The 51,808-nt window shown below is 30.7% G+C and carries 45 protein-coding genes; 21 read left to right on the top strand and 24 right to left on the bottom strand.

Going from position 1 to position 51,808, the window contains the following annotated elements:
* Window positions 1–97 precede the first annotated feature (97 nt).
* From HX004_RS10725 to ilvA, 6 genes are read left to right on the top strand one after another with little or no spacing between them, the layout of a single operon-like run.
* On the top strand, window positions 98–970 hold the full coding sequence (locus HX004_RS10725; protein WP_286442491.1) for a branched-chain amino acid transaminase: 873 nt from the start codon (window positions 98–100) through the stop codon (window positions 968–970).
* Window positions 971–984: 14 nt separating this feature from the next.
* Window positions 985–2,670 carry a dihydroxy-acid dehydratase gene (gene ilvD / locus HX004_RS10720; protein ID WP_286442490.1) on the top strand — a complete coding sequence of 562 codons (1,686 nt, stop codon included), beginning with the start codon at window positions 985–987 and terminating at the stop codon, window positions 2,668–2,670.
* Window positions 2,667–4,367: a biosynthetic-type acetolactate synthase large subunit gene (gene ilvB, locus HX004_RS10715; RefSeq protein WP_286442489.1), complete on the top strand. Its 1,701-nt coding sequence runs from the start codon at window positions 2,667–2,669 to the stop codon at window positions 4,365–4,367. The genes ilvD and ilvB overlap by 4 nt, the downstream gene beginning before the upstream one ends.
* A gap of 16 nt (window positions 4,368–4,383) precedes the next feature.
* Window positions 4,384–4,935 (top strand): acetolactate synthase small subunit, encoded by a 552-nt coding sequence (gene ilvN / locus HX004_RS10710; protein WP_286442488.1) that lies wholly within the window; start codon window positions 4,384–4,386, stop codon window positions 4,933–4,935.
* 1 nt (window position 4,936) lies between these two features.
* Window positions 4,937–5,974, top strand: a complete 1,038-nt coding sequence (ilvC, locus tag HX004_RS10705) for a ketol-acid reductoisomerase (RefSeq protein ID WP_286442486.1) — start codon at window positions 4,937–4,939, stop codon at window positions 5,972–5,974.
* 5 nt (window positions 5,975–5,979) lie between these two features.
* Complete coding sequence (ilvA, locus tag HX004_RS10700) at window positions 5,980–7,224, top strand: threonine ammonia-lyase IlvA (RefSeq protein WP_286442568.1); 1,245 nt, start codon at window positions 5,980–5,982, stop codon at window positions 7,222–7,224.
* Window positions 7,225–7,421: 197 nt separating this feature from the next.
* On the opposite strand, the gene HX004_RS10695 is transcribed toward ilvA, so the two are convergent.
* Entirely contained in the window at window positions 7,422–7,889 is a 468-nt protein-coding gene (locus HX004_RS10695; protein ID WP_286442485.1) for a YbaK/EbsC family protein, read from the bottom strand.
* Window positions 7,890–8,055: 166 nt separating this feature from the next.
* Here HX004_RS10695 and mobC point away from each other — a divergent pair, with 166 nt between their 5' ends.
* The gene (gene mobC / locus HX004_RS10690) at window positions 8,056–10,062 is read left to right on the top strand and encodes a conjugal transfer protein MobC (RefSeq protein WP_286442484.1); all 2,007 of its coding nucleotides are present in this window, start codon (window positions 8,056–8,058) and stop codon (window positions 10,060–10,062) included.
* Between the two features lie 7 nt (window positions 10,063–10,069).
* On the opposite strand, the gene HX004_RS10685 is transcribed toward mobC, so the two are convergent.
* On the bottom strand, window positions 10,070–10,873 hold the full coding sequence (locus tag HX004_RS10685; RefSeq protein WP_286442483.1) for a hypothetical protein: 804 nt from the start codon (window positions 10,871–10,873) through the stop codon (window positions 10,070–10,072).
* Between the two features lie 197 nt (window positions 10,874–11,070).
* On the opposite strand from HX004_RS10685, the gene HX004_RS10680 reads away from it, so the two are divergent.
* Complete coding sequence (locus tag HX004_RS10680; RefSeq protein ID WP_286442482.1) at window positions 11,071–11,541, top strand: JAB domain-containing protein; 471 nt, start codon at window positions 11,071–11,073, stop codon at window positions 11,539–11,541.
* 44 nt (window positions 11,542–11,585) lie between these two features.
* A complete protein-coding gene (locus tag HX004_RS10675; protein WP_286442481.1) occupies window positions 11,586–12,785 on the top strand; it encodes a HEPN-associated N-terminal domain-containing protein in 1,200 nt (399 codons plus the stop codon).
* 21 nt (window positions 12,786–12,806) lie between these two features.
* Here the strand turns inward: HX004_RS10675 and HX004_RS10670 are convergent, their stop codons facing one another.
* From HX004_RS10670 to HX004_RS10655, 4 genes are all read right to left on the bottom strand, one after another.
* Complete coding sequence (locus tag HX004_RS10670) at window positions 12,807–14,864, bottom strand: type IA DNA topoisomerase (protein ID WP_286442480.1); 2,058 nt, start codon at window positions 14,862–14,864, stop codon at window positions 12,807–12,809.
* 11 nt (window positions 14,865–14,875) lie between these two features.
* Window positions 14,876–16,189 (bottom strand): DUF3945 domain-containing protein, encoded by a 1,314-nt coding sequence (locus tag HX004_RS10665; protein ID WP_286442478.1) that lies wholly within the window; start codon window positions 16,187–16,189, stop codon window positions 14,876–14,878.
* 101 nt (window positions 16,190–16,290) lie between these two features.
* Window positions 16,291–16,587 (bottom strand): helix-turn-helix domain-containing protein, encoded by a 297-nt coding sequence (locus tag HX004_RS10660; protein WP_002992173.1) that lies wholly within the window; start codon window positions 16,585–16,587, stop codon window positions 16,291–16,293.
* 396 nt (window positions 16,588–16,983) lie between these two features.
* On the bottom strand, window positions 16,984–17,208 hold the full coding sequence (locus tag HX004_RS10655; RefSeq protein ID WP_286442477.1) for a helix-turn-helix domain-containing protein: 225 nt from the start codon (window positions 17,206–17,208) through the stop codon (window positions 16,984–16,986).
* A 1,195-nt stretch (window positions 17,209–18,403) separates the two neighbouring features.
* Here HX004_RS10655 and HX004_RS10650 point away from each other — a divergent pair.
* Genes HX004_RS10650 through HX004_RS10640 form a run of 3 tightly spaced genes read left to right on the top strand, consistent with a single transcriptional unit; the run spans window position 18,404 to window position 25,423 of the window.
* Entirely contained in the window at window positions 18,404–21,472 is a 3,069-nt protein-coding gene (locus tag HX004_RS10650) for a SusC/RagA family TonB-linked outer membrane protein (RefSeq protein WP_286442476.1), read from the top strand.
* 11 nt (window positions 21,473–21,483) lie between these two features.
* Window positions 21,484–22,845 (top strand): RagB/SusD family nutrient uptake outer membrane protein, encoded by a 1,362-nt coding sequence (locus HX004_RS10645; RefSeq protein WP_286442475.1) that lies wholly within the window; start codon window positions 21,484–21,486, stop codon window positions 22,843–22,845.
* Window positions 22,835–25,423 carry an alpha/beta hydrolase family protein gene (locus HX004_RS10640; RefSeq protein ID WP_286442474.1) on the top strand — a complete coding sequence of 863 codons (2,589 nt, stop codon included), beginning with the start codon at window positions 22,835–22,837 and terminating at the stop codon, window positions 25,421–25,423. The genes HX004_RS10645 and HX004_RS10640 overlap by 11 nt, the downstream gene beginning before the upstream one ends.
* A 34-nt stretch (window positions 25,424–25,457) precedes the next feature.
* On the opposite strand, the gene HX004_RS10635 is transcribed toward HX004_RS10640, so the two are convergent.
* The 5 genes from HX004_RS10635 to HX004_RS10615 all read right to left on the bottom strand — a co-directional run bounded on the left by HX004_RS10635 (window position 25,458) and on the right by HX004_RS10615 (window position 29,670).
* Window positions 25,458–25,745 (bottom strand): DUF6520 family protein, encoded by a 288-nt coding sequence (locus HX004_RS10635; RefSeq protein WP_286442473.1) that lies wholly within the window; start codon window positions 25,743–25,745, stop codon window positions 25,458–25,460.
* A 51-nt stretch (window positions 25,746–25,796) separates the two neighbouring features.
* Window positions 25,797–27,269, bottom strand: a complete 1,473-nt coding sequence (locus tag HX004_RS10630; RefSeq protein ID WP_286442472.1) for a MauE/DoxX family redox-associated membrane protein — start codon at window positions 27,267–27,269, stop codon at window positions 25,797–25,799.
* A 73-nt stretch (window positions 27,270–27,342) separates the two neighbouring features.
* Entirely contained in the window at window positions 27,343–27,987 is a 645-nt protein-coding gene (locus tag HX004_RS10625) for a response regulator transcription factor (RefSeq protein WP_286442471.1), read from the bottom strand.
* Window positions 27,984–28,730 (bottom strand): sensor histidine kinase, encoded by a 747-nt coding sequence (locus HX004_RS10620; protein WP_286442470.1) that lies wholly within the window; start codon window positions 28,728–28,730, stop codon window positions 27,984–27,986. Before HX004_RS10620 ends, HX004_RS10625 begins: the two co-directional genes overlap by 4 nt.
* A 619-nt stretch (window positions 28,731–29,349) precedes the next feature.
* Window positions 29,350–29,670: a hypothetical protein gene (locus HX004_RS10615; RefSeq protein ID WP_286442469.1), complete on the bottom strand. Its 321-nt coding sequence runs from the start codon at window positions 29,668–29,670 to the stop codon at window positions 29,350–29,352.
* Window positions 29,671–29,853: 183 nt separating this feature from the next.
* Between HX004_RS10615 and HX004_RS10610 the strand changes: the two genes are divergently transcribed.
* The 7 genes from HX004_RS10610 to HX004_RS10580 all read left to right on the top strand — a co-directional run bounded on the left by HX004_RS10610 (window position 29,854) and on the right by HX004_RS10580 (window position 35,750).
* Window positions 29,854–30,699, top strand: a complete 846-nt coding sequence (locus HX004_RS10610) for an RteC domain-containing protein (protein WP_286442467.1) — start codon at window positions 29,854–29,856, stop codon at window positions 30,697–30,699.
* A 552-nt stretch (window positions 30,700–31,251) separates the two neighbouring features.
* A complete protein-coding gene (gene uraH, locus HX004_RS10605; protein WP_286442466.1) occupies window positions 31,252–31,656 on the top strand; it encodes a hydroxyisourate hydrolase in 405 nt (134 codons plus the stop codon).
* Window positions 31,656–33,125, top strand: a complete 1,470-nt coding sequence (gene crtID, locus HX004_RS10600) for a bifunctional phytoene desaturase/3,4-desaturase (protein ID WP_286442465.1) — start codon at window positions 31,656–31,658, stop codon at window positions 33,123–33,125. Before uraH ends, crtID begins: the two co-directional genes overlap by 1 nt.
* Window positions 33,126–33,130: 5 nt before the next feature.
* Window positions 33,131–33,967: a phytoene/squalene synthase family protein gene (locus HX004_RS10595; protein WP_286442464.1), complete on the top strand. Its 837-nt coding sequence runs from the start codon at window positions 33,131–33,133 to the stop codon at window positions 33,965–33,967.
* 169 nt (window positions 33,968–34,136) lie between these two features.
* Window positions 34,137–34,601, top strand: coding sequence for an SRPBCC family protein (locus tag HX004_RS10590; protein ID WP_286442463.1), 465 nt, complete (start codon window positions 34,137–34,139; stop codon window positions 34,599–34,601).
* A 4-nt stretch (window positions 34,602–34,605) separates the two neighbouring features.
* On the top strand, window positions 34,606–35,064 hold the full coding sequence (locus HX004_RS10585) for a sterol desaturase family protein (RefSeq protein WP_286442462.1): 459 nt from the start codon (window positions 34,606–34,608) through the stop codon (window positions 35,062–35,064).
* A complete protein-coding gene (locus HX004_RS10580) occupies window positions 35,061–35,750 on the top strand; it encodes a lycopene cyclase domain-containing protein (RefSeq protein ID WP_286442461.1) in 690 nt (229 codons plus the stop codon). Before HX004_RS10585 ends, HX004_RS10580 begins: the two co-directional genes overlap by 4 nt.
* A 157-nt stretch (window positions 35,751–35,907) precedes the next feature.
* Here the strand turns inward: HX004_RS10580 and HX004_RS10575 are convergent, their stop codons facing one another.
* From HX004_RS10575 to HX004_RS10545, 7 genes are all read right to left on the bottom strand, one after another.
* Complete coding sequence (locus tag HX004_RS10575; protein WP_286442460.1) at window positions 35,908–36,531, bottom strand: MarR family winged helix-turn-helix transcriptional regulator; 624 nt, start codon at window positions 36,529–36,531, stop codon at window positions 35,908–35,910.
* 502 nt (window positions 36,532–37,033) lie between these two features.
* Window positions 37,034–37,339 (bottom strand): hypothetical protein, encoded by a 306-nt coding sequence (locus HX004_RS10570; RefSeq protein WP_286442459.1) that lies wholly within the window; start codon window positions 37,337–37,339, stop codon window positions 37,034–37,036.
* Between the two features lie 149 nt (window positions 37,340–37,488).
* Window positions 37,489–38,742 (bottom strand): phage integrase SAM-like domain-containing protein, encoded by a 1,254-nt coding sequence (locus tag HX004_RS10565; RefSeq protein ID WP_286442458.1) that lies wholly within the window; start codon window positions 38,740–38,742, stop codon window positions 37,489–37,491.
* Window positions 38,743–41,716: 2,974 nt separating this feature from the next.
* The gene (locus tag HX004_RS10560; protein ID WP_286442457.1) at window positions 41,717–42,148 is read right to left on the bottom strand and encodes an HNH endonuclease signature motif containing protein; all 432 of its coding nucleotides are present in this window, start codon (window positions 42,146–42,148) and stop codon (window positions 41,717–41,719) included.
* Between the two features lie 51 nt (window positions 42,149–42,199).
* Complete coding sequence (locus HX004_RS10555) at window positions 42,200–42,406, bottom strand: hypothetical protein (RefSeq protein ID WP_286442456.1); 207 nt, start codon at window positions 42,404–42,406, stop codon at window positions 42,200–42,202.
* A 117-nt stretch (window positions 42,407–42,523) separates the two neighbouring features.
* Complete coding sequence (locus tag HX004_RS10550) at window positions 42,524–43,576, bottom strand: hypothetical protein (protein ID WP_286442455.1); 1,053 nt, start codon at window positions 43,574–43,576, stop codon at window positions 42,524–42,526.
* A 1-nt stretch (window position 43,577) separates the two neighbouring features.
* Window positions 43,578–44,204: a hypothetical protein gene (locus HX004_RS10545; protein ID WP_286442454.1), complete on the bottom strand. Its 627-nt coding sequence runs from the start codon at window positions 44,202–44,204 to the stop codon at window positions 43,578–43,580.
* Window positions 44,205–44,701: 497 nt separating this feature from the next.
* Between HX004_RS10545 and HX004_RS10540 the strand changes: the two genes are divergently transcribed.
* Together HX004_RS10540 and chrA are read left to right on the top strand one after the other, a co-directional pair.
* Window positions 44,702–45,520, top strand: coding sequence for a DUF4238 domain-containing protein (locus tag HX004_RS10540; RefSeq protein WP_286442453.1), 819 nt, complete (start codon window positions 44,702–44,704; stop codon window positions 45,518–45,520).
* 618 nt (window positions 45,521–46,138) lie between these two features.
* The gene (chrA, locus tag HX004_RS10535; RefSeq protein WP_286442452.1) at window positions 46,139–47,263 is read left to right on the top strand and encodes a chromate efflux transporter; all 1,125 of its coding nucleotides are present in this window, start codon (window positions 46,139–46,141) and stop codon (window positions 47,261–47,263) included.
* Between the two features lie 19 nt (window positions 47,264–47,282).
* Here chrA and HX004_RS10530 read toward each other — a convergent pair whose 3' ends face one another.
* The 6 genes from HX004_RS10530 to tatC form a co-directional block, all read right to left on the bottom strand.
* Window positions 47,283–47,849 (bottom strand): lipocalin family protein, encoded by a 567-nt coding sequence (locus tag HX004_RS10530; RefSeq protein ID WP_286442451.1) that lies wholly within the window; start codon window positions 47,847–47,849, stop codon window positions 47,283–47,285.
* A 108-nt stretch (window positions 47,850–47,957) separates the two neighbouring features.
* Complete coding sequence (gene arsB / locus HX004_RS10525) at window positions 47,958–48,992, bottom strand: ACR3 family arsenite efflux transporter (protein WP_286442450.1); 1,035 nt, start codon at window positions 48,990–48,992, stop codon at window positions 47,958–47,960.
* Window positions 48,993–48,995: 3 nt separating this feature from the next.
* Window positions 48,996–49,610: an arsenate-mycothiol transferase ArsC gene (locus HX004_RS10520; RefSeq protein WP_283829056.1), complete on the bottom strand. Its 615-nt coding sequence runs from the start codon at window positions 49,608–49,610 to the stop codon at window positions 48,996–48,998.
* Window positions 49,611–49,628: 18 nt separating this feature from the next.
* On the bottom strand, window positions 49,629–50,081 hold the full coding sequence (locus tag HX004_RS10515; RefSeq protein WP_060873483.1) for a DUF6428 family protein: 453 nt from the start codon (window positions 50,079–50,081) through the stop codon (window positions 49,629–49,631).
* A 61-nt stretch (window positions 50,082–50,142) separates the two neighbouring features.
* Window positions 50,143–50,472, bottom strand: a complete 330-nt coding sequence (locus tag HX004_RS10510; protein WP_002992107.1) for an ArsR/SmtB family transcription factor — start codon at window positions 50,470–50,472, stop codon at window positions 50,143–50,145.
* A 90-nt stretch (window positions 50,473–50,562) separates the two neighbouring features.
* Window positions 50,563–51,369 carry a twin-arginine translocase subunit TatC gene (gene tatC / locus HX004_RS10505; RefSeq protein WP_286442449.1) on the bottom strand — a complete coding sequence of 269 codons (807 nt, stop codon included), beginning with the start codon at window positions 51,367–51,369 and terminating at the stop codon, window positions 50,563–50,565.
* Window positions 51,370–51,808 lie beyond the last annotated feature (439 nt).

Below are 51,808 nucleotides of genomic sequence, written 5' to 3'. Positions count from 1 at the left end.
GAGAGATGCTGCTATATGCCAAATTGTAAGCCTTTCTCATTCTGGGAAAGGCTTTTTTTATTCATAAAATAAACGATCAACTCTAAAAAAAATAAACATGTATTTAAACAACGAAACTATCTTTTTTCTAAACGGAGAATTTGTAAAAGCTAAGGAATCTACCATTGATTTGTATAGTCAAACACTTCACTATGGTTATGGTGCATTTGAAGGTATCCGTTCTTATGAAACCAAAACAGGAACTAAAATTTTTAAGGCTAAAGAACATTATGAGCGCTTGAAAAAATCTTGCGAATTGGTAAAAATACCTTTCGATTATAACATACAAGAGCTTGTGGAAGCCACCTATGTATTACTAGAAAAAAACAATCTAAAAAATGCTTACATCCGACCCTTAGTATACTGCGGACCAAACATGAGCTTGTCAAAGCCTACCAGTGTTTCAGTAATGATTGCGGCTTGGGACTGGGGAGCATATTTGGGTGATAAATTATTGAGATTAACTATATCCTCCTATTGCCGTCCCCACCCAAGATCTATCCATATCGAAGCAAAAGTCTGTGGACATTATGTCAATTCTATCCTAGCAACTAATCAAGCAAAAGATGATGGATTTGACGAAGCCTTACTTTTGGATAGTGATGGTTTTTTAGCCGAAGGACCAGGAGCAAACTTGTTCTTTGAAAAAAATGGAAAATTATTCACCCCTCAATTAGGAAACATTCTTCCAGGTATCACTAGAACTACTGTTTTAGAGATAGCTAAAAAATTGGGTATGGAAGTACACCAGGGAAAATTTACTAAAGAAGATCTTTTTCAAGCAGATAGTGCCTTTTATTGCGGAACAGCTGCCGAAATAGTAGGTATATTCTCGGTGGACAATTATCAGTTTCCAAAAAACTGGACTAACTCCTTAGGCAAAAAAATCCAAGATACTTATTCACTTTTAGTACGAGAACCTTTAAAATAATTCAATTTAAACGAATGAAAACATTAAACAAATACAGCAAGACCATCACACAAGATGCAACGCAACCCGCAGCACAAGCTATGCTTTATGGAATAGGTTTAACCGAAGAAGATTTACAAAAGGCACAAGTAGGAATTGTGAGTATGGGGTACGAAGGAAATCCTTGTAACATGCACCTCAATGACTTAGCTAAAGAAGTAAAAATTGGTGTACAACAAGAAGACTTAGTAGGATTAATATTTAATACTATTGGTGTGAGTGACGGTATATCAAATGGGACTGATGGTATGCGTTTTTCTCTAATTTCTAGAGATGTAATTGCCGATTCCATAGAAACAGTGGTAAGTGCTCAATGGTACGATGCAGTATTAGCTGTAGTAGGTTGCGATAAAAACATGCCAGGTTCTATCATTGCTATGGGAAGATTAAATCGCCCAGCAATCATGGTTTATGGTGGAACGATTCATGCTGGAGAGTGGAAAGGAGAATCACTTAATATAGTTTCTGCTTTTGAAGCTTTGGGTAAAAAATTCAATAATAGTATTTCCGTTGAAAATTACAAAGGTATTATCAAAAATGCTTGTCCAGGCGCAGGAGCTTGTGGTGGAATGTACACGGCAAATACAATGGCTTCAGCTATTGAAGCATTGGGAATGAGCCTGCCTTACAGTTCGTCCAATCCTGCACTGAGTAACCAAAAAAAGAGAGAGTGTTCTGATACAGGAAAAGCCATTAAAGAGTTGTTGAAGAAAAATATTAAACCAAAAGACATCATGACTCGAAAAGCTTTTGAAAATGCTATGACCATGGTAACGGTTTTGGGAGGTTCTACCAATGCGGTAATGCATCTGATAGCAATGGCACACTCAGTGGATTTGGAGTTGACTTTAGATGATTTTCAAAAGATAAGTGATCGTGTTCCTGTACTAGCTAATTTAAAACCAAGTGGAAAATACCTCATGGAAGATTTACATCATGTAGGTGGTGTTCCTGCAGTGATGAAATACTTATTAAAACACAATTTATTACATGGTGATTGTCTAACTGTTACAGGAAAAACAATTACTGAAAACTTGGAAACTGTGGAAGATCTAACAAAAGGTCAGAGAGTATTACTCCCTATCGAGAATCCAGTGAAAGCAAAAGGACATTTACAGATACTCTATGGAAATTTAGCTACCAAAGGAAGTGTAGCTAAAATAAGTGGCAAGGAGGGTGATTATTTCGAAGGAACGGCTAAAGTGTTTGATGATGAATATGCTGTAATTGAAGGAGTGCGTACAGGAGAGGTAAAACCGGGTCATGTAGTAGTCATCCGCTACTGTGGACCAAAAGGTGGACCAGGAATGCCCGAAATGCTCAAACCAACTTCAGCGATAATGGGCGCAGGATTGGGGAACTCAGTGGCTTTGATTACCGATGGCAGATTTTCGGGTGGAACACATGGCTTTGTAGTAGGACATATTACCCCCGAAGCTTTTGTAGGTGGAACAATTGCCTTGGTAAATGATGGAGATGTGATTGTAATTGACACGAAAAATAATACAATCAATTTAAAAGTATCTGAACAGGAATTAGAAAAGCGAAAATCAGCATGGAAACAACCTGCATTGAAAGTAAAAAAAGGAATCTTATACAAATATGCACAATGCGTTTCAAATGCTTCGTTGGGCTGTATAACCGATAAATATCCAAAATGAAAACAACACAATTAAAGACAACAGGTGCAGAAGCAGTAATACAAAGTTTAACAGCTGAAGGAGTAAAAACGATATTTGGTTATCCTGGTGGTGCTATTATGCCAATTTATGATGCCTTATTTCATCATCTAGATAAAGTAAATCATATCTTGACAAGACACGAACAAGGTGCTATACATGCAGCTCAAGGCTATGCGAGATCTTCTGGAAAAACAGGGGTTGTATTTGCTACTTCGGGTCCAGGAGCCACCAATCTTATTACAGGGTTAGCTGATGCCCTAATTGATTCTACACCTTTGGTTTGCGTCACTGGACAAGTCGCATCTCATCTCTTGGGAACTGACGCTTTTCAAGAAACTGATGTCATGGGAATTTCTATGCCTGTAACCAAATGGAATTGTCAAATAACCAAAGCAACAGATATAGCACCGACTTTAGCTAAAGCATTTTACATTGCCTCATCTGGTCGTCCAGGACCAGTTTTAGTAGATATTACTAAAGATGCTCAATTTGAAAAACTGGATTTCAATCACGAGAAGTGTACATCAGTAAGAAGCTATCAACCTAAGCCGAAATTAAATATAGATCAAGTGCAAACAGCAATCAAGTTTTTGAATCAAGCAAAAAAACCGTTAATGATTGTTGGACAAGGAATTATGCTTTCCAATGCAGAAGAAGAATTACTAGCGTTTGCCGAAAAAATGGGTATTCCCGTTGCTTCAACACTTTTGGGATTAGGAGCTTTTCCCAGTCATCACCCTTTATATGTTGGAATGGTAGGTATGCATGGCAATTATGCTCCCAATGTAAAAACTAACGAGTGTGATGTACTACTTGCTATAGGAATGCGTTTTGACGACCGTGTTACAGGGGATGTTTCCAGATATGCGACACAAGCAAAAGTGATTCATATCGATATTGACATTGCCGAAATCAATAAAATCATAAAAGCTGATGCTCCTATTGTTGCTGATGCCAAAGATGCATTAATAATTTTAGCTGATTTAGTCGAAAAACAAAATTATCAAAATTGGTTGGATGAATTTCATCAAGCTAAGTACAATGAATTACGAATACTTTCCGAAAATAGAGAAAAGATATTTTTAGATGAACTAAGAATGGATTTAGTGATTGATTTACTTTCTCAAAAAACCAAGGGAAATGCAATTATTGTAACTGATGTGGGTCAGCACCAAATGATGGTGGCGCAATTCTATCAATATAATCAAACCAGGAGTAATGTTACATCTGGTGGATTAGGAACAATGGGGTATGCACTTCCAGCTGCTATTGGAGCAAAAGTAGCAAATCCAGAAAAGCAAGTCGTAGCTATCATTGGAGATGGAGGGTTTCAAATGACCTTACAAGAATTAGGGACCATGATGCAAAACAATATTAACGTAAAAATAATCATCTTAAACAATGGTTATTTAGGCATGGTACGCCAATGGCAACAAATGTTCTTCGAAAATAGATATTCGTTTACTGATATTCAAAGTCCTGATTTTGTGGCTTTGGCATCTTCCTACAACATCAATGGTGAAAAAGTAGAAACACAGGAGGAATTGAACAAAGCACTAGATAACCTTTTAAGTTCCGATAATGCATATCTACTTGAAGTAATAGTCGCTAGAGAAGATAATGTTTTTCCAATGATCCCAACAGGTGCTTCAGTTAGTGACATACGGTTACATTGATTATAAAACAAATAAAATGGAAACAAAGAACAAAACATTTACCGTATCCATATTTACGGAAAACACAATAGGAATGCTCAACCGCATCACTATAATTTTTACAAGACGCCACCTGAATATTGACAGTATCACAGCTTCTGAAACAGAGGTTAAGAATGTTCATCGTTACACTATCGTTTTGAAAACAAGCGAATCGAAAATAGATAAAGTCATTGGGCAAATCGACAAATTAATTGATGTACTAAAAGTCTTTGTGCATGAAGATAATGAAGTTATACATCAGGAAATGGCGTTATACAAAGTCAAAACAACAGAACTTAAATCGAACAATATAGAGCAAGTAGTGAGAGAAAATAATGCAAAAGTTCTCACTGTAGACTCCGATTATATAGTCATTGAAAAAACGGGACACAAGATAGAAACTCAAATTTTATTTGAAAAACTAAAACCTTTTGGAGTTTTAGAGTTTGCCTGCTCAGGACGAGTAGCTGTTACTAAACCGATGAAAGAACTAAGCACTTATTTAAAAGAATTAGAATGTAATTTAAAAATAAATAATACAATATAAAATGGCACAATTAAATTTTGGCGGCGTAATGGAAAATGTCGTAACACGAGAAGAGTTTTCTTTGGAAAAGGCAAGAGAAGTATTAAAGAATGAAACTGTTGCGGTCATTGGATATGGCGTCCAAGGCCCAGGACAAGCATTAAATTTAAAAGACAATGGTGTAAAAGTAATTGTAGGACAACGCAAAGGAACTAAAAGTTGGGCAAAAGCACTTGCTGATGGTTGGGTAGAAAACGAAACTCTTTTTGATCTAGAAACTGCTTGTGTTAAAGGTACTCTACTTATGAATTTATTATCTGATGCAGGACAAATACAGGCGTGGGAAATGATGAAGAAACATTTAACGAAAGGCAAATCTCTATACTTTTCACATGGTTTTGGTGTTACTTTTTATGATAAAACGGGTATCATACCGCCCAAAGATGTAGATGTATTTTTGGTAGCTCCTAAAGGTTCTGGGACTTCTTTAAGAACATTATTTTTAAAAGGACAAGGATTGAACTCTAGTTATGCAGTTTTTCAAAATGCAACTGGAAGAGCTGAAGAAAAAGCATTAGCATTGGGGATTGCTATTGGCTCTGGTTACCTTTTTGAAACCACTTTTCAAAAAGAAGTATATAGCGATTTAACAGGTGAACGAGGTGTTCTGATGGGGGCTATTGCTGGAATTTTTGAAGCCCAATATCATGTTCTCCGCCAACGGGGACATTCACCTAGTGAAGCCTTCAATGAAACTGTAGAAGAACTCACCCAAAGTTTAATGCCTTTGGTAGCCAAAAACGGAATGGATTGGATGTTCGCCAATTGTAGTACCACTGCACAACGTGGAGCATTGGATTGGAAAGGTAAATTTAGAGATGCTACTACACCTATTTTTAATGAACTATATGATGACGTACTTTCAGGAAAAGAAGCAGCCGTCGTTATCGAAGCCAACAGCAAACTAGATTATAGAGAAAAACTCAATGCAGAACTAAAAGAAATACAACTTAGTGAATTATGGCAAACTGGAATGCAAGTTCGAAAGTTAAGACCTTAGACCAAATGATACATTTAACAAATATAAAAAAGGCAGCCAAAAGCCTGAAAGGTGTGGCGGTGCATACTCCCCTTATAAAAAACGAAAACCTGAGCGAGCGATTTGCTGCTCAGGTTTATTTAAAACGGGAAGATTTGCAACCTGTACGATCCTATAAATTACGTGGTGCATATCATAAAATTAGTTCACTTTCTAAGAATGAAATAAAACTAGGTGTTGTATGTGCAAGTGCAGGTAATCACGCTCAAGGAGTAGCTTTTGCGTGTAAGAAACTAAACATAAAAGCTGTGGTTTATATGCCTATTACTACACCCGCACAAAAAATAAAGCAGGTAAAACTCTTTGGAAAAGAAAACGTAGAAGTAGTTTTGAAAGGTGATACTTTTGACGATGCCTATAACGAAGCTCTTTATTTCAGTCAGAAAAATAAGGCCGTTTTTGTTCATCCGTTTGATGATGAATTAGTTATTTCCGGACAAGGAACTGTGGGATTGGAAATTGTGGAAGATACCAAATCTAAGATTGATTTTTTATTCTTTCCAATTGGAGGTGGTGGTTTAGCAGCAGGGGTCGTCTCGGTTTTTAAACAATTAAGTCCCGAAACTAAACTTATTGGTGTAGAACCACAAGGAGCCGCCTCTATGAAAACATCGCTGGAAATCGGTAAAAATACTGCATTAATGAACATTAATAAATTTGTAGATGGAGCTGCCGTTAAGCGAGTGGGCGACAAAACATTTGAGATCTGCCAACATACATTAGACAACATCGTTTTAGTGCCTGAGGGAAAGGTTTGTACAACAATTTTACAATTATACAACGAAGAGGCCATTGTTGTAGAACCAGCTGGTGCATTAAGTATTGCAGCTTTAGATTCCTATAAAGATCAAATCAAAGGTAAAAATGTGGTGTGCATTGTTAGTGGAAGCAATAATGATATTACAAGAATGGAAGAAATTAAAGAGCGATCCTTGATGTTTGAAGGATTGAAGCATTATTTTATCATTAACTTTCCACAAAGACCAGGAGCATTAAAAGAATTTGTAAATGATGTCTTAGGAGAAAATGATGACATTACTTATTTCCAATTTACTAAAAAGAACAACCGTGAAGAAGGTCCAGCTGTTGTTGGCTTAGAATTAAGATACAGTTCTGATTTAGATAATGTAGAACAAAAAATGAAAACTAAAAAAATAAGCTATCAACATTTAAACAAACAAAAAGAATTGTTTACACATTTGATCTTCTAGTGTTAAAATAGGAGTGGATAAAACTTCCACTCCTTTAACTCTCTTTACTTTATTATTCACTTTAAGCAAAAACGACAATTTCTTTTATATTTTCTATGCTTTTCCTTTTTTAGTTAAAAAACAGTAATAATATATCCAAATGAAGAAACATTAAAAAAATTGCTAACCATCTATGAAAAGCAAACAATCGTATTAATCTACTTTGTAACAGATACCCAATCAACAAAATCACATAAGCCAAGTAGTTCTTCTTGTTTTAATTGGACTACAGTATTAGCGCTCCCTCCTGCTGGATAGAGTACTTGATGTTTTTTTAAAGATTCATCAAAATAAACTTTGGTTGATTCTTTTACCTTAAAAGGACAGACTCCTCCTACTTGATGCCCCACTAGTTCTTCTACATCTTCATATTTAAGCATCTTAGCTTTAATACCAAAAGTATCTTTAAAAGCTTTATTATCTACTTTACTATTTCCTGAAGCTACGACAAGAATAGCAGTTCCCTCTTCTGGGGCATAAAGTGTTATACTCTTTGCTATTTGGTCGCTATCACAACCAATCGCAATTGCAGCTTCTCCTACAGTAGCTGTACTCTCCTTAAATTCAATAAAACGATCTTCAAAGCCCTTGCTTTTCAGATAGTCTTTCACTTTTAAATGGTTCATAATAATTAATATTGGTTTTTAAAAATAGGAATTATAATACAATTGACAAGTTTTAATAATGCTGTCTTGCTATTTATTAAAGCCAAATAATACCTTATAATTCCAATGTCAAGCTTTTAGATTGATACACTAATACTTTAAATCATTAATCTTAATTACATTTATTATGCAATCAGAAGACGATTTAAAAGCTCTTGCTAAAATCTTGGCGTTTATGCGAGCAGTAAGTATTATAATAATACTTATTCACTTATACTGGTACTGTTATTCTTTCTTTTTAAACATAGGAATAACGCACAATGTTGTAGATCGAATACTAGTTAACTTCAATCAAACAGCGGGACTATTTTCTCATTTACTCTATACTAAACTCTTTTGTTTGGTTTTACTCTCTTTAAGCCTGTGGGGAGGCAAAGGTGTAAAACATGAAAAGATAACAGTCTCTAAAATCATAGGTGTTTTTACAGTTGGTTTTTGTCTGTTTTTTTTCAATTTCTTTTTACTTGATTTTGGATATGTTTGGAGTGCTATACTGTATATAGCAAGTACTTTCTTAGGCTATATCTTACTTTTGGTTTCAGGAGCTTGGATTAGTAGGCTCTTAAACGACAACCTTATGCAAGACGTATTTAATTTCGAGAACGAAAGTTTTATGCAAGAGACTCGTCTTATTGAAAATGAATACTCTGTTAACCTTCCTTCAAGGTTTTATTACAAAGGAAGATGGAACAATGGGTGGATCAATATTGTAAATCCTTTTAGAGCTACTATTGTATTGGGTACTCCTGGTTCCGGTAAATCCTATGCTGTGATAAATAGCTTTATCAAGCAACAAATTGAAAAGGGATTCTCCATGTATATCTACGATTTTAAGTTTGATGATTTATCAACTATCGCTTATAATCATTTACTGTTACACAAAGATAAATACGCTATTACTCCCAAGTTCTACGTTATAAACTTTGATGATCCAAGTCGCAGTCATCGTTGTAATCCTATTAACCCATCCTTTATGACAGATATATCTGATGCTTATGAATCAGCTTATACCATTATGCTTAATCTTAACCGCTCGTGGATACAAAAACAAGGTGACTTTTTTGTAGAATCTCCAATCATACTATTAGCAGCTATTATATGGTTTTTAAAGATCTATCAAAATGGAAAGTATTGTACGTTTCCTCACGCTATTGAGCTTTTAAATAAAAAATATGTTGATGTATTTACCATCCTTACCTCCTACTCTGATTTAGAGAATTACCTTTCTCCTTTTATGGACGCTTGGGAAGGCGGAGCGCAAGACCAATTACAAGGGCAAATAGCTTCTGCTAAAATTCCCCTTTCTCGTATGATTTCTCCATCGCTATACTGGGTTATGACAGGAGATGATTTTACTTTGGATATTAATAATCCGGCTGCGCCTAAAATACTCTGTGTGGGAAACAATCCTGATCGTCAAAACATTTACTCTGCTGCTCTTGGGCTTTATAACTCCCGTATTGTAAAACTAATCAATAAAAAAGGCCAACTTAAAAGTTCTGTTATCATAGATGAGTTACCTACTATCTATTTTAGAGGTCTCGATAACCTTATTGCTACTGCTCGTAGTAATAAAGTAGCTGTGTGCTTAGGATTTCAAGATTTCTCACAGCTTAACAGAGATTACGGAGATAAAGAAAGTAAGGTAATTCAAAACACAGTTGGTAATATCTTCTCAGGTCAAGTAGTGGGAGATACAGCTAAAGCACTATCAGAACGCTTTGGCAAAATACTTCAAAAGCGACAAAGTATTTCCATTAATAGAAATGACCGCTCAACCTCCTTCTCTACTCAGCTTGATACGCTTATTCCGGCATCTAAGATATCTACCCTTACCCAAGGAATGTTTGTAGGTGCTGTTTCTGATAATTTTGAACAGCGTATAGAGCAAAAGATATTTCACTCAGAGATAGTGGTTGATAATGAAAAGGTTTCTCAAGAAATGAAATCCTTTCAAAAGATACCTCAGATAACTTCTTTTTTAGATGCTAAGGGTAATAATACATTAGATCAGACGATTCAAGCGAATTACAGGCAAGTTAAACTTGATGTTGAGGCAATTATTGATTTGGAGCTAAAACGCATTGAAAACGATCCTGAATTGGCTCATTTGATTAATAAGAAGATATCATAAAGCTATATTAATGAACATGTCCAATACCATAACAAGCAAAACATATTCCATTTTCAATATGATTATATTCTAAAATAAAACCCTTTCCATGACATCGGTCACAATCAAAGGAATAATCTAGAAGTAATCCTTTTTGGTCCTCAAAACTTTTATTAGGATTAGGATGTTCCCTAAATATAAGGACTGAAGGATTGTTTAACTGATGAACTTCTCTATGACAATTTGAACATAAAGTTATCAATGCAGATAAGTCATAATCCCAAGCATATGCTTCATTTACATAATATCTATGGTGAATTTCAAGAGAATGCCATACGTAACTACCAGGTAAAGTCTTAACTTTTCTTTGTGACTCAAACCAACTAGTATGTTGTTTTACTAATGAATTAAACTTCTTTTCATCATATCCTTTCTTTGCTATACGTCCCATAGGTCCGTTTTTCCAATTTTCAATCTGATCATTAACTTTTATTTGAAATTCTTCATCTGAGATTGGCATACATTTAAAGTAATTAATCTCAATGATATTTTCTAACTTCAATAAAAAATATTCATTTTTCACCCCACATCTTTGACAAGTACAGTTATCTCTCTCTAAGATTTTAATTTTTATATCTAGCCACTCTTTACACAATAATTGATAATGGTAGGGCAACCTATCTTTTAATCTTCCCTTATCATTTGTAAAATCTTGATTAGAAAAAGATGAAAAATTTTGTTTTCTCACAAAATAATATTCAATACGTTTTCTTAAATCTTCATATGTAGGAGGATTATACTTTAAACTACTTTCTTCTCTAATATCTAGCATCTTATATCTAAATTTATTTAGGTAAATGTATTTATTTTTTATCAATTCTCTCACTAAGCAAGGTATTACTCTGCGGTTCGCTTTCAAAAAATTCCCCCATAAATGCTTGACCTTGTCTTCGCTTTATTGCGTTGCTTTTTGCGCTTGCTTAAGCATTACCTATAGCTGCTCCATAATTAATTTAAAAATATAATATTATGGAAAATTCAGTTTTAAACAACAATTGGTTAGTGGCATCAGAGATAGAACTAATCTACAAATCTAAAGTTAAAGCATCTGAAAGACCAAGAATTGAATCTTCTTACTCCGCTTTTGAAGTAGCTTTAAAAGCTTGGGATGAGAATAAAATTGAATTATTAGAACAGTTTAAAGTACTAATGCTTTCAAACAATAATAGAGTACTTGGTGTACTTGAAATTTCATCAGGTGGCATTACTGGAACAGTCGTTGATCTTAGATTGATATTTGCAGCTTTACTAAAGTCTAAAAGCACAGCTTTTATCTTAGTACATAATCACCCATCAGGAAAATTACAACCAAGTGATGCGGATAAACAAATCACTCAAAAGATTAAACAAGCGAGTCAAATACTTGATATTGCTCTTTTAGACCATTTAATAATAACTTCTGAGAGTTATTACTCTTTTGCAGATGAAAGCGTCTTATGATACTTTTATTCTCTACATTTACTAAATCAATAACTATATGTATTATGAGTATCGTAATGGAAGAGGCTCTTCGCTTAGAAGAATTAGGATTAAATAATATCCCTGAAAAATACCTTTGTAATCAACATCTTAATGATAAAGGTATAAAGAAATATATAAATCTAAATGCAAATTTAGGATATTGTGATTATTGTAATAGAAACAAAAAAGTCATATCATTAGAAGAATTAATGGAGTTTTTTATTACTGTAATTAACTCTCACTCATACACTGATCCTGCTAATTTCATGACCTATAATTCTCGAGAAGGAGGTTATATCGGCGAAATATATACCACTAATGAAATTTTAGAGGATCATTTGGGATTAAATATTGATGATTATGATTTATCATCTGATATTAGTAGCTCTATTGATTATTCTAAATGTTGGGCAGAATATAATTTATATCATGAAACCCCACATGAAACAATGTTATATAGTTGGCAATATTTCAAAGAAGTTGTTAATAATAGGTCACGTTATTTCTTTGGTCAAATTAATGATTTGAATTCAGATGATTATTTAATGAATTCAAATCAAATATTTAAAGAAATTAGCAGAGCTGTTAAAAGTTTCAAGCTTATAAAACGACTACCTATTAAAACTACATTTTATAGATGTAGACAGCATATGAAAGAAGATAAAACTGTCTTAACCTCTGAAGGAATGACCTCTCCTCCTGATGAATATGCTATTTATGCTAATAGGATGAGTCCTGCTGGTATATCAATGTTCTATGGGGCATTTGAAGAAGAAACAACATTGTTAGAAGTAATAGATATTAATGACAAAAAAAATTCTTTTTATACTACAGTAGAATTTATTTCAAAAAAAGAATTAAATGTAATTGACTTTACAGCATTACCTAAACCTACTAGTCCTTTTGATTTAAAAAGTTTAAATAATCGTTTCCTAATACAATTTATTAGAGATTTTATCGAAGACTTTTCCGCCCCTATTGAAAAAGATAATAGAACACACATTAACTATGTACCTACGCAAATTGTAACAGAATATTTCAGATTCCCTTTTTCAAATAGATTAAAAGAAGAAAATAAAATTGATGGTATTATTTATCACTCCTCTAAAAACAAAAAAAAAGCATGTGTTCTATTTTTAAATAACAAAGAAAGTCTCAAAGTGTTACACATGAAAAGCGATACGCTAAAAACACAAAAAATAACTAAAAAAAGGAAGCCATAATATAGCTTCCTTTTTTCAATCTTACTTAAATTCAAACCCTGTGGTACAATCTTCTTTCAAAACAAGATAAGCATCAAACTTCTTCCCTACTTTACTTGTCAATCCTTTTAAGAGTTTGGTTTTGCCTTGTTGTACTAGGTCAGTGATATCATCAAGGAATAGTTTAATTCCACAGACCTCTATAAACAATATCCAGTTGCAATCAGGTTCTAAACATTTCACTACTTTTTCTCTTAATTGAAGTGTATGCTGTTTACACTTGGGACAAGATAGATGATCTGTTTCAGTGACTGGTTTAATAGCTAAAAGCTCTGCTGTTATCTCCGAAGTGTAATCTTCAATCTGCCTATGAAAATCTTCCATATCGATTTTATTCTCTTCAATATCTTTAAAAGCAGATTCCCATTTAGCTGTTAGAAGTACATCGGAGATAAGTTTATCCTTAACTATTTCATATACTTTGAGTCCTTTCTCTGTTGGAACAAGCGACTTGGCTTTTCTTGTGATATAACCCCTTTTTAAAAGCGTTTCAATAATAGAAGCTCTTGTAGCTGCAGTTCCAATTCCCATGTCTTTAATAACGTTTTGAAGTGACTTATCCTCTACTTCTTTAGAAGCGTTTTCCATAGCAGAAAGCAGTGTGCTTTCTGTATATAAAGCTTTAGGTCTTGTTGATTTTTCAAGAGCAATTGATTCTTTAATTTTTAGATTCTCGCCTTGTTTTAACTCTGGTAAATCAATTATTATCTCATCAGTAGAAGATAACTCCTTTCTTACCTCTCTCCACCCAAGCTCTATTATTGAAGAAGACTTAAAACTAAACTCATAATCCAAAACATTTAAGGTTACCTCTGTTTGCTTTTTTACACAAGATTCAAATACACTTTCCCATACTCTTTGAGCAATCAAATGATAAATACTCTCTTCTTTAGCGTTAATAGCTGAAGGAAGTCTGTCTGTGGTTAATAGTCCATGATGATCTGTAACCTTTACATCATTTACTATCTTCTTATTAAGCCTTGTCATCTTTACTTTTAAAAGAAAATTACTATACCTGTTATCATCTGAAAGTACCTTCAATAAGTTAGGCACCTCTGCCCATAAATCCTCTGGAATGTACTTACTTGAAGTTCTTGGATAGGTGATAAACTTCTTTTCATACAAGCTTTGAGTAATACTAAGTGTCTCTTCTGCTGAGAACCCAAACAGCTCATTGGCTCTTTTTTGAAGTGAGGTTAAATCAAAAAGAAGTGGGGACTCTTCTCTTATTGTTTTGGTTTCTACTTTTTGTATTTTAACCTCACTTTGTTTGTCAATGAGTTTTAAAGCTTGTTCTGCTTTTTGTTTATCTTCCCATTTATCAGTTGAGAGCGATTTAAATAATATACCTTCTTTTTGATGGACAAGCTCAATTTGATAATAGAGTTTCTTTTTAAAAGACGTGTTCTCTAAATACCGTTTACAAATAAGACTCAGCGTTGGAGTTTGTACTCTACCTAGTGAATACACCGAATCATTCATTGATACAGTTAACGCCTGTGAAGCGTTTACACCAACAAGCCAATCCGCTCTACTTCTACTGTGACCTGCTCTAAAAAGTCCATCAAAAGCGCTTCCATCTTTAAGGTTTTGAAGTCCATCTTTAATTGCTTTTTCAGTAAGTGAACTTATCCACAACCTTTTAAATGGTTTATCACAGTTTAAATACTGGTAGATATATCGAAAGATAAGCTCTCCTTCCCTACCTGCATCAGTGGCTACAATTATCTCAGCACATGTTTTAAAGAGTTTATCAATGACCTTAAGTTGTTTTAAAGCTCCTGGATCAGAAGTGTATTTGTTTTCTTTTTTGACCTTTCTTGGTACTAACAAATAAGACCTTGGTAATATTGGTAAAGCTTCTCTTTTAAAACCTTGAAATCCATAATCCTCTGGCATAGCCAATGATACTAAGTGACCAATTGCCCAAGTAATACAGTAGCCATTTCCTTCAATAAAGCCATCCTTTTTTGTTTTGGCTCCAACAAGTAGAGCTATCTCCCTAGCTACACTTGGTTTTTCTGCAAGAATTACAATCATAGTCTATAGCTTTACATTTTACGTCCTTTTGTTTTTTTAGGCTCGTCCGTTTGTTTTTCTGATTGTGATTGCGCCTTTGACTGCTGTTCTTTGTTCGGGTTTTGGAAAGAGAAATCAGCTAGCTTGGTTTCTTTGTTATACGTCACATAGCCTTGATACGTATTCCCTCTTTTATCTAAAAGATCTTTGACATAAACAGCCTTGCCTTCCAATAAATCACCTTGCTGTTTTTCAGTAAGTTCTTTTCCTCTAAAACTTTTTAAATCATCTGATAGTTGGGATTGGTTTTGCGAGTTATTCTTACTCTGCTTATTGGTATTGTCAAACAAAAACTCAATATGACCTTTAGCTGCGTTAAACTGAATCTCGGCATTAAATAAATTTCCTTTAGCTGAAGTCATTCCCTCTACAAGTAGTGGTTTACCCTCTTTTAAAGTTTGTAGCTGCTGTTCACTAAGTACAATTCCTTTTACTTCGTGTGGCAGTTGCATCTTCTCAACTCTTGTCACTACAAGGTTATTGGTAAGTCTATCTACGCTCACAACCGATGGAATCTTCTCCTTAGTTGTTGGATGGACAAGATCCACTACCCTACCCATATTACCCGTTTTTAAAAGGTTGTGTTTATCCTGCTTTGAAAACTCATGCCCATAGAGCGGTACATTTAAATTGGGATATTTCTTTACTCCTTCCAGTGCCATTACAACCTTACCCTCTTCGTTTTTTTGTAGTGATAATCTTGCATCTAAAGAAAACACAGCTGAGCCCAAATCTAAATTTACAGCTACTAAATCCTTGGTTTTATAACCTTGCAAGAGTGGTTCTAACAAATCCATTTCTTGAAGCTTTTCTTTTGATAGTCCAAGTCTTGAAAGTGAATCCCAATCAATGTCTTTAATATCAAACTTGTTAGAACTATACTGCTCCTGCTCCTTTGTAGGTTCAGCTACTTTGTTCTCTTTCTTTAGCTCATTACCTACTTCAGTTATTTGATGTTTTAAAAACAGTTCATGAGTTGGTCCTGATTGATTCAGTTCTTTTTGCATTTGATTAGCCATCTTAATGGTCAAAAGCTCCGGAACTCTAAAGAAAGTAAACTGTGTTGGATTTTCAAGCTGGCTGAAAAAATTAGAAAAGAAGTTGGAAAAGAAATCTCCGTTACGATCAACTTTTAAAAATTGATTTTGATTCTTTTTAGTTGGTGGTACTGTTTCAAGTTTTCCATCTTTATCTAATCCCTTTACTACTTGAATCTTATTCTGTGTTTTATCATTGACAAGAAGCACGTCGTGCTCTACTTGTCTTTGTGTGGTTTCTGTACTCATAATACCTAGTTTTAAATGATTAAAAACTTAAAACTAAAGCCAAGAGAGCCTGCTCAGTAAATAGTATGCTTTAAAGGTCACTCTTGGCTTTTAGCTGCTATTTACTTCTTGCGTACAGGATGTTTAAAACATTCTCTGATAAACTGATTGACATCTGAGCGTTTGTAGTAGAGTTTACCACTAATTGTATAGTATGGGAGTTTACCGTCTGAGCGGTAACGTTGTAAGGAACGTGGACTTATTTTAAAAAGTGCCATTACATCTTGACTATCTAAAAGCTCTTCTCCATCTATGGTTTGAGTTTTTATAGGGAGATCTTTTATATGTTCTGACAAATGATCGAAGCGTGTCATAATACGCTCCATCCATAAAAGGAATTCTGTGCGATCTATATTCATAATGTTAGAATTTAATAGTTTAATTAAATTTGTTAGCTAACATTACAAAAGAACAAAGCTTGGCAGAATAAATCTGCCAAGCTTTGCCAATGGGTTAATAATAAAAATTAAAAAAAGAAGATTTCTTTTTTAACTTACTTAAGAGTATTATGCAAACACTTAAATTGTCTAAATTCCACACCTGTCGCAGCAACAGATGTTCCAATAGCCCAAAATGTATTAACTAAATTATTAATCATATTTAAACTAAATTGTTTCATGTTTTGTCCCATAAGCATAATTTTTTTATTTAAGAGGTTAGAAAATATTTTCATTACTACTAGAATTAAAATAGCTATTGGAACAATGTTGCTGCTTTCTATCAGATATGGCACTTGTGATGCATCTTATATATTTTTAAAATTTAATATCTAATAATTCTTTTGGGGACATATTTAAACCTTTTGCTAAATCTAGCAAAGTTGTTAAAGAACAATTTCTTTTACCATTTTCTATATCACTAACCGTTCCTTTAGTAATCTTATAGCCGTTAAGAACAACATCATCTTGACTTAGACCTGCACTTTCTCTTAGTTCCTTTATATGCTCACCAAATTTTTTTAAAATTAGTTCTTTTTCCATATTAATTACTGCTTTTTCTACAAATTGCGTAATTAATTACTTCACAAATGTTACAAGTTCTTGTAACAAAACTATTTTTTTGTATATTTGTTTTTATATAAACCTTTTTATTTGGTTTAAGTCTTAATGACACATTTTTATTATATAAGCTAAAGCTTATTTATTTCTCTTATCGAAAACTGGCACTTTTCAATTTAGCAACGAGAAAATAAGTAACTTAGCCCATGACCTAGGCATGGGCTCACTTATTCGTTGCACGGTATGCCAGTACCTCGATTTGGATAATGTGAGTACCCATGCCAACTTATTTTATATAGGCTTGTCATTTACTTCTCACTTTATTGAAATTCTTAAGTTTCGCTTTATATTAAACATACTACAGACTTCTAAACTATACCGTCTCCCAATTTGGTATATAGAGGTATTAAAACAAAGGTAGATTTGTTTAGTGTTCGTTATTTTATGAATGCTTGCAATACCTTATCTATCCTTAATGGACTTATCGAATGTTCTATTCGAGAATTTATCAATTATTACATTTTATTAAAACAACAAATTAGTAACTAAACTCACATTTAGCCTATGATTAATTTTTAGTTTAACTAAATCACATTGTTGTAGTTGTATCTAGCATGACTTGTCAATGTTGGATGGCTACCCTATTATCTATTTAGTTAGCATAATACACTTTTTACGCTAGGTCCAAAAACAGTTTTTGGATGCGTACAGGATATCTATTGCCTTTTAATTCACATCTATATAATTCGTTCATCCATTCGGTTATAAGGCAATATTAATTAGTTAGTAAGGGAAAAATGCTATGAAATAAGACTTTCCTACTGTTCTATTATTAATTATTAATCACACTTAAAACTATTTTATTATGGAAAAAACCGCTTACTATCTTGGTGTATCTAGGTTGGTTATAATGTAGACGTCCACCTGTAGTAAGCACAAAAACTCACAAACATTGTGTGGCTTAAAGGGAGTTTTGAGCCATGCTAAAAGTCCATGGCTATCTCCTTGCTCTTTTGCATTTTGGGAGACGTGCTTAGAGTGAAGGAGATAGTTTTTTATTATCTATTACAAATTACCCATTAACTAACCTTTTGGTGCAACTGGCCGATCAAAGTACTACGGCAATATGAATCTTGATGATTTAAAGGCTTGTTGTATCAAAATCAATTATAAAATTATGAAAACTCAAATTTTGACCACTTGTGGTTATAGGATAGCTATGCTTGTTAGCCTTTTAATTATCTATCCAACTTATGCCGTATCAAATGATAATCATTTGTTTTTTAATGCTTCTTACCTATTGCAAGATAAGCAGCAAAAAGGAATTATAAAACTCTCAGGAACCGTAAAAGACGCTCAAGGTGTTCTTGGTGGAGTGATTGTATCGGTTGGTAACAAAACTGTAGCCACTGATCTTGATGGAAAATATTCAATCGATATAGCTGTTGGAGATCGGATTACCTTTTCAATACTCGGTTATAAAGAGCGATCCATGGTGTACTCAAGTAGTATGGGAGCCGTTTTAAATATTGAGCTACTTGAGGATACTACAACACTTGACGAAATTGTAGTTAACGCTGGTTACTACACAGTAAAAGACCGAGAACGAACTGGAAGTATTGCAAGAGTGACTGCAAAGGATATCGAGTTTCAGCCAGTTTTGAATCCACTTCAAGCAATTCAAGGTAGAATGGCCGGTGTTAGTATTACTCAAAACACTGGGGTTGCTGGCGGAGGATTTGATATACAGATTCGTGGTCGAAATAGTCTGCGCCGATATCAAAATAACACGATCAATGGTAATGCACCTCTTTATGTTATAGATGGGGTTGTTATTCCTAATTCAAACTTAGTTAATTCCTCTTTATCAGTTTCTATACTTCCCATGAGTGATACTAATATCTTAAATGCTATAAATCCATCTGATATTGAAAGTATAGAGATCCTCAAAGATGCAGATGCTACAGCTATCTATGGTTCTCGTGGAGCAAATGGAGTAGTTCTTATAACAACAAAGAAAAACAAATCAGATCAACTTTCTTTTACCCTCTCCTCTTCTACGTCGTTTAGCAAAGTTGCAAATAAGATGAAACTTTTAAATACCGAGCAGTTTAACAAAATGAGAGATGAGGCGTTTAAAAATGATGGACTTACCTCTTATCCAGCTGATGCTCTAGATATGAATGGTACGTGGGATAGAAATCGTTATACTGATTGGCAAAAAGAACTTATTGGAAAAACTGCTCTTAGTCAAAATATACAATTAGGAATAAGCGGAGGAAGCAAAACAACTTACTTTTCTAGTTCTGTAAGCCAAGCAACCCAAACAACTGTATTTCCTACAGATAAAGGATTTAAAAGAAATACTTTTCTATTTAATGTAAATCATAGTAGTAAAGATAGACGGTTTAGTCTTAATAGCTCCACTAATTATTCTTTACAAAGCAATAATCTTATAGCAACTGACCTAACTACAAATGCTCTAGCCTTATCCCCTAACGCACCTAGTTTGTATAATCCTGATGGAAGCCTAAATTGGGGGTTTGATGGAGAAACAAATCCAATATCTTCAATGCAGGAGACCTATAAAAATGATAATAGTAATCTTGTTCTAAATATTGATTTAAATTATGAACTATTTAAAAACACATTTTTAAAATTAAATGCCGGTTATAATAGATCTAATATAGAAGAGAAAAAACTTACGCCTCACACAATCCACAATCCTATTAGAAACTATACATCAGAACAATCTAAATCTGAAAATACTTTAAGAGATAATAAATCTTATATACTAGAACCCCAGATTAATTACCTATTCAACAAGGATAAATTGGCTATAAATACACTTGTTGGGATGACATATCAAGAAAATAGCACTAACGCTTTACACTTAACAGGATATGGTTTTCAAACCAATGATTTTATATCAAATATAGCCGCTGCTAAAACAAAAGGAGTAGCTCAATCGGCCCAACTTCAATATAAATATGTTGCTGTTTTTGGAAGGATTAATTTCAACTATGATAGTAAATATTTATTGAATATTACAGCACGACGTGATGGTTCTTCTCGTTTTGGAGATAACAATAAATTCGGGAATTTTGGAGCCATTGGTGCTGCATGGATATTTTCGAAAGAAAATTTACTCATTGATTCCTCATGGCTAAGTTTTGGTAAACTACGAGCAAGTTATGGAACTTCTGGTAATGATAATATAGGAGATTATCAATATTTAGATACTTATACTCTAGAGCCTAACAAATATGATGACCTTACAGGGCTTAAACCTTCAAGGTTATATAACCCTGATTTTAGTTGGGAAAAAACTAAAAAACTAGAAACGGCTCTTGAGATTGTTTTGTTTAATGATAGATTACAATTTGAGCTTGCCTGGTATAGAAATACATCATCCAATCAACTTGTTGGAATTCCATTACCTGGTACTACAGGGTTCTCTTCAATTCAAGACAATCTTCCTGCAAAGGTTGAAAATAAAGGCTGGGAGTTTAGTTTAAACGTTGAAAATATTAAAACAAAAGATTTTACCTGGATAACTAGTTTTAATATTTCTTTTCCTAAAAACACTTTGCTTTCTTTTCCCCATCTAGAAAGCTCGACTTATGCAAATCAGTTTATTGTAGGCAAAAGTACTAGCGTTCTTAGATTATACAATTTTGAAGGAATAGATCCTTTAACTGGACACTATACATTTACGGATTACAATAAAGATGGAAAAATCACAGCAATTGATGATAGACAAAATGTAAAGGAAATTAAAGTAGATTATCACGGTGGTTTACAAAATACACTAAACTATAAAAACTTTAGTCTTGACTTCTTATTTCAGTTTGTAAAGCAGACAAATTATAATCATAATTTTAATCTAAGCACTCCAGGAACTCTTGCTAATCAACCTATTGAAGTACTCAATAGTTGGTCACCTGTTAATACAAATAGTAGCTATGGATACTTTACAACAGGAATGGATCAAGCAATAATAAATCAAATTACAACTTATACTAGTAGCAATATGATTATTGGCGATGCTTCTTATATAAGACTCAAAAATCTCTCATTATCTTATCAATTAAAGTTACCCAAAATTGAATCTTTACGACTTTATTTTCAAGGTCAAAATCTTTGGACAATCACAAATTACTACGGTTTAGATCCAGAATTTACAGCTTTTGGCTACCTACCGCCTTTAAAAACATATGCCTTTGGTATACAATTAACCCTTTAAATAAAATAGTTATGAAAAATTGGATATATACAAGCTTATTTCTAATAAGCATACTAACACTTCAATCTTGTGAGAAAATGATTGACATAGATCTACCTACAGATCAAATAAATACAGAAGGTGTATTTAAAGATAGACGTAGTGCTACTTCAGCCTTAACTAATCTTTATATAAATCTTCGAGAATCCTCTACTTACAGTGGAAATAGTCAAGGAATTGGTACTCAATTGGGCTTGTATGCAGACGAGTTAGAACCTATTTCAATAGCTCCAACCGAAGATAGTGCATTACTTTTCAATAATATGATTGATCCTACTCGAGGTATAATTGAAAAATTCTGGAATACTTCTTATTCACATATTTATACAATCAACTCCTTTATTAACGGAGTAACAAAGTCTACAGGAATTACTGATAAAGATAAAGCATCGTTTATAGCAGAGTCTTATGTTTTAAGAGCCATGTATTATCAAACACTAACACAACTCTTTGGAGATATTCCCTATACTATCTCTACAGATTATAAAGTAAATACCACTATTAAAAAAACATCGCATTTAGAGATTTTAGCCAAGATAGAACACGACCTACTAATTGCTTTAGAATCTCTTTCATATAATGATAGATCTTCTAATAAGTACTATGTCAATAAAGCTGTGGCTGAACTCATTTTAGCTAAAAACTATTTACTTCAAAAAAACTATGATAAAACAGAGATGTATATAAAACTTGTAATAGATAATCCCTTATATAGCCTGGAAACTGATTTATCACAAGTATTTAAAAATACAGCGAAAAGCACCTTATGGCAGTTAAGTAATAATAATCCTACAGCAGCTACTTATGAAGCGAGTAATTATACAATGCTTGTTAGTGATTGGCCCTATAGACTGAATCCTGTCTTACTAAACTCTTTCCAAGATAATGATCTCAGAAAAACAAATTGGACTAATGAATTTTCTTCCACAAATTCTAGCTACAATTATAAATATAAAAACGCTTTAGATAATACAGATGAATGTTCAATTCTATTTAGAATAGAGGAAGCTTACTTTATATTATCAGAGGCCCTTATTTATCAGAATAAAGAAAAAGAAGCTATTTACTATATCAACAAAATTAGACTTAGATCTGGTTTAGATCCCCTACCAGATACATTAAGCAGAGAAGAAACTCTATTGGCATTGTTGGAAGAGAGTAGAAAAGAGTTTTTTCTAGAACATGCGAGACGTTTTTTTGATCTAAAAAGAAATGACAAACTCTCTTTTTTAAAAGAATCAAAACCCAACTGGCAAGACAAACACGCTCTACTTCCCTACCCTGAGAAAGAACTACTTATTAATCCTAACCTAAACCCTCAAAATGAATATTAAGATAAAAGCTCTCTTGTATACGATACTTTACTTTTTTTTTGGTGTCTTACAAGTTTCTGCACAGACTATTAATAATAGTCAAGAATATAATGAACTTAGTAATAGTGTGATCTCTAAAAATGGTAAAATATCTGTTGTATATAAATACTATAAATTTGAAGCTAAAAGAGATAGTGTTTTTATATTTAATAATGGAAAACTAGTACTTAGCAAACAAACAAATCTTCTCTATGAACAGTTTAAAGACAATTCGTTCTCTAGCTATAATATAGAAAAAGAAGAACTTGAAATATTAGATGGGACAACCTTTAAAACACATATTATCTCTAATGTAGCTAATCCAATATTAATGCCAGATTTGGGACTTGTTTTCTACTTAGAAACTAACACTAATACTTATAAATTAATTAAAGTGCTACCTAATAAGATTCAAGAAATATGGAGTAGTCCCAATTCATTAATTAACTTTACGAATATCAGTGATGACAAACAGAAACTCTTAATTCAATACAAAGATCTTGAAAAAGGAGTTGAAATTATTGATTTAATTAATTTTAAAAAAACACTAAACAAAGATATCACTCATCCGATTAAACAAGCCAAATGGAGTAAAAAACATACTATTGTATTTTTATTACCAATTTCAATTAGCGATGATAAATACCCTTATCTCACTTTCTATAACTACAAGACTAATAGTAGTGAAAAATGTACTTTAAATGACCAAGTTCATTATAACGATTTAGAATCTATAAGTAATAACAGTTTTAAAATAACACAATTTTATTCGTTAGGACGTAAGCCTTATAATACAAAAGCAATGGAAATTTGGAGCACAAAAGATCGTTTCTTAAGAAATATATTAGCTAACTCAACTAGTGAAACAAACAAGACCGATGGCCATATTATTTTTGATTATGCTCAACAGAAAGTTTATCAACCTGAAGCTCTAGATAATCACGAGTCGGTTCCAATAAACGACAACACACTACTTGTCTATGATTCCAATCAATACTACAATTATTCTTATCAATGGTCTTCAAGACCTAGAGACATCAATCTTTACGATATTAAACATAATAAATTAACGAATATTGTTAAGCAACAAGAATCTCCCTTTAATACAACAAGCTTGTCACCTAGAGGAAACTATTTTATATACATAAAAGATGATACTGTGTATTTTTATAACATATTAAATCGAATAGTTGAAAGCACATTTAAAACTAAACACAATTACAATGGCTTAAAAGTATCAAGGCTCAGAGCTTGGTCTGACAATGAAAGATTCTTTTATTTTGTTTCTGATTTTAACTTAATGCAATATGATACAAAAAATAAAGAATTCAAGATGATTATCAAGAGTAACAATCTTGATTCGCGCTATGAAATTCTTAACACTTCTCTTGATAAAAGCTTATTTAATACAAAAACAGAATTACATTTTCAGTCTGTTCTAAATAACAACAATACCTTACTAATTAAAATATCAAACATAAAAAACAATACTCAGTCACTTATATTAATTGAGAATGGCCAGGAAAAAACCATCGTTAAAAACACCAAAGACTATATCTCGGACATTAAATACAGTGAAAATTTTAAAACAATTACCTATTCTTTAGAGAACTTTAATAAGCCTAAAACGGTTTATGTTTATCAAAATAATAGAACTAACCTTCTGTTAGAGAATACTATGTCCAAATCACTTTATGCTTGGAAAAAACAAAAAATAGTTTTTTACAAAGACCAATATGGCAATAATTTAAAAGGTGTATTGTTTTATCCAAAAGATTTCGATCCTTATAAAAAGTATCCAATGATAACTCATATCTATGAAATACAAAACTATTTAGCTAACAGGTTCTCTTATCCTAGCTATTTCAATGAAGATGGTTTCAATTTAACCCTTTTGCAAAATAAGAACTATTTTATCTTTTATCCAGATATATTAGACACACATCAAGGCACTGGGTTATCGGCACTTCATTGTGTAGAAGAAAGTTTAAGATCAGTTTTAAAAGAAGAAACAGCAATTGATGAAGAGAATCTAGGATTATTCGGATTCTCCCATGGAGGATACCAAACGAACTTTATTATGACTCAAACAAATCTATTTAAAGCTGCTGTAAGTGGTGCAGGAAATTCCGATATTATACGATCTTATTTTTCTTATAATGAAAATTTCACATCTCCATTTTTCTTTCAATTTGAAAATGGTCAATACAAAATGCCTAAAACATTTAGTGAAGATAAAGAACAGTATCTTTTAAATTCTCCTATTCTATTTGCTGATCAAATTAAAGCTCCAATACTAACTTTTACAGGTAAAAAAGATGAAAATATTCATTGGGAACAACAAAGAGAATTTTTTATTGCGATGTTACGCTATAATATTCCGCATGTAGCCTTATTCTATAAAGAAGAAGGACATGGCCTCTCAAAACAGGAAAATCAAATCGATATAACCAAGAGACTATTCAACTGGTTTGATTATTTCCTAAAGGGCGAGAATACACCAGACACATACTGGGTAAAATATAATACTACCTTTGAAGAGAACAGAATGATTAACTAAATAGAAGACGCCCCATGATAAGGGCGTCTTTTTTTTATGGTTTAATATAAAGAGGTTTTGTACATGCTGTTCTACCTAATTTAGAATCAAACTGCATTCCATATAAATTATGAGTTACAGATCCTACTTTCCATGTACATGTTACTGTTCCATCAGTATCACAACTCGCCCTTTGTATGCATTCAATACCTACATTATCTAGTTGTTGATATCCCTGTTCTGCTGCAAATGTGCTTTTCATTGCATTTGTTGCAAATGCTGCTCCAATAGCCATTACAAATACTGCAATTGGCATTGCTGCTGTTTTAAAAAACTTTTTCATCTTGATAAAATTTATTGGTTGATAGCTTATTTTTTAAAGTGAAGCCAAACTTTACTCAAACTTATCTGTTAGTGATTTGGCCATTCGATAACGGACAAGCTTTTGATCAAATAAACCATAGAGATAATGGTCTGTGACAATTAAATCAGTAAGCTTGCTATCCCCTAGGTGATAGATATAAAAGCTAGCTACATAATTGTCTTTTTTAAAGTCGTAGATATCAACAATACTAGCTTGTTTCCAGATAGCTTTGGACTCGTTTTGTCCGAGAGAATTTGATACAATAAACAAGAGATTGTTTTTAACCACTACTTTTTTGTTTATAGCGCTTATAGGTGTTGTCATTTTGTTTTCTCCTGTACTTAGTTTAGAAGAAGTTATAGTTACAGCTTTAGTTGTATCTATAGTGTGCCGTTGACTAATTAAATCCAAAGTTTCACTAATCAAAATGTATTTATTCTTGTAGAAATATGTATAGAGCAACGTTTTGTGTTCTTTACTAAAGCTGAAAATACCGTCACTATCAAATACTCCATCAGAATCACTCTCTAGCAGAGTTGAATTTAAAGAGACTCTTGGAGTAGTCTTCGTATTAATTAGTCCTAAAATATTATTGTAGTCTTCACTACTTTGACTTTTAATGGCAATAGAAGTTGAATCTAAAGGGATATAATCGGTAAAATAGGCTTCTCCAAAACTGAATATTTCTGTAGTCTTGGTCTTTTCATTGGAATTAAGCATCCCTTTATAGACAATTGGAATTGAACCATCTGCTAAATAGAAATTGGGATAATCAGTCTTTAATCGTAAATATCGATATCCAAATTGTGTAGAGTCAATTTGAATGGTGAAATCTTCTCTATTTAGAAGTGAATCAACACTTATAAAAATAAGGGGAGATACACTATTACCTAAATAAACTTTGTTTTTATTATAGCCTGAGAAATAAAAAGTATTTACGCTTAAATCTAGGGTATCATCTTCTACCACGCCATGCGGCAAATACCTTCTAATAAAAGGATTCTCTTTTTTTATAATATGTTCAGAAGATAAAAAAAGCAGGATAACAACTAAACTACTTATAATTGTTGTGAGGATTGATACAAGATAAAATCGTTTTCTTTTCTGATCATGAAAAAATAAAGCAACTAAAGCCAGTAGACTTACAATGATATTAAACCACAAATGCTCAGTCCATCCCATTTTTTCAAGTATTCCCCCACAAGAACAAGGGATGAAATCGCTGTAGTTTAATATCAAATAAATATAGAGAGTAAATGCAACCATAAGCCCATAACTAAGATAAAGCCCTAGGAGTCTTGTTGTTTTAGTACAAAGCAGTAAAGCAAATAATAGTTCGGCTCCTAGCACTAAATAAGCAATGATATTTGCGTAAGCGCTAAGCAGTGGGGACTGTGTTAGTTGAACCTGGAAGGCTTCAAAGGTAATGAGCTTACTTATGGCTGCATATACAAAAAGTAAAATATAGAAGTAGGATATTATAAGGACGTATTTGGCTTTCATGGTGATTGAATTTTGGGATAATCAAAACTACAATTCACTATAATTCAAATCAATACGTATTTTTACTATAAAATTATTCAATTTCTTCTAGTAGAAGATATCCATTAGATAAGGCATACATAAGAACACCTATAAAGCTAAAACTTTTCGTTTTTTCAAGTAATGCTTCTTTGTGTTTCTCTACTGTTCTTGTACTACAACACAAAGTATCTGCAATTTGTTTTGCGCTATATTGTAAGGCAAAAAGCTTTATAATACTCAGCTCTCTTTCAGTAAAATATGTAATACCTTGACTGATGTTACTTAAGTTTTCTTGGATCTTATGATATATTTCTTTATCGTAATAATAGCCTTTTTTGCACACCACTTTTATTGCTTTTTTTATAGTGGATGTATTGGCTACCTTAGAAACGTATCCCGATACATTACGAGCAATCATACGCTTGATATGCCCAATATTAGTGTAACTACTTAAAATGATAATCTTTATGTGTGGGTATTGTAAATTAAGTTCTTTTGCCGTTGTAAACCCATCCATTACAGGCATACTGATATCCAAAAAAACAACATCCACTTCTTGTGTTTTTAAATGCTCTAAAAGCTCCTGCCCGTTAGATACGCTCACAACCAGTTCTACATTTTTTATAGCATCCAGTGATAAGGCAAAACCTCCCCTATACATTACATGATCATCAGCTATGGCTATGCGAATACTCATAATCTGTCTATTTTAATACTTATATCATTATTCCCTTGTTTACTCTTGTGAGTAAACATTGCCTTTATGTGTTTTGTTCGAGTTAAAATATTTACAAGTCCTATCCCCTTTTTCTCCTTACTCAAAGCCATAAAGTCATAGGCAATCCCATCGTCTTTTATCTTTAAAAACAAGTGATTCATATTCCAATACGCACCGATTGTTACCTTAGTAGCATTGCTGTGTTTTAAGATGTTCTGGACAATTTCCTGCAGACTTCGATAGAGTTCAATCTTTTGGGTATTGGATAAAACAAACGTCTGTCTATTGGTGGTGAAATCAATTTGAATCAAACCAACTTTCTGAATTCTGCTAACATATTGTTTTATTATATCAACAATTCGATACTCTTCTATATCGGAAGGATATAGATTATAACATAGATTAAGGGCATTTTGATAGCTACTTTGAACTGCTTCTTTTAAAGAAGTGATTAAATACTCCTCTTTATTTTTGTCCTTTTTATTGTCTAGGTGTTCCATGTATTTTAATACAGCTGCTAGATCACTACAGATTCCATCGTGTATCTCTTGAGACAAAGCTCGCATCTGATGATGCTCAATCTGAATTCTTACGTTTTGCTGCTGTTCTAATTGACGTATCATTCCTTTTTGATAAATATAGATCAAAACTAGTACTAAACTAAAAAGGCAAAGTGTCATAGCAGTACCAAGCCAAAACATCAAGGTTAAATCATTTTCCATACTCCTAGAATTATCATTATTCGAAAAAACAAAGTAGCGATCACATTTACAATCCAATAGTCATATAAATACAGATTCAAACTATAAACGTGTGGCACTAAAACAAAAAAGAAAATTGTATTGAGGTAATACATAAATAGCCCAACAATAAAATAAAATGCAGGGGTATTATAGAGCCTTACAACACTACGCCGGCTAAACAATTGGCCTAGCCAATAAAAAGTTCCAGCAAAGACCAACACACTTACCCCTACCTTTCCAATTGCTTTACTTTTTAATACATCAAAAGGAAATACAAACCAAAAAGTATATAAATACACCAATAAAAAAAGACTTAGATAGACAACTAAATACCTACTAAGTCTTTGATTAAATATGAATTTAAAAAAGTAAAAGATCACTAAAAACTCAAACAGTGTATAGATTTGAAACCAATAATCGCTATTAATCTTTAGAAAATAACTACAAATAAGTTCATAGCCACTTGCCAAAGCCATAAGTCCAATTAATGGGATATACCCCCAATATTGTTTTGTAAAAACTCTGTCTTTACAGAGTGACGCTAGGATTAAAGGTATAAATCCAAGGATAAGGGCGATATAAACTAGAACTTGATAAATCACTTTGTTTTTATTAATTCACTTCTTTTAGGACAGATTCTAGGACATGGAACAAGTTCCTCTAAAAGAGTTCCCCTAGTTAAGTCTTCTTGATTACTATCCACTCCCACTAAAACCATATTGGCTTGTGAGTTATCTGGATCCTCGCCTAAATAAATTCGAAGACCAATACAATCATTTTGTGATAATATCAGATTTAATTTATCTAGTCCCACAAAAAAGGATTTAGTCTTTTCTGGGTGCTCACTTTGATAGGTATGCGTATACTCTATTGCTTGTTCTAAGGTAATTACCTTTCCACTTTGACTGCTGATACTCATAATACTACATGTTAAAATTATGAAATAAATCTCTGAATTAATAATAAAATTCGCAATACGTAATTTCCGCAGTATTAAAACGTAATAATACGTATTGACTAATACGTACTTTCCCCTATACCTTGTTTCACTTCCATTTCTGAAAATCGTGCAAAATAATAACCAAACCAAAATACAAGTGTTATGAAGCACCAAACTTACTTTAATAGCCTACTTACAAGCATTCAAAATCAGGAAGAATCTTTAAATCTTCTTTTACACTCGCAGGGCATCATACAAATTATAAATAACCTTCAGCTTATTTTATATCAGTTAAGCGCATATCTGCTTAATTCAACCTTAACCCTTGAAGAAGAAATCTATTTTTTTAAAGTGTTGAAACCCACTATTCTTGGTAAACTGATCTATTACAATAAAATCTACCGTTTAGAGTCAAGTCTTAACAGACAAATGCACCTGGAGAAAAAGTTCTTTTCTAAAAAACTTACTCAGCTTAAAAATCAAAGCAAAAAGTACATTAGAAAATCCAGTTTTTATAAATACTACATAAACAATCGCACAGACAAAGATCATCTTTATTTTAGTAGAGGAAACATTGATCTAAAAGAAGGTTTAAGCAGTGTGGCTTTTAAAATCGATATGGAATTCTCTACCTATTATGATATCAAGGTAGCTAAAATAATAGCTGATAATATGTTCTACAGTTATCTAAAAGATCAATTATATTTACTAGAACAACAAGAGGTGTATTCTAGCAAATCAAATAAAGTAAAGTCCCAAACTCTACATTGGTCTGAATCTCAAAATGCGCTTATTGAGCTGATTTATGCGCTTTATGTAACTGGTTCCATCGGGCATAGAAGAATAGAAATCAGGAAAATAGCTATTGTTTTTCAAGAACTGTTTCAGATCCCTTTAGGAGATATTCATCATGCTTTTCATCGGATGAAAACAAGGGCTAAATCAAGGACTTGTTATTTGGATAAATTAAAACAGGGGTTAGAAGAGTATATGGATAAGGATATTTAAAAGATATCCCTCTATAATTTAAAGTAAACAATCTTCTGTAAAAAGTTTTTATATGATGTAAAATAATCGAATTTCACTACTAAATCCTATAATATATGTATGTTTATTTCCCCAAACTATATAAATATATATAAGCAAAATAATAATATATGTTCTAAACTAAATAGCATAAAATACATGTAAAAACAAGTAAAGTTTTAAACAATATAAAATCATAAAGTCAGAGAACTATATTACCATTTTGTACGTTTATTTTCAATTAAATAAATCGTTTTTTTTATCTAATCATTGTATTGTTAATCATTTTAAATAGCTACTATACCACTCTGTTATTAAGAATTAATATCCTGTCTGATATTTTTAATATTTTTTTTAAACATATGTAAACTTCTTTAATAGAAAAATTAGAGTCTATTATAAATCAAGTATTTTTTTTCTAAAAAATATATACTATTACACTTATTATTATATATTTGTATACTTTTATACCATTAGTAAATGAAGATAAATCACTTTTTTAAACATTACTATTTATATCAAACTTTATATATTATGAACAAAATTCTATTACTAGTATTGGTAATTTTTGGGCAATTTTGCTTTGCTCAAAATAAGTCTTTTCAATTATCAACCCATATTTTAAATATTTCTTTGGGACAACCTGCCCCTGATGTTGAAGTCGTTTTACAAAAGATGGAAAATGAAGCAAACTGGAAAACCATAAACAAAACTAAAACAGATAGTAATGGCAGGGTTACTAATTTCTTGCCTTTAAGTGATCAAAATAATTATGGAATTTATAAATTAATTTTTAAAACTTCTCCTTATTTCGAAACGTTAAACTTAGAAAGCTTTTATCCTTTTATTGAAGTAGTTTTTCAAATTAGTGATAATAAACACTACCATGTACCCATTACTTTAAGTCCATATGGATATTCAACTTATCGAGGTAACTAATGAAAAAAATAGCTATAATTGGTTCGGGATTTTCTGGACTATCCGCTGCTGCTTACGCTGCTAAAGCTGGTAATGATGTTTCGGTTTTTGAAAAACACACTGTAGCGGGAGGACGTGCTCGACAGTTTACAACTCCAGAAGGTTTTGTTTTTGATATGGGCCCGAGTTGGTATTGGATGCCTGATATTATTGAAGGATTCTTTTGTGATTTTGGTTTTAAAACCTCTGACTTTTTTAAACTAGTATCACTTAATCCTCAGTTCGAAATAATCTTTTCTAATGATTGCCTTCAAGTTCCTGAAAGTTTTGAACAACTTAAAATCATCTTTAATAAGATAGAACCAGGAGCTGCTAAAAACTTAGAAAAATTTATGCGTGTGGCACAATCCAAATACGAAATAGCGATGAAAGACTTTGTTACAAAGCCATGTCATAACTGGCTTGAATTTACTTCTTTACAAATTGGCATACAGGCTTTTAAGTTAGATATGCTGACTAATTTTAGGACCTATGTTCACAAATACTTTCAAAATGAAAAATTAAGAGCGTTAATGGAATTTCCTGTTATATTTTTAGGTGCCTCACCAAAAAATATACCTGCTTTATATAGTTTGATGAACTATGGTGGATATAAATTAGGTACTTATTATCCTATTGGTGGTTTTTATCAATTAGTTTTGGCGATGCAATCAATTGCTGAAAAACAAGGAACAAAATTCTACTTTAATCAAACAGTAGAAAAAATCAATGTTATTAATAATAAAGTAACTTCTTTACTTATCAATGGTAAATTACATGAATTTGATGTTGTTATTGCTTCTTGCGACTACCATCATACAGAAAGTCTTTTAGACAAAGATTTTAGAAATTACACGGAAAATTATTGGAGTAAGAAAACTTTTGCTCCATCATGTTTAATATTTTATCTAGGCATTGATCAAAAATTACCAATTTTACAACATCATACACTGTTTTTTGAAAATGATTTTGACACACATATTGAATGTATTTACACAGATAAAAAATGGCCTGAAGATCCACTTTTTTATTGTTGCTGTCCTTCTAAGACAGATGACTCAGTAGCCCCCAAAGGCAAAGAAAATATTTTTTTATTAATGCCCCTAGCTATTGGTCTTGAAGATAATGAAGAGGTTAGAAATAATTATTTGTCCAAAATGTTAGCTAGAATAGAGCAACACACAGGTATACAAAATTTATCATCAAAAATTGTCTATAAAAGAAGTTATTGCGTTAGTGATTTTATTGCTGACTACAATGCGTATGGAGGAAATGCGTATGGTTTGGCCAATACCTTGAGGCAAACAGCAATATTAAAGCCAAAGTTAAAGAATCAAAAGTTGAAGAATTTATTTTATACGGGCCAGTTAACTGTTCCTGGTCCAGGAGTCCCCCCATGTATCATATCAGGAAAAATAGTAGCTAATCAAATTAATAATTTTAATAAATGATTTGTATGAAACACTTGTTTGATGAACTTTCTTGCTCGATTAGTAAAATCACAACTAAGAAGTATAGTACTAGTTTTTCATTGGGAATTTTAGCCCTAAAACCTTCTATTCGTCCGGCGATATATGCAATTTACGCATATGTAAGACTAGCAGATGAAATCGTTGATAGTTTTCACAATTATGATAAAGCTATGTTACTTTCAAGATTAAAAGATGAAACTAAAATAGCCTTAAATGAACACATTTCATTAAATCCTATTTTACAATCTTTTCAACAAACTGTACATCAATATAATATTGATTATAATTTGATTGAACAATTTTTACATAGCATGGAGATGGATTTACAAAAAGTTGACTACAATTCAGATTTATATAATCAATACATATATGGTTCAGCCGAGGTTGTTGGTTTAATGTGTTTACAGATTTTTACAGAAGGAAATAAAACTAAATATGAAGAGCTTAAACCTTTTGCTATGAAATTGGGTTCGGCATTTCAAAAAGTAAACTTCTTACGTGATTTAAAAAACGATTATCAATTACTTGGTAGAACTTACTTTCCAAATATGAATATGGGTGTATTTGATAATGAAGTTAAAAGTCAAATTGAAGATGAAATTGAAATTGAATTTAAACAAGCACTTATTGGTATACAAAAACTTCCAAATTCATCTAAATTCGGTGTTTATTTAGCTTACAAGTATTACTTGTCCCTATTTTATAAAATTAAAAACAAATCATCATCAGAAATTTTGAATTCTAGAATACGCATATCAAATTCACATAAAGCATTAGTCGCTTTTAAAAGTTATTTAAGATATAAAATAGCTCTCTTATGATTAAAATTATAAAATTTAGTTGTATTCCTTTAATTAGTACTTGAGTTTTAAAATGCTCTCAAACTTCTAGATTATGATGCATTATACCCTAAAAATAAAGAATTTATCAAAATAAATAAAGAAAAACAATCTACTCTATTTTAAGAGATAATATTGAAATAATTTTAAAATGAAATACATTCTATATAGAGAACAGCAATTAAAATGTGATATAGATACGGCTTGGAGATTTTTCTGCTCTCCATTGAATTTATCGAAAATAACACCTAAGAATATGAAATTTCATGTCTTAACTGAATTTGGTGATAAAAAGATATATCCGGGAATGATTATCGATTATATAGTAACTCCCATTCTTGGAATACCGTTGAGGTGGACCACTCGTATTACACAAGTAGATGATGAGAATAGTTTTACAGATTTTCAACAAAATGGGCCTTATAAATTGTGGATTCATCATCATGAATTTATTCCTAACAAAGAAGGTGTTCTTATGAAGGATACTGTGGAGTATGAACTGCCTTTGGGTTTTATTGGATACTTTGCGCACAAATTATTTGTAAAGAAAAAACTTACAGAAATTTTTGATTATAGATACAAAGTTCTAGAAAACATATTCAATTCTAATAAATAAGTCTATGAATATTTTACTTATATTTCTAGTTTTTATATTAATGGAAATAGCTACTTGGCTCATACACAAATACTTAATGCATGGATTTTTATGGATACTACACAAAGATCATCATAATCATTCCAATAAGGGTATTTTTGAAAAAAATGACTATTTTTTTATTATTTTTTCTCTTCCATCAATAGCATTAATGTATTATGGAGCCTTGAATAATTATAATTATTTGTTTTATATAGGATTAGGGATTATGCTTTATGGAATGACTTATTTTTTTGTTCATGATATCTTTATTCATCAAAGAATAAAAGTATTAAAAAATACTAGTAACCCCTATTTATTAGCATTAAGACGTGCACATAAACAACACCATAAACATACCGAGAAGCACAACGGTGAATGTTTTGGATTCTTATATGTACCATTAAAATATTATAAAATGTTTTTAAATAATTCAAAAAAATGATTTCTTTAACTTATTCCACTATATTATTTTTAACTGTAATAATTTGTTTTGTAGCTTCTTTTGATAGCAGAATTCAATTTAATAAGCAATTCCTCCATTTTTTTAAAGCATCAGCTTTAGTATCTGTTCCTTTTATTCTTTGGGATATATGGTTTACTCATTTAGGAGTATGGTGGTTTAATACAAATTATACCATAGGGGTCTCTATAGCTGGTTTACCTTTAGAAGAAATGCTCTTTTTTATCTTTATTCCTTTCTCTTGCATTTTCACATATTTTGTAATTGACAAATATTATCAATTAGATTTATTAAAATCATTTAATAATTTATTAGTTTTTACTAGCATAATTATTCTAATAGTAGTAGGTTTATTAAACATTAATAAAATTTACACCATTACCACCTGCTTAGTTACTGTAGCTACTTTATTTTATCTTCATTTTATTGTGAAGTCACAATGGATAAGTAAGGCTTCTTTTGTTTATACACTACTAATGCTAGGTTTTTTTCCAGTAAATGGTGTCTTGACAGGAACAGGATTGGATAACCCAATTGTAAACTACAATCCAAAAGATTTTTTAGGTATTAGAATGTTTACTATACCTGTAGAAGATATGGTTTATGGATATACTCAATTCCTTTTAATTATTTACTTTTTTAAGTATTTTCAAAATAAATCATTTTAATCTCATTTAAAATTTAATTATTTTTTCACCCAAACATAAATTCTAAATTACTATGAGTTATTATTAGTCCTGATGTTTTACAAAAAAATCCTTTATCAATATTATACAAATAGAGTTATTTAATGTAAATCAAATTAATTCTATAATTGATCAAAGACTATAATTCAATATTCATGTAGATTGGGTTGTGAAATTTATCTAATTTTTGAAGTAAATAGACTAATTGATGCTTTTCTTCTGAAGTTAAATCGCCTGTAATTAAATTAGTTATCTTTTTAATTACGGGCTGTTTTTTCTTTAATTCTTCTAAACCTAAATCTGTTATAGAAACAATTTTATTTCTTTTATCCAAAGAAGAGTCATGCTGATTAATAAATCCTTTTTTTATTAATCTATTGATAATTTTTATTCCAGCAGGTTTTTCTTGAATATTTTTTCTAATAAGATCGATTTTATTCATTTCACCGAAAGATTTTAATGTGATTAAATAAATAAAATCTTCTTGTGAGGTAAAACCAGAATTTACAAGTATTTCTTTAGAATGAATTTTTGCATATTTAGACAAGTGAACAATCAAAGTATTGATTTCACTTTCAATACTACGACCTTTATTTTTGTTTATCCAATCTTGATACTTAATTAGATTTGCAGAATCACTTTTCATACATTTTTTATCATATGCCCAATTCAAAAAGACATCAAGTGATTTTTCTTCTTTAATGCCATAATTATTAAATTCTTCTAATAATTTTATAACATCCTGTAATAGTTTATAATCCATAAACGAACGAGTCAGCTTAATTATTTATTGTCTAAAATATACTTTACTATCTCCTAGAAGTGAGGTGTCTAATTAAGTATTTTTTAGAATTAAAAACACCTCAAAGAGACAATATTAATTTTTCTAAGTTAGAAGATCTCGATTATTGTAAATCAAAAAGTTAAACTTCATATACATTTGTATACAATAGAACAAAAATAAGTGTAAAAATACACAAAAAAATAGAATAAAAAATATTCTATTTGAATAGAAATATATGAACTATTTTAGACTTCCTCATTTTAGGATACCTCTAAATTCGATAAATAATTCTTCATCAAATCTGGGCTTATATTCTTTAGGGAATTTATTTCCTAATGCTTTATGAGGATTGTAGGCTTCCTGTTTTGGTTTAAAGCATTAAATAAAAAAAAATCCGCTCGATTTTAATCAAAGCAGAATTTCATACTTACACATTTTTTTCAATACAGTATCATTTTCTATTCATTTTGAAATTTAATATTTAGTAACAGTCATATTTGTAACTCCCCCTCCCCCCTCTTCCTGTCGTTCCTTGCTGAATACCTTCAAGAGTAAATTTATTATCCTCAAATATTATAGTATAAATAATAGGATACATTTTATCACCTCTTTTTAATTCTAATAATATAGAATATGATGTAAATTCACGTATATCAGGAGCCCCAGATTTAGTCATTCTATACACTCCACGTCCTACCCATAAATCATTTAAATTTTCACTGTTCAAAGGATCCCTTTTTATAAAACCTAAATAATATCTTCCTATAAATAGGATTAATGGTTCCAAGTAAAAACGATCTAGGAATACTAATAACTATTTGCATCGAAGATAGATATTTACCATCTTCCTATATAATAATACAATTATCAGTATTATCCCAATCAAGACTTGCAGAAATATTTGATTCCCTCTTAAAAATGGTCATCTTGTTATATTTACTTAATTAAGATTAAATCACTAAAATTTTTGTTATTAAAGTTATCCTCAAAATAATTACTCAATAGCTTTACTCGTTCAGTATCAAAATTAGAAATATAACGGTTAAACATTTGTTCTGTACCATGCCCTGTTGCATCCATCAACAATGCAGTTGGTATTTTACCATAAAAATTAGAAGCAAAACTTCTCCTGCCAATATGGCTAGTAATTGCATTACATTTATCAATTGTGACTAACTTAGATCTAAATCCAAAACGTTTTCTTATATATACTTGAGTTTTGATACCTGCTAATCGTACTATTTCCTTAATTTGTTTATTATAGGTATCGAGTGATAGTTTTAGAGGAAATCCTTTATTTTTAGAAATTAAACTCCTTACAATTGGATGAAGAGGTAATATTACATTTTTACCCGTTTTCTGTTGCATAAAAGAGATACATTGTCTATTGTGAATAACTTCCAACATGCTGATATTAAAACTCATAAAATCAGAAAATCGTTGTCCTAAATAACAACTTATTACAAGCCAATCCTTAGCAGAGTTTAGTTCTTTAGGAACCTCCAAATCTCTTATTTTTGATAACTCTATCTCTGATAAAATGACAAAATTCTTTTTCTGTTTTTTTTCCTTTGGCAATTCTAACTCATATACAAAAGTTCGTATACCGCGTCTTTCTAAAAAATTAAGTATAGTCCTAATAAAATAAATAGTACGATGTAATGTGCTTCTACTATAAAACTCTTTTTCTCCAAACTTTAGAAATTGTTTTACAAAATCAGCATTAACTTCTTCTATCATATAATTTCTCATCTCATGCCCCTCAAAGCGCTCTATTAAACGAAAAAAAACTTTATATCTTCTATAGGTAATTTGTGATATGATATGTTGTCGAGAATTAATATAATTATTAATATGATTTAAAAGACTCCCCTGCTTATATTTCTGATTTTTACAAGTAACAACTTTTTTAATCCTTCTTGACAAAGAAGATAATGATAAAGCTTTACCACGCACCTTAACTTCTTTAAAATAACTCGCCACAGTAATCCTAATTCGATCTAAAAAAACATTTAATTTCTTGAATTTTTTTAAATAAATATTTTTAGGACGCTCCTTTAAATCATCCCACATGTGCCCCTTAATAACTAAATTAGTATCTAAATGAGTTATTCTTTTCTGATTATCAATAAGTTCAAGAATGATTTTAGCATAAGTTGGTTTATGCTTAAGTATAAATCTAAAGGTCATAATCTAAAATATCTATTGTTTCTATAATTGAGCAAATAAAAACAATAATAGTCTATTTTAGACTACATTAGTCTTTTACAAATATAATATTATTTTGAATTCAAACAAATTATTCATGTGAATTTGAATATTTTATAATAAAAAACAAACAACTTCCTACAGACTTAATAATTAATCATTCAATAAACAATAATTAAGAAAACCTTTGAGCTTGAATAATAAAAATGTTAAATGTAGTCTAAAATAGACTACAAAGATTTTGAACTATCACTCAACTTAATATATCAATCAAGTTTTGAGTCGATAAAACATAATAATTAAAACGAATTATAAAAATTGTAAGAACAAAAAAATGGATATTAATAACAGAAACTTAATTGTATATATATGAAGCTATTCTATACTCATAATTATTTTTATAATAAAAAATTAATGTAACTTTATGCTACTTAATATTGTTTTTTTTATATAAAAAGTAAAGCCACCAAGACAAGAATAACTTGTGGGGACAAGTGTTTATTATCTGATAAATTCAGTTGATTTAATTACTATGTATTCTATTGTCTTATATATGCTAATAGCTGGTGGTTTTACTATTTTAAATAAGTTGAAAAATATAAGACTATCTTATTCAAAATAAATAACAATAATTTTTTCGATCAATCTTGCTGGTAGATTTCAAACAACAGCATCTAGCCCAAAAGGAACTGTACTTTACTACAGTTCCTTTCTTTAAAACTGAAAAAATCATATTAATCAGATATAAAGAAAATCTAAAAATAAATTATTCTCAAATATATTAAGAAAAAAACAAAGGAATTTGATATATTAATATTTATTACAAATTCATTTGAACATTGCATTCCCTCCTAGAAAAATAAATAAATTAGCAATTAATTCACCTATAGAGATAAAATAGAAATAAAGTAATAACACAAATATTTTATAATTTATCAATAAAAGTTTGTTGAATAATTTAAATAATCATTGTGTGTTAAATAACTAATCGATAAAAATATCTATATATCCAAAACCTTAAAATTTTATTAATTACATACTTTAATCTATTAGAATTATTTTATATTTTTACCTCATCTTACTAAATCAAAATAAAAATGTTAGAATCAGCTTTTAATCATTTGAAATTATCAGAAAATGTCGATGATTTTAATAAATTTCTTATTCTCCTCGAAAAAGAAAAGAAACTAGGCAAGAATTATGTTGTCATGAAAAGTATACCAAAAAGATTACACTATCGTTTAATAAAAGAAAATTTTGTTATTAAAAGAGAGGAGTTTAAGATAAAGAAATTCTTCTTCTTAAAAAAAAGTGTTTTTTACTATGTTATAAGACCTACGATATAAGATATAGTTATTAGTAAAACAGAAAAAAATTATAATTAGAAATTGTCGAATATTTTCAATAACTCACTTTTTAAACTAGCTCAAGTTGTTATAAAAAATAAAGCCACTATTAACCAGAATAATATGTGGGGACATATAATAGAATACTTATAAAAATATTCTAAAAAATAAATCATTCAATGGTTTAGCATTAAACTGCATGTGGCTTTATTTGTTAATAAAAGTAATATTTTTTTTGATAATGAAACAAATAAAAAAATGACTATATCGATTAATTTAACCAATATATTATAAACAATACTTTCATATCATCAAAAATAGATATTTAACTTACTTCTTTTCTATTAAATAGAAAAGTGTGATTACATCAAGCCCCCATCAAAACCTTATTTATATAAAATATATTTAACACAAAAAATGGTTTATTGTTTTTTTTATTATAAAAATAATAAATATATTTATCAAATAATTTTGCTAAATTAGCAATTGGGAAATAGTGCTAAAGAAAAAAAGAAAACTACTAGAATTAAGAGCTATCTAATTGATAGCTTTTAATTTTAAAACATAAATGAAGTATTTAAAAAATAATAGTTATATAAAAGTAAACAACAATCTAATTAACTCTAAACAATTCCTATATTAAAAAAGGAGCCTATTAAAAAAAGGAGACCATTAATGTCTCCTTTTTTGTTTAAAATTTAGCACAAGATATAATGAACAAATCAAGAACCACATGTTAATTGTTTTCTTTGTGAAAAATTAATCAGCTTAGAACAAGTACTTATTGAAGTAAATAACAAAAGTTGATATCCATCACAATTCGCTTTATGTCTTAAAGAAAACAGAATACTAATTGAAAATCTCTTTGCCATCCAAGAAAAAGATACTTATTATATTAAGTGAAATTTCAATAGCAAACTTGAAACAAAAGACTATGCCAAGCAAGCAGCAACGGGATTGATTATTTGTTTAAGAAATAAAATAGACGCGTTTATTGTTATATTGAGAAAGATAATCCTAGTTCTCAAAATATTTGTATACAACTGGTTATCTAATAAGAAGGATTATTTATTGGATACATATCTTTTATAAAAAAGGATATTGGATTACTAAAATTTGAAAATACGATTCAATTTGCTATTCTAGAAACAGAATGGAGATAAAACAAATTGCAATCTAATTTTGAAAATAATCTTTTTAATCTTATAACCATATTAACCAACGGACAAACTACTAAACAGGACATAAAAGGAAAGCAAAGACAAAGTTATATTTATTGTGGTCTTGAATTTCTATACAACAAATTTAATGTTACAAAAGAACAATCATACTATTCGGATCCAATCTGGATTCAATTCTTTATTTTCGTTAGAAACTCAATTGTTCACAATGATTCAAAGATTAACAAGGCAATTATAAATCATAAAAATTTTAACATTTATAAAGATTTATTTATCATCAAAGGTGATGCTTTTCGCTTTAATGACATTATAATTATACATCATTTACTAAAAACGTCAAGAACTTATTTTAATTCTTTTGCTCATTTTATTAAATAAACTGAATAGACAAATAGTAAAAATCATCTATCTTTCCAGTTAATATAAACATCAACCTTTTAGCTTTAATTTTATACTTAGAACTTCATCGTGTTTGATATCATTTTTCGTGATTTTTGAATGACAATTTGGGCACAACATCAATAAGTTTTCAAGTTCGTTATTCATCGGGTTTTCATCGATATGATGAACTTGAAAATGTTCAACATCTTCATTTGAACAAATGGGGCAAATTGATTTTATTTCCTTCTGTAATATTGAACGAATTTTAACAGAGATACTTTTTCTTGGTTTAGATCTAGAAACACTTTTACTTCCCTTTTCAAATACATAAAAATTAAATTCTGAACACTCTGAATAATGTTGAGTCTTTAAAATTCTATGTCTAGGTTTATTATAATATTTATCATATTCAGCTGAAAAACAAGCCTTTTCCTTAATAAGAGAATTCATCCAATCAAATAGGTTTACTTCTGGACACATACCTTCAAAATAGTAATGTGAATTGCCCTTGATCCAACTTGGTAGCTCTCCTTATATATCTATCCTTTTTGATACAAAGTCTTTTGGTAGTGTTCCATCTTTGAGTAACGCCTCTTCTATACTTAAACCATAATCATATTTTTCATAATCAGAATTAAAATAAATGGTTATTGCTCTCCTACTACAATAATTTAAAATTGGGCATCTTAATGGCAATTTCTTGCTTTCTCCAACTTGATAATATTCTTTCTCGTTCATATCATTGGTTCTCTTAATACTTAAACTAAAAACTCTGTATGCCCTATAAATAGAAACTGACAAGTAAAAATCTCAACTAATACATACAGACTTAATATGTTAAATATACTTTATTATCTATTTCAATTCACTCAAAATCAGTTGATTTTTTTTAATCAATTCTCTCATGTTTTGTAAGTGAACAGCTAAGATACCATCTGAATAATCTCCCACTCTTCCTTCTAGCTTATTTTCAATAACTTTAAAATACTCTTTTGATCTATTAATCTTTGAGGGACTGACATTGGCTAACTCATTTGCTCTCCTAATTGCTAGTGCAGTTCCAAGTCTTTTTGCATTAATTAATTGTCTTTCAGCTAAAACTTGACGTTTAACTTCATTACTCAGTATCTTAACAACTTTGTTTCTAGTACTAGCGCCTAATTTAGTATTTCCAGCAAAAGACATTATTTTATAGGTTTCTTTAGTTATAGCACTTGCATTAACAGATAGATTTTTACCTTGTTTCGCTAATTTAGCACCTTGAGACAATCCTCGTAAAGCTCCTTTTGTAATTAGACTTCCACCGGGGATTAAACCTGCAGCTAAAACAATTCCATCAGTACCTAAAGCTTGCAAATCATCTTTTTCTTGAATTTTAATTCTTTGCTTTTCATCCTGAGAAAACTCTTTAATTTTTAATAATACCTCTTCACTTAAAATGATGTTGTCAAGATCATAAAATGAGTTTAGTTTCTCCAAACTAATGTTGAATTTTTTACTATAAGCAATATTTAGATCTTCTATTTCACTTACTAATTCAGTATAAGCCAAATTAACTTCAATATCTTTCATTAATAAACTAACTAAAGCTAGATTATCTATTTCTTCTTTATAATTTAAAAATTCAATATCTGATTTAGCGTAAATCTGTTTTTTTTCGTACTCAACTAATAAATTATCATATATCTTTACTTGATCATAAATAATATTAGGTAATACTACCTGAAGATTACCTTCTTTATGTCTAGATAAAATTTCAAGTGCATTTTGACTGTATAATTCTATATCAATACTCTTTTCTTTAGATTGCGTATAATCCTCCGTTTTAACCTGGTCTTTTTTTTCTGAACATGAGTAAAGAAAAAGTATATTTGTAAAGAATGCTACTGCTAAAATTTTTTTATACATATTAAAACTCTTTTATTGCCCCCAGATTTAAAGTATTAACAACCTTATCTCCATTTATTTTATTTGAATAGCGAAAATATTGTTGTTTACCTTCTTTATAAAATTTAGTTGAAAACTCTCCTTTAAAATCTTCTCTAACAATTTTATTATCCTCAAAAACAATATCGTGCATATCTGTTTTAAATATCCCATCACCTATACGTCTAACACTAGTACAATTTAATTTCTTAGCATTGTCAATGGAAAAACTATAGATATAAAAGTTTTCTTTGGCTTTATAAAAATACATAAGGACATCTTCATACTTATAAATTTTTGATCCAGCGTCATCTATTTGAGAATCAATAATTTTATATAAATCTCCATTAGATTCTAAAATATAAGGATTGTTATCTGAGCCAAAAAATTCAAGAACTAACTTATAATCTGGATACTTTGTATTCATATCTGTTATATAGGCTAAGCGTCTATCGTTTTTAACTTCATCAGAATCTATAAATATCTCTTTAGTTTTTATCAAAAACCCTTTCTCTTCTACCTGGTTATCGACAACTTGTTCAGAATCCTCTTTTTTACTTGAACACGATAAGAATACCAAAGCCAAAAACATACCCAATACATTTTTCATATAACCCATAAATTCTTTTAGGAGTTTACTCCTATTATCAAAAAAATATTTAAAATCTTCCTAAGATAATACTCACCTACTAATACAATATTAATCTTTGGGTAAACTATAGTTATTACTTAGTAAAGAAGTCCTATTATAAACTTAGAGACAACCTAATGTTATTTAAATTATTAACTAAATTAAATCTGATTGAACCATTTTTCATCAATGTTTCTTCTGCAGTTACATAAATTACTTCTTGAGGAAATCAACAGCTTTTAAAACCTATTTTATGTATTATTCATTGTAATAGCCTTTAGATTAAGCATGATTATCTTATTTTTCACAGAGGTTTTATTTAAAATACAAAAGTCAACTATATTATTTTTTTGATTAGATTAGCAAATAGTCTTCACTTCGTAACGTTAAAATCGAAAAAAATCGTCTTCGATTCATCCTCACTATTACAAAGTGTCGAAACATTATATAAACATTTTTTCACCCCTATTAATAAAATGGCACATCCAAAGAATCAACATTATGTTCCAAAACTTCTACTGAAAAACTTTTCAAGCAAAGACTCATTTATTTGGACTTACGATAAACTAGCTAAAACCAATAATTGGAACTTTATTAAAGAGAGACCTATCAATAGAGTCGCAAGTGAAAACTACTTTTATGATCAAATCCAAAAAGACGAAAATTTTAGTTTTGAATATGAGCTTGGAAAAATAGAAAGAGAAATCTCTCCCTTGATTGAGAAACTTGTTTTAAATCAAAAAATAAATTCAATAACTGAATTAGAAAAAGAGAAAATCTCATACTTTATAGCTATACAACTAATAAGAACCAAATGGCAATTAAATAGAGTTAAAGATCATGTAACAGAATTTGAAGAAATTATAAACCAATTTACTGGCATGCAACAAGAATCTATCGATCATAAAACTTTATGGTTTTCCCTATTTGAAGCTGCTACAAAATTTTCAACTACAATTCAAAACAAAGTTTGGCTTCTTGGGAAAAGTGACAGACTATTCTTTATTTCAGACAATCCAGTTGTTCTACAAAATACTATAAACCAAAGCACAGTCCGTAGTACCATTGGTTTTGATTCTTATGGAATTGAAATTTATATGCCACTATCAGATTCCTTAATACTTTGTATGTTTTGCGAAAAATTACTTCAAAACAAGCATGAAATTCCAAACCTTTTAAATTTTGATTATGAAAATGTTTTAAATATAAATGCTCTACAATTCTATCAATCAGAGAGATTTTTGTTTTCATCGTCAAATAATTTTGAAATGATAAAGGAGTCAATAGATATTTAAAAACATGACATCAATTAAATGATGAACATTATTCTTTTTTAGATTTCTAATCATATTCCTTGTTTTTGGTCAAAATATCTCAAATCCCAATTACCAATTCCTCACCAAACTCCCCTATTCCCTCCGATAAATCTGTTAAATTTTTTCAGTTGATTTTCGTTTGAATTATTTTGAAAAAAAGTGTTGTACAAAAACATTCAAAATCTGCGTGAACCCCTATGAATGCTAGGATGTGATTTATTGTATCGCGAGGTATAACATTTTACTTCGGTGAAACGATTAAAAAAAACAGATGAATACGCGCCTATTCTATGATAACGAGTTCCTCCTTTTGCTTGTGTATAGCTTATTATCATTCAAAAATACCAAGGAATAGTAAGGGATTATTAAAAGAGTAGTAAGAGGTTGTATAAGGCGCCCAAATCAGTCAATTTGTTTATAGGGATTACCATCCAATAGATAAAGGATAGTGAAAAGGAAGTAATTTTTGGTTGAGCCATTTTTGTTTACATTTCGGTAACCTTTGAGTATTGAATTATCTTTAGCTTCGCGCCTGTTCCTATCACACAATAACGTTGAATAGATCGATTGCAATAAAAACTAAAAATAGGAAGCAATATGTCAGAAAAAGTAAGTCTCAAAGAAATAGTCAAGGTCTTTACAAAATTAGGGATTATTGGTTTTGGAGGCCCTGCAGCTCATATTGCGATGATGAGAGAAGAAGTAGTTGTAAAAAGAAAATGGATGGATGAACAACACTTTTTAGATCTGCTCGGTGCTACTAATTTAATTCCTGGTCCTAACAGTACAGAAATGGCCATTCACATTGGTTATGATAAAGCGGGTTGGAAAGGTCTTATAATTGCAGGGCTATGTTTTATTCTTCCCGCTGTTTTTCTAACGGGTGTATTGGCTTATTTTTATAAAAATTATGGAGAATTACCACAAGTTCAACCATTTATCTATGGAATTAAACCTGCCATTATTGCTATTATCCTTGGAGCTGTATTTCCACTAGCCAAAAAATCCATTAAATCCTTATTCTTAGCCTTTATAGGACTTATTGTCTTAGTAGCTTCTTTATTTGGGACTAATGAGATCATTTTAATGTTTGGAGCTGGATTTTTAGCTTATGTAGTTTTTTATATTAATACTACAAAGCGAAGTACCTTACAAAGTTTTCTTCCATTACCCTTCTTACTTAGTATACAAAATACTCTTTTCACCAATACCAATATGCAGCTATTTTGGATTTTTCTTAAAATAGGGGCTATACTGTACGGTAGTGGCTATGTATTATTTGCTTTTTTAGATACAGAACTCGTGCAAACAGGTTTACTCACCAAAGAACAACTTATAGATTCTATTGCTGTAGGACAATTCACACCAGGACCTGTTTTCTCTTCCGTTACTTTTATTGGTTTTCAAATTAATGGTTTATCTGGAGCAATTCTTTCAACTGTTGCAATTTTTTTACCATCCTTTATTCTAGTAGCCTTACTAAACCCATTGATGAAAAAACTTCGCAACTCAAAAGGATTATCTGTCTTTTTAGATGCGGTGAATGTTGCCTCTGTCGCCTTGATTGTCGCTGTTTGTATAACGATGACACGAGATGTGTTGCTGAACTGGCAAACCCTTGTTATTACCCTACTTAGTGGCATACTCGTTTTTAAATTTAAAAAAGTAAATAGTGCTCTTATTGTTTTAGCAGGAGCTTTGTTGGGTTATATCCTCTTTTAATTGTTCGCTTTTCTTGTATTTATTTAGCCTTTATTACCGATGTATCTTCCTTGTCATGTTCAACCCAAATCAAACGAGATACATCATAACCAATTTCATTAGCTAGTGTCAAGTATTGTTGTTTAATAGCTTCGGGGATACCTTTTTCTCTAGATAAAATCCATAAATAATCAAGATCCTTTCCTGCTATTAGAGCATATTTATAATCTGAATCTAATGCAATGATATTATAACCCGAATAAAAAGGACCGAAAAAGCTAACTTTAAGTGCACCTACATTTTTCTCTGCTCTGAACTTAGCTATTCCTTCTGCTTGTTTCCATTCTTTGGTTTTAACATTAAAACCTCGATTTAAAACCTTGAGATTTCCTTTCTTGTCCAAACTATAGTAAGCTGTGGTATTATTTAAATCTCTTTCAAAATAAAAATCAAACCGAGCAATTTCATACCATGTTCCCAAATAACGATTTACATCAAAATTTTCAACGGGTTTAGCTTTTTCTGGTATTGTACTTGCATTACATGACATAAACAAAAAAGATAGAATAGCAAAAAAACTTATTCTATAAAACACTTGTAAATTCATAAAAAATTAGTTTATCTCAAAAATAAAAAAATAAATGATGAATTGATTTATTCTAGTGATTAATTTAATAGAAACGATTTGAAACGATTTAAAAATAACAATATTTTATCACTTTGCATAATATTTCTTTTTCATCCACAAACTCACTCGTACCAGTAGAATCAACACAGGAACTTCAACTAAAGGTCCGATAACCCCCACAAAAGCTTGGGGCGAATGAATTCCAAATACGGCAATAGCAACAGCAATAGCTAGTTCAAAATTATTACCTGCTGCAGTAAAAGAAATAGCCGCATTTTTATCATAATCCACATGCATTGATTTATTTACGAAGAAGCTGACAAAGAACATCAAGACAAAATAAATAATTAGTGGGATAGCAACTTTGATAACCTGCATTGGTAATTGAACAATCTGCTCTCCTTTTAAGCTAAACATAAGCACAATGGTAAAGAGTAAAGCATATAAAGTAAAGGGGGAAATAAAAGGGATAAATTTGCGCGTAAACCAAGCTTCTCCTTTTATTCTAATGAGATACTTATGACTTAAAAAACCTGCTAAAAATGGAATTCCTAAATAAATAAGCACACTTTGTACAACATCACTCATCTTAATTGAAATAGCATAATCAGCAAATCCAAAATAAGAAGGTAATACGTTGATAAAAAGCCAAACAAAAAAGCTATAAAACAGCACTTGGAACACACTATTTAATGCAATTAGTAAGGCAGCATACTCTCTATTGCCCTTCGCTAAATCATTCCATACAATCACCATTGCAATACATCTGGCTAAACCAATAAGGATCAACCCTACCATATAATCAGGTTCATCACGCATGAAGATAATAGCCAGAACAAACATTAAAATAGGTCCTACAATCCAGTTTAAGAAAAGAGATAAGCTTAAGACTTTTTTATCCCGAAAAGCCAGTGGTAATAGATTATAATCAACCTTAGCCAGTGGAGGATACATCATGATAATTAATCCTATAGCCAGCGGAATATTGGTAGCTCCTATAGAGAGTTTATCCATCACATTAGAAACACTTGGAAATACATTTCCTAAGAGAACACCAATCCCCATCGCCAAGAAAATCCAAAGGGTTAAGTATCGATCTAAAAATTTCATTCTAACTTGCATAACTTACTTTTTAATTTGTGATAAGATGTAAAACATTTCACTTGCAATTTCAAGGCTTCGATTAAAATATCCTGCTTGCTGGTTTTCCGTTCCATCAAATACCTTAGGATCCTCAAATGTAATAGGGATTCTGCGCTCAGCACCTGCTATAAAAGGACAGCCCCCATCAGCTTGTGAACAAGTCATAACAGCTGCAAAATCACTACTTGGATTAAAAGCAGCATCGTACTTCTTAGAAAAACCAATAATAGGAATTTCATTATCACCATACTTTATAGCATAAATAGGATTCTCTCCTTCTGCAATTTTAAATACATCAAGCCCTTGTTCTTTCAGAACTGTAGCAACCATGGGATACATAGCTGTTTGTTCAGTCCCTCCTGAATAACAAGTAACATTTGGAATACCGTAGTAACTAGCCGCTACTTGCATCCAAATCTGAGTCAAATGACTTCTTCTTGAATTATGTGTACAGATAAAATTGATTCGAATTGGAGATTTTGAATCAACCTTAGCTTGAATGTATGCCAGTAAAGGAGCTAAAACTTCTTTTCTATGATTAGTTATCACTCTTGATTCAAGCATAATACTAATTGTAGTTGATAATGTTTTATACATCTTTTACCTTTTTTAAGATTAACAACATCCAGCGTTAGAATCGCAACAACTAGTTTGATTTACCTGATCACTTGGTGTAATTCCACAAGCATCTTCAGCTAAACAAGCAGTCAATGTATTTTTTAATAGAAAGTGAGTTCCATTAAATTCTAAGAAATACTTTCCTATTGTTTCTTTACCTTGAACTTCTACTTCAATATCCGCATCAACAATACCTAATTTTGTTTCTGATAATCGAATAATATTAAGCAATTTACCAGCTTTTAAACGGTGCTGATAATCATCTGCATTCCACAATTGAAAGCTTACTTTAACCTCTTCTCTTATTGTTCCTCCGCAGTCGATAAATTTCTTTGTCACTTGACCTACTTCTGTTACATGGAAGTGTTCTGCTACAAACGTCCCATCTTCAAATTGAAAATCTACTCGATCTAATTTTTCTAACACTACTTTTACTTCTGATAATTTCATATTTTATCTGTTTTAAATTATTTTAATATCGTAATATCACGATGATGTTGAATAAAAAATATTAACAGCAATCCTTTGATTGTATTTTTTGAGCGAAGAAGAATTCAAACTCCTTGAAGAATTCATTCCAAACTACATTGTCAATACAATAACAAACGGATTTACCCTCAATAGTCCCTTTTATAAGTCCACTATTTTTAAGCTCTTTTAAGTGCTGAGAAATAGTGGCTTGAGCTAATCCAAGTTCTTCTACCAAATCATTGCAAATACAAGCATCTTGATTGATAATATACTGAAGAATGGCAAGTCTTGCTGGATGCCCTAAAACCTTAAACATAAGCGATAATCTATTCTTTTTATCACTAAATAATTCTGATTTTGTTACTCCCATTGTTTTATACTTAAATATACATCGCAATATTACGATGTATATTTAAACTATGCAAGTTTAATTAATTTTTATAGCAAATACGATAATATATTATTCTGTAATGTGATTAGACTTCATAAACTTTGAAAAGAAAATACTCACTTCATACAATAAAACTAATGGTATAACCAAAATAACTTGACTCAATACATCTGGAGGGGTAATAATTGCTGATGCAACTAAAATCAAAACATAAGCATATCTGCGATACCCTTTGAGTGTATCTGTTGATAAAATTCCCATCTTGTATAATACTAGAATGACAACTGGCAAAACAAACACAATACCTGATGCTAGTATGGTGGTTCTAACAAGAGAAATATATGAAGTAAGATCGATTTGATTAGCAACAATACTACTAATCTCTATATTCATAAAAAAATGAATAGATAACGGAACTATAATAAAATATCCAAACAAGACACCTATAAAAAATAAAAGACTTGTGATTGTTACAAATACAATACTATATCTTGTCTTACTATAATATAATTTAGGTTGTACAAGTTTCCAAATTTGATACAAAATCCAAGGAAATGAAGCTATTAGTCCAAAGGTAAAACTAGTCCAAATCATAATCTTTAACTGACCATCCATTTTTCGATTTTGAATATCAAAATCAATCCCTTCCATATACAATGATGAACTCAAATTAAAAAAATCTATCAAAGAACGATGCCAAATATAAATAGGAAAATTAGGGTTCTTAGGAGCAAATAATATTTGCTCAAAAATAAAGTTAGTATATAAAAACGCTATGCTACTACATAAAACAATTCCAATAAAACACTTGATTAAAAAACTTCTTAAAAGTCCAACAAAATTCAAAAATGTCTTTTTCTTAATATCTATATCCATATCTTATTATAAGATGCTAAACTACTGCTATTTTAATTATTTAATATCCAAATTAGGGCTTAGTTTTTAGTTGCTCTAAATATAGTTGTATGCGCTTGATTTAGCTCATCCACATAGTTCCACTCTAAAGCTTTATTTTCATTTTCTGCAAAAATAGTAGCTAACTTATTTGTATAGGGAGAAATATCAGAGACATACTATTCTACAAACCAAAACGTTATCCTTACTGACTAATTCACCTAGATCAGCGTTAATATTATCAGTAAATGGTGATTATTTTACTAAATTCAAGAGACAAATGCTAAATAATTAGCAAACTATTCTAGTTCTAAAAAAAAACATACTTAAAAAAAATCTGAATAGGGAGTGTAACACAAACTGTGTCAGTTTCCGTTTCCTAGCTTTGGGGCTTAAGCCCCAAAGCTAGGAAACGGAGTTT

The sequence above is a fragment of the Myroides sp. 1354 genome (assembly GCF_030324495.1).
Taxonomy (GTDB): Bacteria; Bacteroidota; Bacteroidia; order Flavobacteriales; family Flavobacteriaceae; genus Flavobacterium.
Note: the sequence above shows the minus strand (reverse complement) of the source record. Positions and strands in the feature narration are given on the sequence as shown.

Excerpts from the sequence above, each read along its gene's own strand:
- HX004_RS10725 (WP_286442491.1), top strand. The coding sequence starts at position 98 with ATGTATTTAAACAACGAAACTATCTTTTTTCTAAACGGAGAATTTGTA.
- ilvD (WP_286442490.1), top strand. The coding sequence starts at position 985 with ATGAAAACATTAAACAAATACAGCAAGACCATCACACAAGATGCAACG.
- ilvB (WP_286442489.1), top strand. The coding sequence starts at position 2,667 with ATGAAAACAACACAATTAAAGACAACAGGTGCAGAAGCAGTAATACAA.
- ilvN (WP_286442488.1), top strand. The coding sequence starts at position 4,384 with ATGGAAACAAAGAACAAAACATTTACCGTATCCATATTTACGGAAAAC.
- ilvC (WP_286442486.1), top strand. The coding sequence starts at position 4,937 with ATGGCACAATTAAATTTTGGCGGCGTAATGGAAAATGTCGTAACACGA.
- ilvA (WP_286442568.1), top strand. The coding sequence starts at position 5,980 with ATGATACATTTAACAAATATAAAAAAGGCAGCCAAAAGCCTGAAAGGT.
- HX004_RS10695 (WP_286442485.1), bottom strand. The coding sequence starts at position 7,889 with ATGAACCATTTAAAAGTGAAAGACTATCTGAAAAGCAAGGGCTTTGAA.
- mobC (WP_286442484.1), top strand. The coding sequence starts at position 8,056 with ATGCAATCAGAAGACGATTTAAAAGCTCTTGCTAAAATCTTGGCGTTT.
- HX004_RS10685 (WP_286442483.1), bottom strand. The coding sequence starts at position 10,873 with ATGCTAGATATTAGAGAAGAAAGTAGTTTAAAGTATAATCCTCCTACA.
- HX004_RS10680 (WP_286442482.1), top strand. The coding sequence starts at position 11,071 with ATGGAAAATTCAGTTTTAAACAACAATTGGTTAGTGGCATCAGAGATA.
- HX004_RS10675 (WP_286442481.1), top strand. The coding sequence starts at position 11,586 with ATGAGTATCGTAATGGAAGAGGCTCTTCGCTTAGAAGAATTAGGATTA.
- HX004_RS10670 (WP_286442480.1), bottom strand. The coding sequence starts at position 14,864 with ATGATTGTAATTCTTGCAGAAAAACCAAGTGTAGCTAGGGAGATAGCT.
- HX004_RS10665 (WP_286442478.1), bottom strand. The coding sequence starts at position 16,189 with ATGAGTACAGAAACCACACAAAGACAAGTAGAGCACGACGTGCTTCTT.
- HX004_RS10660 (WP_002992173.1), bottom strand. The coding sequence starts at position 16,587 with ATGAATATAGATCGCACAGAATTCCTTTTATGGATGGAGCGTATTATG.
- HX004_RS10655 (WP_286442477.1), bottom strand. The coding sequence starts at position 17,208 with ATGGAAAAAGAACTAATTTTAAAAAAATTTGGTGAGCATATAAAGGAA.
- HX004_RS10650 (WP_286442476.1), top strand. The coding sequence starts at position 18,404 with ATGAAAACTCAAATTTTGACCACTTGTGGTTATAGGATAGCTATGCTT.
- HX004_RS10645 (WP_286442475.1), top strand. The coding sequence starts at position 21,484 with ATGAAAAATTGGATATATACAAGCTTATTTCTAATAAGCATACTAACA.
- HX004_RS10640 (WP_286442474.1), top strand. The coding sequence starts at position 22,835 with ATGAATATTAAGATAAAAGCTCTCTTGTATACGATACTTTACTTTTTT.
- HX004_RS10635 (WP_286442473.1), bottom strand. The coding sequence starts at position 25,745 with ATGAAAAAGTTTTTTAAAACAGCAGCAATGCCAATTGCAGTATTTGTA.
- HX004_RS10630 (WP_286442472.1), bottom strand. The coding sequence starts at position 27,269 with ATGAAAGCCAAATACGTCCTTATAATATCCTACTTCTATATTTTACTT.
- HX004_RS10625 (WP_286442471.1), bottom strand. The coding sequence starts at position 27,987 with ATGAGTATTCGCATAGCCATAGCTGATGATCATGTAATGTATAGGGGA.
- HX004_RS10620 (WP_286442470.1), bottom strand. The coding sequence starts at position 28,730 with ATGGAAAATGATTTAACCTTGATGTTTTGGCTTGGTACTGCTATGACA.
- HX004_RS10615 (WP_286442469.1), bottom strand. The coding sequence starts at position 29,670 with ATGAGTATCAGCAGTCAAAGTGGAAAGGTAATTACCTTAGAACAAGCA.
- HX004_RS10610 (WP_286442467.1), top strand. The coding sequence starts at position 29,854 with ATGAAGCACCAAACTTACTTTAATAGCCTACTTACAAGCATTCAAAAT.
- uraH (WP_286442466.1), top strand. The coding sequence starts at position 31,252 with ATGAACAAAATTCTATTACTAGTATTGGTAATTTTTGGGCAATTTTGC.
- crtID (WP_286442465.1), top strand. The coding sequence starts at position 31,656 with ATGAAAAAAATAGCTATAATTGGTTCGGGATTTTCTGGACTATCCGCT.
- HX004_RS10595 (WP_286442464.1), top strand. The coding sequence starts at position 33,131 with ATGAAACACTTGTTTGATGAACTTTCTTGCTCGATTAGTAAAATCACA.
- HX004_RS10590 (WP_286442463.1), top strand. The coding sequence starts at position 34,137 with ATGAAATACATTCTATATAGAGAACAGCAATTAAAATGTGATATAGAT.
- HX004_RS10585 (WP_286442462.1), top strand. The coding sequence starts at position 34,606 with ATGAATATTTTACTTATATTTCTAGTTTTTATATTAATGGAAATAGCT.
- HX004_RS10580 (WP_286442461.1), top strand. The coding sequence starts at position 35,061 with ATGATTTCTTTAACTTATTCCACTATATTATTTTTAACTGTAATAATT.
- HX004_RS10575 (WP_286442460.1), bottom strand. The coding sequence starts at position 36,531 with ATGGATTATAAACTATTACAGGATGTTATAAAATTATTAGAAGAATTT.
- HX004_RS10565 (WP_286442458.1), bottom strand. The coding sequence starts at position 38,742 with ATGACCTTTAGATTTATACTTAAGCATAAACCAACTTATGCTAAAATC.
- HX004_RS10560 (WP_286442457.1), bottom strand. The coding sequence starts at position 42,148 with ATGTGTCCAGAAGTAAACCTATTTGATTGGATGAATTCTCTTATTAAG.
- HX004_RS10555 (WP_286442456.1), bottom strand. The coding sequence starts at position 42,406 with ATGAACGAGAAAGAATATTATCAAGTTGGAGAAAGCAAGAAATTGCCA.
- HX004_RS10550 (WP_286442455.1), bottom strand. The coding sequence starts at position 43,576 with ATGTATAAAAAAATTTTAGCAGTAGCATTCTTTACAAATATACTTTTT.
- HX004_RS10545 (WP_286442454.1), bottom strand. The coding sequence starts at position 44,204 with ATGAAAAATGTATTGGGTATGTTTTTGGCTTTGGTATTCTTATCGTGT.
- HX004_RS10540 (WP_286442453.1), top strand. The coding sequence starts at position 44,702 with ATGGCACATCCAAAGAATCAACATTATGTTCCAAAACTTCTACTGAAA.
- chrA (WP_286442452.1), top strand. The coding sequence starts at position 46,139 with ATGTCAGAAAAAGTAAGTCTCAAAGAAATAGTCAAGGTCTTTACAAAA.
- HX004_RS10530 (WP_286442451.1), bottom strand. The coding sequence starts at position 47,849 with ATGAATTTACAAGTGTTTTATAGAATAAGTTTTTTTGCTATTCTATCT.
- arsB (WP_286442450.1), bottom strand. The coding sequence starts at position 48,992 with ATGCAAGTTAGAATGAAATTTTTAGATCGATACTTAACCCTTTGGATT.
- HX004_RS10520 (WP_283829056.1), bottom strand. The coding sequence starts at position 49,610 with ATGTATAAAACATTATCAACTACAATTAGTATTATGCTTGAATCAAGA.
- HX004_RS10515 (WP_060873483.1), bottom strand. The coding sequence starts at position 50,081 with ATGAAATTATCAGAAGTAAAAGTAGTGTTAGAAAAATTAGATCGAGTA.
- HX004_RS10510 (WP_002992107.1), bottom strand. The coding sequence starts at position 50,472 with ATGGGAGTAACAAAATCAGAATTATTTAGTGATAAAAAGAATAGATTA.
- tatC (WP_286442449.1), bottom strand. The coding sequence starts at position 51,369 with ATGGATATAGATATTAAGAAAAAGACATTTTTGAATTTTGTTGGACTT.